This window comes from Streptomyces sp. NPDC057939 (assembly GCF_042887545.1).
Lineage (GTDB): Bacteria > Actinomycetota > Actinomycetes > Streptomycetales > Streptomycetaceae > Streptomyces.
Map to the genome: position 1 here is coordinate 278290 of NZ_JBHVPG010000002.1, position 57671 is coordinate 335960.

General features: G+C 74.6%; 45 protein-coding genes and 1 pseudogene (2 of these 46 only partly in view). 19 read left to right on the forward strand and 27 right to left on the reverse strand.

The window, feature by feature from the left end; translation table 11 throughout:
• The 10 genes from ACFVS6_RS03555 to ACFVS6_RS03600 all read right to left on the reverse strand — a co-directional run.
• Positions 1-286, reverse strand: the 5' end (the start) of a protein-coding gene (locus tag ACFVS6_RS03555) for a hypothetical protein (protein ID WP_389700287.1). 869 nt of this gene lie to the left of the window's left edge; the window shows 286 of its 1155 coding nt (coding positions 1-286); the start codon lies at positions 284-286; the stop codon falls past the left edge of the window.
• Positions 287-750: 464 nt separating this feature from the next.
• Positions 751-1101: a zinc ribbon domain-containing protein YjdM gene (locus ACFVS6_RS03560; protein WP_389700288.1), complete on the reverse strand. Its 351-nt coding sequence runs from the start codon at positions 1099-1101 to the stop codon at positions 751-753.
• A gap of 14 nt (positions 1102-1115) precedes the next feature.
• Complete coding sequence (locus ACFVS6_RS03565) at positions 1116-2921, reverse strand: thiopeptide-type bacteriocin biosynthesis protein (RefSeq protein WP_389700289.1); 1806 nt, start codon at positions 2919-2921, stop codon at positions 1116-1118.
• 63 nt (positions 2922-2984) lie between these two features.
• Entirely contained in the window at positions 2985-4925 is a 1941-nt protein-coding gene (locus ACFVS6_RS03570; RefSeq protein WP_389700290.1) for a TOMM precursor leader peptide-binding protein, read from the reverse strand.
• Positions 4922-6802, reverse strand: a complete 1881-nt coding sequence (locus ACFVS6_RS03575; protein WP_389700291.1) for a hypothetical protein — start codon at positions 6800-6802, stop codon at positions 4922-4924. The genes ACFVS6_RS03570 and ACFVS6_RS03575 overlap by 4 nt, the downstream gene beginning before the upstream one ends.
• Complete coding sequence (locus tag ACFVS6_RS03580; RefSeq protein ID WP_389700292.1) at positions 6799-7947, reverse strand: hypothetical protein; 1149 nt, start codon at positions 7945-7947, stop codon at positions 6799-6801. The genes ACFVS6_RS03575 and ACFVS6_RS03580 overlap by 4 nt, the downstream gene beginning before the upstream one ends.
• Before the next feature lie 29 nt (positions 7948-7976).
• Complete coding sequence (locus ACFVS6_RS03585) at positions 7977-10793, reverse strand: lantibiotic dehydratase (protein WP_389700293.1); 2817 nt, start codon at positions 10791-10793, stop codon at positions 7977-7979.
• A 101-nt stretch (positions 10794-10894) separates the two neighbouring features.
• The gene (locus ACFVS6_RS03590; RefSeq protein ID WP_389700294.1) at positions 10895-11077 is read right to left on the reverse strand and encodes a thiazolylpeptide-type bacteriocin; all 183 of its coding nucleotides are present in this window, start codon (positions 11075-11077) and stop codon (positions 10895-10897) included.
• 60 nt (positions 11078-11137) lie between these two features.
• Positions 11138-11329, reverse strand: coding sequence for a thiazolylpeptide-type bacteriocin (locus tag ACFVS6_RS03595; protein WP_281209832.1), 192 nt, complete (start codon positions 11327-11329; stop codon positions 11138-11140).
• 391 nt (positions 11330-11720) lie between these two features.
• Positions 11721-13904: an MMPL family transporter gene (locus tag ACFVS6_RS03600; RefSeq protein WP_389700295.1), complete on the reverse strand. Its 2184-nt coding sequence runs from the start codon at positions 13902-13904 to the stop codon at positions 11721-11723.
• A 97-nt stretch (positions 13905-14001) separates the two neighbouring features.
• On the opposite strand from ACFVS6_RS03600, the gene ACFVS6_RS03605 reads away from it, so the two are divergent.
• Both ACFVS6_RS03605 and ACFVS6_RS03610 read left to right on the forward strand, forming a co-directional pair.
• On the forward strand, positions 14002-14634 hold the full coding sequence (locus ACFVS6_RS03605; protein ID WP_389700296.1) for a TetR/AcrR family transcriptional regulator: 633 nt from the start codon (positions 14002-14004) through the stop codon (positions 14632-14634).
• The gene (locus ACFVS6_RS03610) at positions 14631-15374 is read left to right on the forward strand and encodes a DUF2993 domain-containing protein (RefSeq protein WP_389700297.1); all 744 of its coding nucleotides are present in this window, start codon (positions 14631-14633) and stop codon (positions 15372-15374) included. The genes ACFVS6_RS03605 and ACFVS6_RS03610 overlap by 4 nt, the downstream gene beginning before the upstream one ends.
• Positions 15375-15403: 29 nt before the next feature.
• On the opposite strand, the gene ACFVS6_RS03615 is transcribed toward ACFVS6_RS03610, so the two are convergent.
• Positions 15404-15718, reverse strand: a complete 315-nt coding sequence (locus tag ACFVS6_RS03615) for an SH3 domain-containing protein (RefSeq protein WP_389700298.1) — start codon at positions 15716-15718, stop codon at positions 15404-15406.
• Between the two features lie 181 nt (positions 15719-15899).
• Between ACFVS6_RS03615 and ACFVS6_RS03620 the strand changes: the two genes are divergently transcribed.
• Positions 15900-17285: a DUF2252 domain-containing protein gene (locus ACFVS6_RS03620; RefSeq protein WP_389700484.1), complete on the forward strand. Its 1386-nt coding sequence runs from the start codon at positions 15900-15902 to the stop codon at positions 17283-17285.
• A 113-nt stretch (positions 17286-17398) separates the two neighbouring features.
• Here the strand turns inward: ACFVS6_RS03620 and ACFVS6_RS03625 are convergent, their stop codons facing one another.
• Positions 17399-21268, reverse strand: coding sequence for a CHAT domain-containing protein (locus tag ACFVS6_RS03625; RefSeq protein WP_389700299.1), 3870 nt, complete (start codon positions 21266-21268; stop codon positions 17399-17401).
• Between the two features lie 229 nt (positions 21269-21497).
• Here ACFVS6_RS03625 and ACFVS6_RS03630 point away from each other — a divergent pair, with 229 nt between their 5' ends.
• From ACFVS6_RS03630 to ACFVS6_RS03645, 4 genes are all read left to right on the forward strand, one after another.
• The gene (locus ACFVS6_RS03630) at positions 21498-22061 is read left to right on the forward strand and encodes a hypothetical protein (protein WP_389700300.1); all 564 of its coding nucleotides are present in this window, start codon (positions 21498-21500) and stop codon (positions 22059-22061) included.
• Between the two features lie 149 nt (positions 22062-22210).
• Positions 22211-22903 carry a hypothetical protein gene (locus tag ACFVS6_RS03635; RefSeq protein ID WP_389700301.1) on the forward strand — a complete coding sequence of 231 codons (693 nt, stop codon included), beginning with the start codon at positions 22211-22213 and terminating at the stop codon, positions 22901-22903.
• Entirely contained in the window at positions 22903-23574 is a 672-nt protein-coding gene (locus tag ACFVS6_RS03640) for an RES family NAD+ phosphorylase (protein WP_389700302.1), read from the forward strand. The genes ACFVS6_RS03635 and ACFVS6_RS03640 overlap by 1 nt, the downstream gene beginning before the upstream one ends.
• 63 nt (positions 23575-23637) lie before the next feature.
• Positions 23638-24750: a hypothetical protein gene (locus ACFVS6_RS03645; RefSeq protein WP_389700303.1), complete on the forward strand. Its 1113-nt coding sequence runs from the start codon at positions 23638-23640 to the stop codon at positions 24748-24750.
• Between the two features lie 200 nt (positions 24751-24950).
• Here the strand turns inward: ACFVS6_RS03645 and ACFVS6_RS03650 are convergent, their stop codons facing one another.
• Positions 24951-25475 (reverse strand): ATP-binding protein, encoded by a 525-nt coding sequence (locus tag ACFVS6_RS03650; RefSeq protein ID WP_389700304.1) that lies wholly within the window; start codon positions 25473-25475, stop codon positions 24951-24953.
• Positions 25476-25717: 242 nt separating this feature from the next.
• Between ACFVS6_RS03650 and ACFVS6_RS03655 the strand changes: the two genes are divergently transcribed.
• Together ACFVS6_RS03655 and ACFVS6_RS03660 are read left to right on the forward strand one after the other, a co-directional pair.
• A complete protein-coding gene (locus ACFVS6_RS03655) occupies positions 25718-26671 on the forward strand; it encodes an alpha/beta hydrolase fold domain-containing protein (RefSeq protein WP_389700305.1) in 954 nt (317 codons plus the stop codon).
• 313 nt (positions 26672-26984) lie between these two features.
• The gene (locus ACFVS6_RS03660) at positions 26985-27731 is read left to right on the forward strand and encodes a phosphatase PAP2 family protein (protein ID WP_389700306.1); all 747 of its coding nucleotides are present in this window, start codon (positions 26985-26987) and stop codon (positions 27729-27731) included.
• A gap of 168 nt (positions 27732-27899) precedes the next feature.
• Here ACFVS6_RS03660 and ACFVS6_RS03665 read toward each other — a convergent pair whose 3' ends face one another.
• Both ACFVS6_RS03665 and ACFVS6_RS03670 read right to left on the reverse strand, forming a co-directional pair.
• Entirely contained in the window at positions 27900-28922 is a 1023-nt protein-coding gene (locus ACFVS6_RS03665) for a LacI family DNA-binding transcriptional regulator (protein ID WP_389700307.1), read from the reverse strand.
• Positions 28923-29303: 381 nt separating this feature from the next.
• On the reverse strand, positions 29304-29936 hold the full coding sequence (locus tag ACFVS6_RS03670; RefSeq protein WP_389700308.1) for a phosphatase PAP2 family protein: 633 nt from the start codon (positions 29934-29936) through the stop codon (positions 29304-29306).
• A 1906-nt stretch (positions 29937-31842) separates the two neighbouring features.
• Between ACFVS6_RS03670 and ACFVS6_RS03675 the strand changes: the two genes are divergently transcribed.
• The 8 genes and pseudogenes from ACFVS6_RS03675 to ACFVS6_RS03710 all read left to right on the forward strand — a co-directional run.
• On the forward strand, positions 31843-33111 hold the full coding sequence (locus tag ACFVS6_RS03675) for an MFS transporter (protein WP_389700309.1): 1269 nt from the start codon (positions 31843-31845) through the stop codon (positions 33109-33111).
• Positions 33112-33267: 156 nt separating this feature from the next.
• Entirely contained in the window at positions 33268-34173 is a 906-nt protein-coding gene (surE, locus tag ACFVS6_RS03680; protein ID WP_389700310.1) for a 5'/3'-nucleotidase SurE, read from the forward strand.
• A gap of 294 nt (positions 34174-34467) precedes the next feature.
• A complete protein-coding gene (locus ACFVS6_RS03685; RefSeq protein ID WP_389700311.1) occupies positions 34468-35664 on the forward strand; it encodes a saccharopine dehydrogenase in 1197 nt (398 codons plus the stop codon).
• Positions 35661-36257 carry a TetR/AcrR family transcriptional regulator gene (locus ACFVS6_RS03690; RefSeq protein ID WP_389700312.1) on the forward strand — a complete coding sequence of 199 codons (597 nt, stop codon included), beginning with the start codon at positions 35661-35663 and terminating at the stop codon, positions 36255-36257. Before ACFVS6_RS03685 ends, ACFVS6_RS03690 begins: the two co-directional genes overlap by 4 nt.
• Positions 36258-36386: 129 nt before the next feature.
• Positions 36387-37526 carry a hypothetical protein gene (locus ACFVS6_RS03695; RefSeq protein WP_389700313.1) on the forward strand — a complete coding sequence of 380 codons (1140 nt, stop codon included), beginning with the start codon at positions 36387-36389 and terminating at the stop codon, positions 37524-37526.
• A gap of 134 nt (positions 37527-37660) precedes the next feature.
• Complete coding sequence (locus ACFVS6_RS03700) at positions 37661-38677, forward strand: hydroxyacid dehydrogenase (RefSeq protein ID WP_389700314.1); 1017 nt, start codon at positions 37661-37663, stop codon at positions 38675-38677.
• A 243-nt stretch (positions 38678-38920) separates the two neighbouring features.
• Positions 38921-39724, forward strand: coding sequence for an extracellular solute-binding protein (locus ACFVS6_RS03705; RefSeq protein ID WP_389700315.1), 804 nt, complete (start codon positions 38921-38923; stop codon positions 39722-39724).
• A gap of 295 nt (positions 39725-40019) precedes the next feature.
• Positions 40020-40118, forward strand: a pseudogene (locus tag ACFVS6_RS03710) (carbohydrate ABC transporter permease); the annotation flags it as partial.
• Positions 40119-40204: 86 nt separating this feature from the next.
• Here ACFVS6_RS03710 and ACFVS6_RS03715 read toward each other — a convergent pair.
• The 12 genes from ACFVS6_RS03715 to ACFVS6_RS03770 form a co-directional block, all read right to left on the reverse strand.
• Complete coding sequence (locus ACFVS6_RS03715) at positions 40205-41242, reverse strand: aldo/keto reductase (protein WP_389700316.1); 1038 nt, start codon at positions 41240-41242, stop codon at positions 40205-40207.
• The gene (locus tag ACFVS6_RS03720) at positions 41239-45138 is read right to left on the reverse strand and encodes an ABC transporter ATP-binding protein (RefSeq protein WP_389700317.1); all 3900 of its coding nucleotides are present in this window, start codon (positions 45136-45138) and stop codon (positions 41239-41241) included. Before ACFVS6_RS03720 ends, ACFVS6_RS03715 begins: the two co-directional genes overlap by 4 nt.
• Entirely contained in the window at positions 45135-46520 is a 1386-nt protein-coding gene (locus ACFVS6_RS03725) for an LLM class flavin-dependent oxidoreductase (protein WP_389700318.1), read from the reverse strand. Before ACFVS6_RS03725 ends, ACFVS6_RS03720 begins: the two co-directional genes overlap by 4 nt.
• Positions 46504-47373, reverse strand: a complete 870-nt coding sequence (locus ACFVS6_RS03730) for an ABC transporter ATP-binding protein (RefSeq protein WP_389700319.1) — start codon at positions 47371-47373, stop codon at positions 46504-46506. The genes ACFVS6_RS03725 and ACFVS6_RS03730 overlap by 17 nt, the downstream gene beginning before the upstream one ends.
• On the reverse strand, positions 47349-48272 hold the full coding sequence (locus ACFVS6_RS03735; protein WP_389700320.1) for an ABC transporter permease: 924 nt from the start codon (positions 48270-48272) through the stop codon (positions 47349-47351). The genes ACFVS6_RS03730 and ACFVS6_RS03735 overlap by 25 nt, the downstream gene beginning before the upstream one ends.
• Positions 48269-49354 carry an ABC transporter substrate-binding protein gene (locus tag ACFVS6_RS03740; protein ID WP_389700321.1) on the reverse strand — a complete coding sequence of 362 codons (1086 nt, stop codon included), beginning with the start codon at positions 49352-49354 and terminating at the stop codon, positions 48269-48271. Before ACFVS6_RS03740 ends, ACFVS6_RS03735 begins: the two co-directional genes overlap by 4 nt.
• Positions 49351-49887 carry a flavin reductase family protein gene (locus ACFVS6_RS03745; protein WP_389700322.1) on the reverse strand — a complete coding sequence of 179 codons (537 nt, stop codon included), beginning with the start codon at positions 49885-49887 and terminating at the stop codon, positions 49351-49353. Before ACFVS6_RS03745 ends, ACFVS6_RS03740 begins: the two co-directional genes overlap by 4 nt.
• Positions 49888-50391: 504 nt before the next feature.
• Entirely contained in the window at positions 50392-51645 is a 1254-nt protein-coding gene (locus ACFVS6_RS03750) for an ROK family protein (RefSeq protein WP_389700323.1), read from the reverse strand.
• A gap of 449 nt (positions 51646-52094) precedes the next feature.
• Positions 52095-52760 carry a hypothetical protein gene (locus ACFVS6_RS03755; RefSeq protein WP_389700324.1) on the reverse strand — a complete coding sequence of 222 codons (666 nt, stop codon included), beginning with the start codon at positions 52758-52760 and terminating at the stop codon, positions 52095-52097.
• 135 nt (positions 52761-52895) lie between these two features.
• Positions 52896-53462 (reverse strand): SMI1/KNR4 family protein, encoded by a 567-nt coding sequence (locus ACFVS6_RS03760; protein WP_389700325.1) that lies wholly within the window; start codon positions 53460-53462, stop codon positions 52896-52898.
• Positions 53463-53499: 37 nt separating this feature from the next.
• A complete protein-coding gene (locus tag ACFVS6_RS03765) occupies positions 53500-54729 on the reverse strand; it encodes an aminoglycoside phosphotransferase family protein (RefSeq protein WP_389700326.1) in 1230 nt (409 codons plus the stop codon).
• 144 nt (positions 54730-54873) lie between these two features.
• Positions 54874-55761, reverse strand: coding sequence for a hypothetical protein (locus ACFVS6_RS03770; RefSeq protein ID WP_389700327.1), 888 nt, complete (start codon positions 55759-55761; stop codon positions 54874-54876).
• 138 nt (positions 55762-55899) lie between these two features.
• Between ACFVS6_RS03770 and ACFVS6_RS03775 the strand changes: the two genes are divergently transcribed.
• Positions 55900-56367, forward strand: coding sequence for a hypothetical protein (locus ACFVS6_RS03775; protein WP_389700328.1), 468 nt, complete (start codon positions 55900-55902; stop codon positions 56365-56367).
• Between the two features lie 192 nt (positions 56368-56559).
• Positions 56560-57671, forward strand: the 5' portion of a protein-coding gene (locus ACFVS6_RS03780) for an NHL repeat-containing protein (RefSeq protein ID WP_389700329.1). 919 nt of this gene lie beyond the right edge of the window; 1112 of the gene's 2031 nt are visible here — the first part of the coding sequence; it begins with the start codon at positions 56560-56562; the stop codon falls past the right edge of the window.

Genomic DNA, 57671 nt, shown 5'->3' on the forward strand with positions numbered 1-57671 from the left:
CGGCGGGCGAGTGGGTCCACAGCCGGGCCGGTCGGCCGGCGGCTGCCCGGTGGACGAGGGCGGCGAGCGGCTCCGGGCCGGGCGAGGCGGCCGTGTCGTCGACCGGGCGCACGTGGCGGGCCAGTACGGCGAGCCGTTCGCGCAGTTCCGTGCCCGGGGGCAGCACCAGGTGGCCGCGGTTGTCGCCGCACAGCACGTGGACCTCGGTGCGTCGGGGGTCGGCGAGGACGGAGAGGAAGTCGAGAACCGCGTCCTCGGCTCTGAGTACGGCCACGATGTCGATCACGGACGGGTCCTCCATCAGAGGTTTCGGCGGCGTGCGGAACGGGCCCGCAGCCTGCCGGAGCGAGTTCTGTTAAGAACCCTAACCATCACGTCACCAGGTGGTCCAGACCAATTTCACGCCGATCGGAGCCCTACCGGCATCCCCTCGACAACGCCTCGGGGCGCGCCGGAACCCCGCTCCGGGGACGCCTCCGCCCCCTCGCTCCCGACGACCCCGCACATCTGCCCCGCAGGGTCGGCTCAGCCGGTACGGGCGTGGGACCACGGGGATTTCCGCCCCTGCGGCATCGACGACGGCGCCCCGCGCGGCACGGGCCCGACCGGATCGCGGGCGCCGGGCGAACGGCGCGGCGACCGCCGGCGACGTGGGCGGGCGAGGCCCCGCGACCCCCTGGCCGAACCGTACGAATTCAGCCAAACCCCGCGCACGGGTCGACGCGGTGACCACGGACGGTCGCGGACGGGTCAGCCCTTGCGGACCACGCCGGACTTCAGCTGCATGGGGCCGAACCCCTCGACCTTGCAATCGATGTCGTGGCCGTCCACACCGTCGACGAGACGGATGTTGCGCACCTTGGTACCGGCCTTGATGCCGGTCGGACTGCCCTTCACCTTGAGCCCCTTGACGACGGTCACCGTGTCGCCGTCCGCGAGGACGTTCCCGACGGAGTCCTTGACCACCCGCTCCGCCGGCTCGTCGCCGACCGCGGCGGGCGACCACTCGTGCGCGCACTCGGGGCACACCAGCAGCGCGCCCAGCTCGTAGGTGTGGGCGCTGGAGCACTCGGGACAGGGGGGCAACGTCTCATCGGTCATCGCGGCAGTCTATTTCAGCCTGCCGTTCCACCCCCGGTGTCGGGCGCCGCGGGTCGGTTCCCCGGGGCCGCGGTGGCCCGCGCGGTGGGTGCCGGCCCGGCCGCCCGGGGCCGCGGCGGGCGGCCGAGCGGCAGGAGGTACTGGAGCGGTTGGGTCAGGTCGTCCAGCCCGAGGAGCTCGTGCGCCAGGTCGTCGTGGAACCCGCCCAGCGTCGTCCCGCCGAGCCCGAGGGCGGAGGCGACGAGGAGGAGGTTCTGCGCCACGTGCCCGGTCTCCAGGAGGGCCAGGCGCAGGGCGCGCAGGCCGTAGCGGCTGCGGAGCAGGCCGAGGTCCGCGTACAGGCCGAGGAACACCGGGGCGTCGTCGATGCCGATCGCCGCCGGGTCCGTCGCGGGCCGGGACAGGTACGTCGACAGCGCCTTGAGCTCCGCGACCTCCGGAGCGGGGCCGACGTACCGCAGCGTCCTGCGTTCCGGTACGCAGTCGTACGTGCCCGGCGCCACCCCGGCCACGTCGAGGACGACCAGCCGTACCCGGGCCGTGTACAGGGCGCCCGCGCTGGGGTGGGGGCGGTGCGTCGCGGTCGGGACGGATCCGTCGGACGGGCGCCGCTCGGAGCTGCCGCCCTCGGCCAGGGAGTGCCACAGCAGCGCGCCGAGGGTGCCGGCGTCGAGCGGCCCCCCGAGGGCTCCGCGGATCGAGGCCCGGGCGGCGAGGGCGTCGCGCAGGGTCGTCGCGGGCAGCGGGTCGGCGGGCAGGGCCGTCTCCGGCCGGCCGGGGAACGCCGGCGCCGGCCGGGTGCCGGCCGCGGGTGACCTCAGCGCCGTGTCCTCGCCCCGGCCGATCTGGAACTTGCTGCGCTCCAGGTACTGCACGTCGGGCGCGGTGTGACCGGCCGGGAAGTAGCCGGCCTCCCCCGGCGCGGAGCCGGCCGTTCCCCACGGATCCAGCAGGGTGCGCGAGGCCAGCCGGCACACGGCCCGCTCCTCGTCGGGGGTCACTCCGAGCCGGTTGAAGAGCATGTGGAGCTGTGAGGCCCAGACCCATCGCGCCGCCTCCTGCGACAGCCCCTCCGAGCCGTCGGCCGGGTCGCCCCCGGCCCTCATCAGGGCGTCGGCCTCCCGCACCCGATCCGTCCACCGGACGAGCCGGGGTTGCGCGGTACCCGCCGAGAGCCGCTCCCGCAGGTCCTCCGCTCGCCGTACCAGTTCCTCGCGCTGCGCCGCGTGGACGGAGTTGACCCGGCTGTGCACGGCCGCGCCCGGCAGCAGCGGCACCTCCTCGACCCAGCGCCACCCCGCGGCGTGCCCGCGGAGCCAGCGGGCGGCGGTGAGGGGGTCCATGCCGAGCCCGTACGCGGTGGCGTGCGCGAGGTCCGCCGCACGGGTCAGCCGGTCCGCGGCGCCGCGCAGTCCCCGCAGCGCGTCCAGGGCGGCGCGTGTCGAGTCGGCGAAGACCTCCTCGGCGACCGGCAGGGCCCGCCGGCCTCCGTAACGGCCGGTCTCCGGCACGTAGGGCACGGTGCGGACCTCCCCGTGGCGGGAGGGCCACGGCCCGGGCACGGACGGCACCTCCTTCGCCGCCAGGGCCAGTTCGTCGGGCAGTCGGTCGAGGGCCGCCGTGTGCGGGCCGCGCACCCGGATCCGTACGTGGGGACCGTCCTCCCCGTACCGGATGAAGAACCACCGGTCGGCGTGCCCGGACTCCACCAGCCCGTCCAGGAGCGGGGCCGCGACCCCGAGGAGGAAGGCGTCGGTCTCCTCGGCACCGCAGTGCAGGAACAGGTGGTGGCTGTGCCAGGTGCCGGTCGTCGTCGTCACGTGGTTCCTCGGGGTGGGCGTGGGCGGGTGGGGGGCGTGGAGCCCGTGGGCGGGTGTCCCGGGTCAGGGGAAGGGGTGCGGGTGGAACGTCAGGTCCTCGTGGCGCAGCGGGCGGGCCGTGCGGCCGAGCCGGTACGGCACCTCCAGCAGCCGGGGCAGGCCCCGGGTGCGGCGGTTGACGTGCCCGAAGGTCATCGGCAGCGATCCGGGGACCACCGTCTTCACGCAGTGCAGGCCGAGGCGTTCACGCGTGCCCGGCTCGCTCTGGTCGACGGTGATGACCTCCAGGCCGGTTCCCGCGAGGCGTTCCACGGTGGCGCCGAGCAGCCGGCCGAGGTCGTGCACCGGTGCGGGCGCGCCGGGCCAGGCCTCCTCGACCGTGAGGGGCGGCGCGTCGGCCGTCAGGAACTCCCAGCGCGGCAGCGCCTCGGGGAGGGTGTTGAGGCCGACGTGGTCGTCCAGCGTCACCACCAGGTCCGGTCGGTCCAGCATCGGTCGCAATCGCCGCGGGTCCCGCGGGCCGCCCTCCTCGGCCGGGCGGTGCACCGACTCCAGGACGTTGGTGACCACTTCGGCCACCGCGGAGCGGATCGCCGCACGGGGGTCGTGGTGGGCTCCCGCCGCGAGGAACATGCGGGGTGCCGCCGGGTGGGTGCCCTCGTAGCGGCAGACGGCGAGGACGGCGGGGATGCCGAAGTCGTTGGTCGCGTCGAGCAGGACGAGCCGGTAGCCGACCCCCGCCGCCCGGTCCGCGAGGAGGGCCGTATCGAGGTCCTCGGCCGGCGCCTCGACGCGGCGCAGCGGCGTCGCCGCGTACCAGGCCATCAGGAACGCGTCCCGTTCGGCGACCTCGAACAGGCCGTAGAGCGCCGCCTCTTCGGGGCTGTTGCCCAGTCCGCAGCCGTTGGAGGACTCGTAGACCACGCGCGGGCGGCCGGGGCCCGGCACGTCCCAGTAGGCCACGTGCTCGGGCACGGCCGTCACCCGCTGCCGGGTGAGGGACCAGCCGTGCACCCAGTCCAGTTCCAGGTCCGGCGCGTACGGGACGGTACGTGCCGCCGGGTGCCCCTGGTGGGCGGGCTCCGGCAGGCCCAACCGCTCCGGATCCACGGCCCGGCCTAGACCCAGTTCGGCGAAGGACGCGCGCAGCACGGTGCGGCGGCCGGTGGGACGCATGCCGGCGTACCGCTCGACGCCCTCGAACAGGGCGATCCGCTCGCTGGTGGCGAAGTCGCCCGCGCGGCCGTATCCGGCGCCGTCGGTGAGCCGACCGTCCGTAACGAACGCGCTGGTCAGGGAGAAGGCCGAGTCCTCCGCCCGGAGCAGTCGGCGGACCGGGCCGAAACGCGTGTCGTGGAGGGCGGCGCGCAACCCGTCCGGGGTGGTGCGGGGGTTGGGGGCGCGCAGGACGTACGGGTCGGGCAGCGGGCGGGGTGCCGAGGGCATCGGTGCGACCCCGGCCGGGGAATCCGCCGGCAGGGGTCGGCACACCTCGCAGCCACCGACCGGACGGACGCGGTGGGTCGACCAGGTTCCGCGTCCCTGGTGCAGCACGTGGACCGCGGCGGTGCGGCCGTCGTCCTGCTCCGCGTCATGCTCCGCGTCGTCGAGGAGGTCCAGCGCCAGGGCGGCCAGGGAGCCGCCGAGCGCGGGTGACGGTACGCCGGCCAGCGCCATGCCGGGGCTGCGCCACGGCACCCGGCCGCCGTCCGTGGCCAACCGCTGGTACTCGGCGCAGCACAGGCAGGCCGCCGCACCCGGTCGGAGCACCGGGCCGATCACGGCCAGCGGCCCGTCCAGCCGTACGGGTACGAGCGCCACCGGGCGCCCGAGCCCGAGCCGAGCGAGCTCCTCGGCCTCACCGAGCGTCCACCCGGTCAGCAGCACCACGGCCGGTCCGAGGGCATGCTCCCGCGCGGCCGCGACGCCGTCGAACAGCGTGACGGGCAGCGGGCCGAGGAGGTCCCGGGCCGGGATGGGCGGGGTGCCGGGCAGGGTGGTCATCGGGGGATCCTCGGGGTGGTCAGGACGGTGAACCCGTGGGCGCGCAGCAGGTCGGCGAGGGCGGGGTTCCGGGCCGGGGCGGCCGGACGCTCGGGGAGGGCCGTTCCCGTCAGCCGGGCCAGCGCCTCCTGGAAGGCGTCCTCGCGGGCGGCCGTCTCCGCGAGCCAGCCTCCGGTCCATCCGGCGTCCTCCCAGTCGGCCGTACGCGCGCCGGACGCGGCCAACGGGGCGACGGCGCCGCCCGACGGGCGGGCCCGTCCGGTGGCCGGCCCGGCGGCGCAGCCGGCCACCGCGGCCAGCGCGGCGTACGCCGCCGCGTCGCCCGGGGTCGCCTCGACGGCGTCCCCGAGCGGGCGCGGCGCTCCGTCGTCGTACCGGTCGGACCCGGCCGTCCGGTGCACGACGGCCCGGTACGCCTCCTCGCCCGGGACGATCCGGCAGACCTCCAGCCGGGCGGGCACGCCGAGGCGGCCGGTCAGGGTCCGCCACCAGTGGCGGACCTGCGGGTGCTCGGACCAGTCGGGCTCCGCCACGGGCTGCTGCCCGTCGCCGCCGGCGAGGCGGCGGGATGCGGCCTCGCGCAGGGCCCGGCCCCGGGCGTGCCCGGGGGTCGCCCCGACGGTGTGCCAGACCTCCGGTGCGGCTTCGCCCAGGCGGTGTTCGGCGGTCCGGCAGAACACTTCGAGGCGGGCCAGGTCCAGTCGGGGCGCTCCCCCGACGATCCGGCCGTCCGGGGGTGGGAGTCCGGGCAGGAGGCAGGCGGCGAGCGGCACGGGGAGTTGTCGCAGCTCCCCCGGCAGGGGTTCGGGCAGCGCCCCGCACCGGCCGTCGGTGAGGACGGCCACTCGGCGCAGCGCCTCGCCCAGGGTGGTGGCGGGGGCGGCGGCGGTGCGGCGGTCGGCGTCGATGCGGTCGGGGCCGAGCCAGGTGCGGTACTCGGCCCTCAGGGGGCGGGAGTCCGCGAGGAGCACGGCGGGCAGGCCGGGCTGGAGCCCGCCGTCGTCGCCCTCGGTCGACGGGTCGGCGAGACCGGCCGCCGCGCTCAGCAGTCGGTGCGCGGCGGCTCCGCCGAGCAGCGGGGCGAGCGCGTCGGACCGCACGGGTGCGGCGCGGCCGAGCCTGGTCGCCAGGGCCGCGGCGTCGGAGCGGGCCTGGGCGGTGCTGCCGGGCGCGGTGACCCAGCCGGTGCCGCCGGAGCACCCGACGGCGAGTGCGCGGTGCGGGCCCCCGCCGAGGATCCGCAACAGGACCCGGCCCTCGGGCAGGTACGGGTCGACGGTGTACGTGACGGGCAGCCCGCCGCGCGTCAGGGCCTCGCCGGCGAACCGGGCGAGCGGCCCCTCGGGGGCTCCGGCGAGGACCTCGGCGCGGGCGGCGGCGAGCGCGGCCGCGGCCCGGTCCGGGTGGTGGGCGCTCGCGCCGAGCCACCGCGCGATCGGGCCGGGGGCGGTGGGGTGGGGGCCGTTCGGCGCGGGTGGCCGGGCGGCGGGTTCCGTCACGAGCATGTCGTGGGCGTCGAGTTGCGCGAGGAGGGTCTCCACGGCGGTGCGCAGGGCCGAGCCGGGTTCCGTCCCGTCGAGGAGGTCCTCGACGCCCCCGTCCGACAGCACGGCCTCCAGCCGGCGCCACAGCCGGGGCAGGGCGGGGCTGCCCTCCAGGGTGAGGTTGCCGCGGCGGCCCCGCAGGTGCAGACCGTCGCGCAGCGGGGTCACGGCGACCCCGGGCCGCAACCTCCGTACGGGTCGGCCGGGGAGGGACCGTACGGGAGCGACCGGCGCGGGGGCCGGCGGACCGGGAACGGCCGCGCCGGGCGGGGTGGCGGGCGCGGCGGCGCCCGGCGTCGGCGCGATCGGCGCGGGTCGGGTTCGGGGGCTCATCCGCGACGCTCCGTCGCGGCGGCGGCAGCGGCGAGTTCGGTGCGCCAGTCGCAACCGGTCAGCGCGGGCACCGCGCGCACGACCAGGTGGGCCGCCAAGTACCGCTCCACCGGGCGGACGTCGCAGATGGCGAGGAGCCGGTACAGGGCGTTGGTGCACGCCCGGTACACCAGGTAGTCGGGGCGGCTCCACATCTTCCCGTCGGGGTCGGACCGGGCGAGCAGTTGGTGGAACTCGCTGTAGCGGGTGCGGGTTTCGTGGTTCCAGCGCCGGGCCGCCGCCGCGTCGCCGGTGGCGGCGGCGCGGGCCCGGTACTCCTGCGGGACTCCGTGGAGGTCGGCGCCGTCGTCGTACCGGCCGCGGGTGATCCGCCAGGCGTCCCGCGCGTACAGCGTCCAGGACCGTTCCCAGCCCTGGGCGTCGCCGTCGGCGATCCGTCCGACGAGTGCGGTGACGGCTCCGCCCGCGCGGTCCCAGTGGCCGTCGAAGCGTTCCCGCAGGCGGCCGTCCGGGTCCTCGTGGAGGAGGTGGTCCTCCAGGTGGGAGACGTACGACCAGTGGCCGCCGGCCAGTCCCCCGGGGTGGGCGCGGGCGTGTGCGGCGAGCGCGGTCACCGCGAGCCGCAGCCGGGCGCCCGCGGTGTCGCCCAGCTCCCCCAGGTATCCGGCGCCCGCCTCCAGCGCGCCGAGGCCGGTCCGCAGCAGGTCGTCGCGCAGCACGGCACCGTCCTCGCCGAGGAGGGCGCGCACGGAGGTACGGTCGGCGGGCTCGGTGCGGACGGTGTTGTCCGGGGCGATGGGTCCGTAGGGCGGGGCGACGAGTTCGGCGCGGCCCGCCTCGGCGGCCAGCTCCAGGAGCCGGGCCTCGGTGAGGTCGCCCCGCGAGGGGTTCGCCGCCATCCAGGCGCGGATCCGGGCGGCCGCGGACTCGGCGACGGCCGCGACCTGTTCGGGCGGCCCTTGGAGGCGCAGGCGCAGGTGGGGGCCGTGCAGCCAGTGCCGTTCGACGTGTGCGGCCAGTCCCAGGGCCGTCGCGGACCGGGCGGACGGCAGGAGCGCCTCGCGCAGCAGCGGCGCCTTGACGGGGTGGTGGTAGGAGGCGACCACGTCGCGGACGCCTGTGGTGCGGGGGCGTGCTGCTCGCACGGTGCCCTCCTGCGTGGTCGGTGGGTGGGTCATCGCGGCCGCCCGGGCCGGTTGACCTCCAGGACGAGTTCGGTCGCACGCGTCGGGGCGTCCAGCCCACCGGGGGCGGGCAGTGCCTCTTCGAGGACCGCGCCGCCGTCGTGGCGGGCCAGCCATTTGGCCAGGCAGCGCAGGTGCAGGGCGTTCCCGAGATCCACGAACTGCGGTTTGGGGCGGCTCAGTCGGCTCAGGAAGTCCTCGGCCCCGCGCCCGGTGGGTGTGGTGCCGGCCGGGTGCAGGAAGAGCTGTTCGGGCAGGTCGAGCAGGGCGCGCCAGCGGGCGGCCACCTCGGCCGGGTGGGGGGCGGCGGCCAGTTCCGCGCGCAGGGCCCGCACCGAGTCGGGGGGCAGGACCCAGCGGGCCCGTCGGAGCACGACCTGCCGGTGGCGCAGCCGGGGGCTGCGGGTCACCGTGCCGCCGGGGGCGGGGAACGGCGTGCGGGGGATGAGGGGCCTGAAGTCGACGGTTCCGTGGGGGTGGTCGCTCAGGTGGGCGCCGAGGCGGTGCGGCAGGAGGACGGGGGCGAGGAAGCCGGCGTAGAGGACGTCGAGGAGTTCGCCGGTGTTCCGCAGTCGGAAGCGCACCTGGTCGGTGGTCCGGTCGTGGACGAGTTCCAGGTCGGATTCGGTGAGGGAGGCGGTGCGGCGGTCGGTGCCGATCTCGTCGGGGACCAGCAGGGGGTGGAGGTTGGCGTTGAACCCGCCCACGGGGCGGATATGCGCGGCCCTGGCGCCGGGGTCCAGGCCGTGGCCGATCTGCCGGGACACGGCGGCGCGCGCGGCGGGGTCCAGGGCGTCCAGGAAGCGGCTGCTGAAGCGGCCCCAGCCGCCGTAGACGTGGTTGACGCAGAGCAGGCCGTGGTGCGGGTCGCGTTGGAGGAAGTACGCATAGCTCAGCGGTCGTTCGCGTGTCCAGTCGGGCAGGTGCGCGCCGAGGGTCGCGAGGAGGTCCGGGGGCAGGACCAGTTCGTGGGCTCCGGCGGGTGCGGCGACCGCGGCCTGCCGGACGGCGTCGATGACGACGGAGCGCAGGGCCAGGAGTGCGGTCGCCCCGGTGGGCAGCGGGGTTCCGTCCCGCGGGTCGAGCACGGGGAGCCGTGCGGCGGTGTCCCAGGCCTCGGTGACCTCGGCGCCGAACTCCCACGGGTGGGGGCAGGTGCCGCCGGGCCCGTAGCGGGCGACGAAGCGGTCCCGGACGACGCGGCGGACGAGGTGGCCGAGGTCGAACAGTTCGGCCAGCGCGGTGACCTCTGCGAGTGCCTCGTGGTCGGGGGCGTCGAGGAACCCGTCGAGGGCGAGGGCTTCCGGGGCGACGACGTCCTCGGTGAGGACGGTGAGCGGGGCGGAGACGGGCGGGACGGGTCGCCCCGCGTCGGTCAGTTCGTCCCGCCAGCGCCGGGACAGGTCGGCGAGCAGAGCGGGGCGGTCGGTGGCGGGGGTCCCGGCGAACGAGGCGGTCAGACGGCCCAGTTCGTCGAGTCGGTCCGCGCGCGCCGCGTCCTCGGCGTGGTCCGCGCCGAACGTGCGCAGCCAGGCGGCGAGGCGCCCCAGCGGGTCGTCGTCCTGCGGCGGGACCGGGTCGGCGGGCACCAGCAGGCCGGCCTCGACGAGGCGGTCGAGGTATCCGACGGCCGCCTCGGCCCCGTTCTCCTTGCCGATGGCTTTGCCGGGCGTGGTCAGACAGGCGGCCAGCATGCCGGTGAGGTCGTCCAGGGGCACGGGTTCCTCCGCCCGGCCCGTGAGCAGGCGCAGCGGGCCGCCGTGGGTGAGCTCCGCCTCGTCCTCGCCGGCCACCAGGTAGCGTCCGCCGGCGAAGGCGGTCCGGTCACGGGAGTACGCGGCCCGTCCGCCGGTGATCCGCGCCGTGCTGGTGATGCGGTGGGGCAGTGCCGTGCGGCGGTGGGGGGCGTCGAGGAGGGCGACGGTGAGGGCGGACGTCAGGGTCCGGTTGACCTTCACCACGGAGCGCAGGGGTCCCCGGAACAGGGTCGCGGCGCCCCAGGAGGGGACGGCGGGGCCCGCGGGTTCCCCGGTGAGGGGCGCCCAGCCGACGGCGGTGAACCAGGACAGCGGGCTGGTCTTGGTGCTGGCCCGCAGGGCGTAGCGCAGCACGGCGGGTTCCTCCTTGCGCGCCCGGCGGTCGGTCGCGCCGGTGGCTGCGCGTTCCGCGGCGCGGAGCAGGTCGGCGCTGGTGGAGGCGACGGCCTTGGCGAGGGCCGGTTCGCGGCAGAGGGCGGCGAGTTGGGCGCGTTCGGCGGCCAGGGCCCGCTCGGTGGCGTCGTCGAGGCGGGTGAGGAGGTGGGCGCGGCGCGTGCGCAGGGCGGTCCAGGCGGCGAGCGCGGGCACCCGGTCGGGCAGGTCGCCGAGGCGTTCCAGCAGGGCGGGTCGGGGTTCGCGCCCGTTGTGCAGGGCGCGTCGCAGGGGCAGGACGACGTCGCGGTGGAAGTCCTCGGGGTGGTCGCCGCGGCTGTCGTGCAGGGCGTCGCAGAGCGGCCCGACGAGGTGCAGCGACTCGGCGTCGACGCGGTGGAGGTCCGCGGCGAGCGCACGGTACTCGGCGGCTGCGGGCGACTGGGCCGGATGCGCGAGGACGGTGGCCCGGACCAGCGCGTACGGCGCGGACCGGACCGGCCGACCGGCGCCGGCGTGCGGCGACCGAGGCAGACCCGTGGCGGTCGCGGTGGGCCGGTGCTGCGGCGGACCGGTGGCGGCGCCCGCGTGCGGCGACTGCGGCGGACCCGTCGCGGCGCCGGTGTCCTGGGGCTGCGGCAGACGCGTCGCGGCGCGGGTGTGCTGTGACTGCGGCATGCCGCTCCCCGTCTCGTGTGTGTGGTGGCGCGGGCCTCCCGCCGCACGCGGGGTGCGGCGGAAGGCGTCCGGCATGCCTGTGGTCGGTGGTCGGTGGTGGGTCAGCCCACGGGGACTTCGCCGGCGTCCGGGTGGGCGCAGGAGGAGGAGCCCTGGCAGGAACACGAGCCCCAGGAGGCTCCGCCTTCGGGGAGGGCGGCCGTGTCGCGCATGGACGTCACGGTGAGTTCGCCGAGGTCGAGGTCCTCGATCTCGAATTCGGGCGCGGGCCGGGCTTCGGACATGGATGTCTCCTTCGCTGAACGGTCGGTGGGGGTGGTGCGGGGTGTGGTGACGGGCAGTGGTCAGCCCGTGGACACACCGGTCTCCAGCTGCGGGTCGACGCAGCTGGACGAGGCCACGCAGGAGCAGGCGCCCCCGGCCGCGGCGCCCTCGGGCAGTGCGCCCTTGTCGCGCATGGACGTCACGACGAGGTCGCTGAGGTCGAGGTCGAGTTCCTGGAGGTCGAGATCGATGGTGCTCGCGAAATCGGGCACAGATGTCTCCCAGAAGTGGAGGCGATAGCCGAATGTGCACGGAACAGAACGCCGCACTCCGCGGCTCGGGTCGTCCGATATTCGGAGAGCGCTGTTCCAAAAAAGTATGGCAAGGCCGATCGAGCTGCTGCAAGCAATTCCGGAATGCATCGGACGTCCCGAATGGGCACGTCCGAATTGCGCTTTCGGCGGCTGGAACGCATTGGTCCACCGACGAGAACCGGCCTCTTCCGTGCAAGGCCCAGAATCGCCCCGACCGCTATAAGGACTCTGGAAAGTCCGTCGAAGTGGCGTCGACCGGACGCGGGCCGGCCCGGGGTGGAATTCGCGGTGAATTCCACCCCGGGCCGGGGCGGTAATCGAGGGTCCGGCCTTTCGTCCGGCCGGGCGCTCAGGCCCTGATGTGCGGCAGGATCCGGTCCAGGCCGCGCGGCAGCCACCAATTGGCGCGCCCCGTGAGGAACATGACCGACGGCACCATGACGAGCCGGACGACGGTCGCGTCGATGATCACGCTGACGGCCAGCCCCAGCGCGAGCATCTTGATGACGACGGTGGGCGAGGCGGCGAACGACAGGAACACCACCGTCATGATCAGTGCGGCGCTGGAGATGACCCGCCCGGTCACGGCCAGCCCGGTGCCCACGGCGTGCTGGTTGTCCTTCCGGGCGCGCCAGTCCTCGGCGATGCGCGACAGCAGGAAGATCTCGTAGTCCATGGACAGCCCGAAGGTGATGGTGAACATCATCATCGGCACGTACGACTCGATCGGCACCGGCCCCGTCAGGCCCAACAGGCCGGCTCCCCAGCCCCATTGGAAGACGGCGACGAGCACTCCGTACGAGGCGGCGGTGGTGGCGAGGTTGAGGAGGACGGCCTTGAGCGGGATGACCAGGCTCCGGAAGACGGTCATCAGCAGCAGGAACGAGGCGATGAGGACGAGGCCGATGATGAGCGGCAGGCGCTCGGTGACGGTGTCGCGGAAGTCGAGCTGACCGGCGGTGGTGCCGGTGAGGTGGGCGGTGGCTCCTGTGTCCGCCAGGGCCTGCGGGAGCGTGCGGTCGGTGAGCCGGTCGAAGAGGGCGCCGGTGGCGGCCTCCTGGGGACCGGTGGCGGGCGTGACCGTCGAGGTCAGGATCCTGCCGTCGGCGCTCGCCCGCGGCGGCGTCGCGCGCGCGACCCCGGGGGTCGCCCGGAGGGCGTCCTCCAGTTCCCGCCCGATGTCGACGGCGGCGCGCGACGCGTCGCCCAGGTCCACCACGACGAGGAGGGGACCGTTGGCGCCCGGCCCGAACCCGGGGCCCTCGGCGTCGGAGATCCAGGTGTAGGCGTCGCGCGTGCTGCTGCCGACCGGGTCCGAGCCGCTGTCGACGTGGCCGAGCCGCATGGAGAACATCGGTACGGCGCAGAGCGCGAGGAGCGCCGTACCGGCCAGGAGGAACGTCCAGGGACGGCGTGCCACGCGGGCGGCGTAGCGGTGCCAGCCGTCCCGGTCCCCGGACGTCTCGGCGACGGGACGGCGTACGTGGACGCGGTCGATGCGCCGGCCGACCAGTCCGAGCGCGGCGGGCACGAGGGTGACGGCGGCCGCGGCGGTCATCACCACGGCGATGGTCGCGGCGAGTCCGAGCTTGCCGATGAAGCCGATCCCGCAGGCGTAGAGCCCGAGGAGGGCGACGCCGACGGTCAGGGCGGCGACGAGGACGGCGTGGCCGCTGGTGGCGGCGGTCCGGCCGGCGGCCTCGACGGGATCGCGCCCCTCCATGAGGTCCTGGCGGTAGCGGGTGGTGAGGAAGAGGGCGTAGTCGATGCCGACGCCGAGGCCGAGCATGGCCGCGAGGGTGGGCGCCGCGGTGGCGAAGGCGACGGTGCCCGCGACGATGCCGACCACGCCCATGCCGACGCCGACCCCGACCAGCGCGGTCGCGATGGGCAGGAGCGCGGCGGCGACGCTGCCGAAGGCCAGGAGCAGGATGACGAGCGCCGCGGCGAGTCCGGTGAGTTCGGCGGCGACGTCGTCGGCGGGCGGCCGGACGATCTGGTCGAGGTCGCCCCCGTAGCCGACGCCGACGCCGGCCGCGCGGGCCGGTTCGGTGGCTTCGTCCAGTTCGTCGGTGTAGGCGTGACCGAGGGACTTCAGCGGCGCGTCGAAGGACACGACGCTGTAGGCGGTGCGGCCGTCCTCGCTGGTCACCGGGGCCGACGCGGCGGTGACGTGGGGCAGGGCGGCGAGGCGGGCGATCGTGTCGGAGACCGCGGCGCCGTGGTCGGCGACCGTGCCGGAGTCCACGTGGAGGACGACCTTGCCGTTCGGCGCCTCGGCGGCCGGCTCGGAGGCCTTGAGCAGGCCGGCCCCGGTGTGGGTGGCGGTGCCGGGCAGGCTCACCTGGTCGCTGTAGCCGGCGTCGACCAGGTGTCGTCCGGCGAGCGCGGCGCACATGACGAGCAGCCAGGCCGCTATCACCCACAGTGGGTGGCGGGCGCAGAACGCCCCGGTACGGGCGAGCCGGGAGGGCGGCGCCCCGTCCGGGACGGATGGTGCGGCGGGGGGTACCTCGGGCAGTACGGAAGACACGGCGACTCCAAAAAGTGGCAGTACTGCCAAGAGACACTAGGTCACAGATGACAGGACTGACAATTGACATGTCTGTCGCGATGGGTAGGGTGACTCCATGGCATCCGAGACCACCCCGCCCGGCCTGCGCGAACGCAAGAAGGAGCAGACCCGTCGCACCTTGCGTGCGTGCGCGGCCCAACTCTTCGCCGAGCGGGGGTACGCCGCGACGACGGTCACCGACATCGCGGCGGCCGCGAACGTGTCGGAGCGCACGTTCTTCCGGTACTTCGAGAACAAGGAGTCCCTGCTGCTGCCGGACAGCGCCGAGTTGTTCGCCTTCATCGAGGCCGCCCTGGCCGCGCGTCCCCGCGACGAGGACCCCCTCGACGCGGTGTGCCGCGCCTTGATGGAGGCCGCGGTGCCGTTCGCGCGGAGCACCCTGGCCGGTCTGACGCACTCGCTGGCGGGCACCGAGGGGCAGGCGCTGATCCGGTCCCGTCTGATGCAGGCCTTCATCGAGTTCGAGGACCGGCTGGCGCTCCTCGTACTGGAGCGCCTGCCGGCCGACCTGCCCGACGCCGACCTCCACGCGAACGTGATCGCCTGCTCGGCCCTCTCGGCGGCCCGTGCCGTGCTGCGCACCCAACGGGCCCGCCGCGAGGCCGGTACCGCCGGGGACGCCGCGCCGCTCCTGCCCAAGGCCTTCGACCTGCTCGCCCTCGCCCGGAACGGAACACCCGCACCGTGAAAAGCCCCCGCCGCAAGACCCTGCTCGTCACCGCCGCCGCCTGCCTGGTGGCGACCGCCGCGACCGGGACCGTGAACCTCGTGGCCCTGCAACGGGCCGAGGGGGAGGTCGTCGACGCGGCGACCTGCCGACTCGGTGCGGCCGGATCGGTCAGCGCCGACCTCGACGGCCCCCTCGCCGGACTGCGCGCCCTCACCGGCGACGTCGGGACCGTCCGTGTCCGCGCGGAGGGGGTGCGGCGGGAGGGCACCGACATGGACGTCGAAGCGGTCCTCAAGGACGTTTCGCGCGACGGCGTGGGCGGGGGGACCGCGACGGCCACCGTCCCCTACGCATCCCTGAACCGGCGTGCCGAGCGGGAGGCCGGCGACGCCGCCTCCGGCCTGGTCCTCGGCACGGACGGCAAGGACCTCACGCTCACGGGCGACGCCGGCGGCACGGGGCTGCCCGTGACGGTCCGGACGACGCTGTCCACGACCGCCGACAGCGTGACCGTCACCCCGGCCGCCGTCCGGCTGTTCGGCCGTGACATACCGGTGGACCGGCTGGCGTCCCTCCCCTTCGGATCCGGCATCGCCGACAAGCTGAAGCCCCGCACGATCGGTCTGGGGGACCTCCCGGACGGGGTCGGGCTCACCGGGGCGCGAGCCACCGGTGCCGGACTCGTCCTCTCCTTCGCCCTGACCGGCGGGGACCTGGGGACGTCGGGCACCGGCGACTGCGTCGCCCGGGAGGCCTGAGCGGGGTCAGCGTCGGGTCGTCCCCGGATTCAGCACCAGGGCACGTTGGTGTAGTTGTGCACGTAGCGGGCCGACACCCAGCCGTCGCCGTGCAACCGGTACCAGGTGTCGTTGCCCTCCACCCATTTGGCCTCGGTCCGGCAGGACAGTTTCACCTTCTGCCACGGGGCCAGGGTGCCGACGACCCGGGCCGTGGTGGTCGGGGCCGAGCGGACCTTCACCCCTGCCGAGCTGACGACCAGCCCCTCCGCGTAGGACCCCGACGCCAGGGCGGTCCCGGCGAGGAGAACGGCCGAGACGGCGGCCACCGGCGCCGCCGCGGCGATCTTCCTGAACATGCGCATCCGCGCTTCCCCATCTCCACTGCCGGCAATGCCGGACGTTCCTCGATACCGCTGGACGGCCGTGCGGAACACGGCACCGCAATGGACCTTGCGCCGCCACCGGCCGCCGGACGGTCCGGCACACCGTGCGTTCCCCCGGACGGCGCACGCCCGGAGCCGGTGATATGACTGGGGGATGGCAATGGCCCCGCCCTCGTCCCCCGACGAACGGGTCCGGTACGGCCGGGCGCGGCGCAAGCGGCTGCCCCGGTCGGAGCACGCGGCGACGCCCTCGCAGGAGAGCCGTCCGGACCCGGTGGCCGTGCTGGCGGCGCAGGGCGCGGACCGGCTGCCGGAACTGCTGCCGCTGCGGTACTCCCGGATGGCGGCCGGCTCGTTCCCCTTCCTGCGCGGCGCGGTGGCCGTGATGAGCGCCGACCTCGCGGCGGCTCCGCACACCGGGTTGGCGGTGCAGTTGTGCGGGGACGCGCACCTGCTGAACTTCGGGCTGTACGCCTCTCCCGAGCGGGCCCTGCTGTTCGACCTGAACGACTTCGACGAAACGCTGCCGGGTCCCTTCGAATGGGACGTGAAACGACTGGCGGCGAGCGTGGCCGTGGCGGCCCGGGACAACGGCCACGGCGACAAGGCCGCCCGGCGCGCGGCCGGGGCGGCCGCGGCGGCGTACCGGCGGAACATGCGCCGGCTGGCGGGGTTGGGCGAACTCGCCGTCTGGTACGAGCGGGTGGACAGCGCCGAGGTGCTGCCCCTGGTGCGTCGTCGGCACCGCGAACGGGTCGCGTCCGGACTGGAGCGGGCCCGGCGGCGGACCAGTCTCCAGGCGCTGGACAAGCTGGCGGAGGTGGTGGACGGCAGACTGCGGATCCGGTTCGAACCGCCGCTGCTGGAGCCGGTGGGCCCCCTCGACGAGGCCATGGTGGAGCAGGTGTTCCGGGAGTACCGGGCGTCGCTGCCGGAGGAGCGGCGGTTGTTGCTGGACCGCTTCCACGTGGTGGACGTGGCCCGGAAGGTGGTGGGCGTCGGCAGTGTCGGCACCCGCTGTTTCGTGGTGCTCCTGACGGGCCGCGACGACGCGGACCCGCTGTTCCTCCAGATCAAGGAGGCCGTGCCGTCGGTGCTGGAGGCCCACCTCGGGCGGTCGGCGCACCGCCACTCCGGACACCGGGTGGTGGCCGGGCAGCGGCTCCTGCAGGCGGCCGGCGACATCTTCCTCGGCTGGGCCACCGGCCCCGAGGGCCGGCACTTCTACTGGCGGCAGTTGCGGGACATGAAGGGCTCGGCCGACGTCGCCGGCATGGACCCGCTGCTGCTGGAGGGCTACGCCCGACTGTGCGGCCGCACGCTGGCCCGTGCGCACGCGCGCACCGGCGACCGGTTCGCGATCGCCGGGTACCTGGGCGCCGGTGATTCCTTCGACGAGGCGGTCACCCGCTTCGCCCTGGACTACGCGGACCTGACGGTCGCCGACCACGCCGCGCTCACCGCGGCCCTGACCGACACCGACAACCCCTCGCACACCGCGCACCCGTCGGGACACGGCCGCACCGGGACCCCGGAAACGCCCTGACCCCTCCCCCTCCCGGGGCGGGGTCAGGCGTCCGGAACGCCGTCGTCATCGCGCGTGCGTGTCCTGACGGTCGTACGGCCCGGCCCGCTGCGAAGCGCGCCCCCGGGGCGGGTTCACCGCGGCCGCCGCGCCTCCATCAGGGCCAGCACCTCGCGGGCGCCGGCGACCACTGCGGGCCCGGCGGGCGGGCCGGTGCGGCGGGTCAGGTCCAGGGCGAGCCGGACGGGGTGGTCGAGCGGCAGCGGCAACAGCGCGAGCCTGATCCCGAGCAGGGCCTTGCGGCGGCCGCGCGGGTCGCCCGGATCGCCCGCGAGGTCCCGCATGCGGGACCGCAGCAGTTCGTACTGGTCCTCGTCGAGCGCGGCGCGGATGCCGTCGAGGTGCGAGGCGACCAGGCGCAGCAGTTCCCGTTCGGGCTGCGTCGGTTCGGGCGTCGGGCGGGGCACGGTGGCGGACGTGGCCCCGCGGGTGGACGCGGCGGGTCCGGGGTTCCCCTGGTGGGTGAAGGCGGCCCACAGCGGGAGCCGGTCCAGGTCCGGCCGGTCCATTTCGCGCAGCAGTTCCTCGCCGAGGGTGCCGGGGTCGCGGCGGTCGGGGTCCAGCATCCACATCTGCGCCGCGCGCAGGGCGTCCACGGGGCTGCGGCCCTCGACGACCACGTGGTGGTGGAAGACGGCCATCATCAGGGCCGAGGCGCCGTCCTGGGTGGTCCAGCGGGAGCCGACCACGTCCCGGGCGCCGCCCGCGACGAAGGCCGTCGCCAGGGTCAGGGCCTCGTCGTGGTCCCGGTTGCTGAGGTCCGTCTCGCAGGCGCTGAGCACGACGAGCGGTCCGCTCCGCGGCTCGTCCCGCGGCTGCCGGGCGGTGCCGGCGCGTTCCAACAGCCGGGCGACCGTCAGCATGCCCCGGTCCGGTGAGGCCCCGTACCCGCCCTGTTCGGGGGGCAGTTCCTCCGTGCCGGCGGGGAAGGCGAGGTGGAGCGCGGAGACGGTGGGGCTGGTTCCGGCGGAGCCGTGGCAGGCCAGGTGGAGGACGGACAGCGGCTCGTCGAGGAAGTCCATCAGCTCGTCGGGCGTGCCCTCCGCCACGGGTAGCAGGGAGGGGTCGTAGTACTCGCCGAGCAACCGGGCGTCGGGGTAGAAGGCCGCGTTCAGGGCGGCCGCCTCCTGCTCGGCCAGGGTCAGGTCGATCCGCGGGTCGGCCAGGAGGACGGCCGCAGCGGCCGGGGGCCGCCGGTCGCGGGCGGCGGCGCGCAGGAAGTGGGATCCGGAGGCCGCGTAGCTGATCGCCATGAACTGGCAGGCGTAGTCGGCGGGCGCCGCGTCGGGCAGCCGGGCCGCGTGCCAGGGGACCACCCCCAGGTTGCCGCAGGGGACGAGGACGATGCGGGGGGTGCGGGAGTGGGGGCGCCGGTCGGCGTTCGCGGCGATCCGCTCGGTCATCCCGGCGAGCACGGGCCCCAGCGCCGCCGGGTACGACCAGTCGGACAGCACCGACAGGGCCGTCTCCCAGGCCTGTTCGGCCTCGGGGTCGCCGGGGCGGGCGGCCCGTTCGGCGGCGGCGTCCATGTAGCCGCGCAGCGGTCCGCTGCGCTCCTCCGTCAGCAGCGGAAGTCCGATGACGCAGGTTCCGCAGTCCGGGCCGACCAGCAGGGCCAGGCCGGGCGAGAGTCCGGAGCCGGACATGAGGTAGACGAGCGCGTCGGCGTCGCTCGCGATGACCCCGCTCGTCAGCTCGCTCACGGTGGGGGTCGGGATCAGCTCCTTCTCCCGGTAGCCGAGCACCTCCAGGGCCTGGCGGCGCAGGCTGCTCGGGAGCGCGCCCGGCAGTTCGTCCGGGGTGAGCGATCCCAGGGGCTCCCGCCAGGCGGCGGCGAGATCGGCCCGGCCGCGGGCCTCCAGCAGTTCCGGTACTCCCGCGGAGGTGGAGGCCGCGTGCAGCACCGTCGCCCGACCGAGTTCCAGTGCCGTGACGGCCTGTGCCAACTGGCCGTGGGAGGCCGCCCACATGGCCGCCCGCACGCCGCGCCGGGCCCCGGACCGGGCTGTGAGCAGGCCGTGTTCGGGGCCGAGTTGGAGCACCACGTCCGCGGCGAGCGCCCGGAGCGCCTCGATGGCGATCTCGGTGGCCGCGGTCGCGTCCTCGCGACGTCGGGTGCCGCGCCAGCGCTTCTGGTGGAGCCCGCTCAACTCCCACAGGGACTGCGCCGCGAGGGGGGCGCCGCGTCCCTCCTTCAGGGCGGTGCGGACCCGGGTGTGGGCGTCGACGGCACGGTCGAGGTCAGCGGGTTCGCCGCTGAGTTCGTGCCGCAGGGCCAGGTTCGACGCGTACGTCGACCATTCGGCGGGCGGCGCGTCCGGCCCGGGTTCGGACAGCACCCGGATCGGCTCGGGGTTCCCGGTCACCTTGGCCCGGACGGCCTGCTCGGCCTCGGCCATCTGTCCGGCGAGGTGCCGCAGCGGGGCGGGGAGCGACTCGGGGTGCGCGGCCAGTTCACCGAAGCCGTCGAGGGCCTCCAGTGCCTGCGGGATGTCGTCCGTCAGGAGCCCCCGCAGCAGGCGGGCGTGTCCGAGGACGACCAGGGCCGCCGGCCGGTTCGTGTCGCCCGGTGCGAGGCCCGTCTCGATCGTGGTCAGGTCCTCGATGGCCGCGTCGAGCAGCGGCACGTCCTCCCGCGCCTTGGCCGCGAGGACCACGGCGGCGTGCTGGGCGATCCGCAACGAGACGAGGCCGGGCGCCGCCCAGGCGGGGAGGTCCGGCCCGAACCGTTCCACGACGTCCGGGATGAGTGCGCGGCCGCGTTCGCCGTCCTGCTCGTTCCCGCCGATCACCGGGCCCAACTGGAGCAGTCCGCCCATGGCTCCGGCGAGCATCTGCGTCAGCGGGTCGCCGGGCGGCATCCGGTCGTACGTGGCGCGCAGGAGCCGCACCGCGTCGTCCACCTCCTGCGGGTCGCGGCTGCGCACGCCCGCCATGATGGCCATCAGCGAGGGCAGGAGGGCTTGCAGCGCCACCTCCGAGACGTCCGGGTCCAGGCCTTCCCGCCGGGTGACGGGCACGTCCGAAGAGAGGATCGGGGGGCCGGGGTCCTTCGGGCCTTCCGGGGCTCCGGGGTCCTCGGGTCGGTCCGGGGTGGCGGCGGCCTGGGGCCGGACGGGGATGGTGGTGGCCTCGGGCCGGACGGGGGTGGCGGCGGCGTCGGGCCGTACGGGGGTGGCGGCGGCCTCGGGCCGGACCGGGGTGGCTGGCTGGGGTCGGTCCGGGACGGCCTTGGCCTCGGGGCGGTCCGGGGTGCGTCCTTGCGGCGGCTCGCCCTTCAGGCCCAGCAGGTCGTACACGGCGCGGATCCGGTCGGCCATCGGGTTGCCCTCGGGCAGCAGCTTGACCACCTCCTCCACGTCGTCCGGATAGCCCTCCCGCTCCATGCGGGCCAACCTTTCGAAGGCATGCCGCATTTCGGGGTCCAGCGTCACCAGGGCCTCCGGCGAGTCCATCAGCTCCTGGAACGCCTTCAGCATGGCGTCCTTGCCGTCGGGGTTCTCCAGCGTCCACCGGCTGACCTCCGCCACGCTGGGCAGCCTGCCGTCGAACAGCGGGCCGAGGTCGAAGACCGGCAGGGCGAGCATGGCCAGCATGGCCGCGGACACCTGTTGCTCCTCTGGGGCCAACGCCACCTCGGAGCCGGGTTCGCGGACCGCCCTCAGCAACCGCTCCGCCCGTTCCTTGTCCGCCGCCCGACCGCCGGCCGAGTAGCGCCAGCCGAGGAGGCATCCGAGCAGGACGGTGAGCCTGACCCGCAGCGCCGGTTCGTGGTCCAGGAGCGGGAGGACCTGGTCCAGCTCCTCGATCGAAGGGTCGTAGTCGGTCGCCGCCGGGCGGGCGGCGCCCTCCGTGGGCAGCCGCCCCGCCGCCCTCCGTGCGGCGTCCTCGGCCCATGCCCGCAAGCCCTGGAATCCGCCGCTGTCGCCGTCGCTGTCGTCCACGCGTCCCCCTCTGCCGTGTTCCCACGCCGGCGTTCATGATGAACCGCGCCCCGGCGCCGTGTCCCCCCGTTCCCGCCGGACGACCGGCCCGCACCCCGTACACGACCGGATCCGGCCGCGCTCGCGGTCGCCGACGGGTCGCGCTCCGGGCGTTCCCCGGTCGGGGACTTCCGGCGCGGTGGGCGCCGGTGCTTCGCTGACCGGGTGACGGTACGGGGACGGAGGCCGGGTGGACGCCGGGAGCACGACCGCGTTCGCGGTCGCGGTGGTGGGGGTCGTCGGGACGCTGCTGTCGGCGCTGCTGACCCAGCGGGCGGCGGAACGGGGCCGGGAGCGGCAACAGGAACACGCCGAGGAGTCCCGGGAGCGGCGGGCGGAGGCCGTGGAGCGCCGCGCGTGCTACGTGGCGCTCAACACGGCCTCCCGGCAGTACCTGGCGGCGTTGACCGACATGTTGCACGCACTGGGCAGGGAGGACGAGCTCCAGGCGGTCCGCCGCCGGCTGACGGAGGCCCGGGACCTGCACCGGGAGGTGTACGCGGAGGCACAGATGCGACTGCCGGACCGGATGCTCGGCATCGCGGGCGGGGTCGCGCACGCGCTCGGCACCGTGTACGGCTCCCTGCGGCGGCTGGACGACGGTGTCCCGCGGCCGGGTGACGCCGCCGCGCAGGGCGACATCGACGCCTTGTGGGACCTGCTGCGGGAGATGCGGCACCGGATGCGGACCGATCTGGGCGTTTCCCGGTCGGCTGCCGGGCGTTCGTACGGCGGATCCGGCGCCGGGGGCTGACACGGGATCCGACGGTTCGTCATGATGACTGCGACAAACGGGGGTTGACGAGGGGGCGTGCGCATGAGCGGTGGTGCGCGGTGTTCGCTGCCGCGGGCCGGGCCGCCCTTCGTCCATCGGGGCCGTCGCGGCCCGGGAGAGAGGACCGCATGAGCGCGAACGGACCGGGGAAGCAACTGCTCGACCTCCTCGGCGAGCACTGGGAGAGCGTCGACGCCGCCCTGACCGAGGAGCAACGCAGGACGCTCCGCACCCGGCTGGGGGACCTCGGCGCCGCGGCCGGGACCGACGGCAGGGCGGTCCGCAGGGCCCTCCAGGGGGTGCGGCTCGCGCTGCGGCCCCTGCCGTTCGACCATCCGGTGCGGACGGCACTGGATTCGGTGCGCCTGACGGCCTCGGTGGCGGCCCCGGCGGACAGCGTGGTGGGCGCGCGGGCGCTGTTGGCGCGGCTCGCGGTGCCACAGCCCTCCCCCGTTCCCCCGCCGGACACCGCGGCGATCGTCGGCGCCGTTCACCGCAGGTTGCTGGCGGCCCCGTCGCTGGCGACCGAGGAGGTACGGGCCCGGTGCGGTGGCGCGCCGCCTCCCGAGGTGATCCGGCTGCCCGACCCCGTGCGCGGGGACCGGTACCCGGAGTTCCAGTTCGCCGGTGGGGAGGGGGGCGCGTACGGGGTGGTCCTGGAGGTGAACCGGCTGTTGCTGGCCGACGTCGATCCGTGGGGGGCCGCCGACTGGTGGCTCAGCGGCAACGTCCAACTCGGAGGCGCTCCGGCCTCGTTGCTCGGGGAACTGCCGGGCGAGCGGCTCGTCCTGGCCGCGGCGGCGCTGGTGGAGGGGTACTGATGACACGCGTCCTGCCTCCCTCCGCGTACGAGCTGCGGCCCCGGTACCACGTCCTCCCGATGGGCACCCTGCTGTGGCGGGTGCACACGGCCGTCCGTCCGGCCGAGGAGTTCAATCCCCGGCCCGCGGACCTCCACTTCGGCGGCAGCCGCTTCGACAGCACGGTCCTCGACCCCTACCCGTTCCTGTACGCGGGGGACTCCGCGACCACGGCGCTCGCCGAGACCCTCCTGCGGTCGATGCCCTTCGATCCGGAACGGGGCCTGCGGCTCGTGCCGTACGCCGCGGTCCACGGCCGGGCGCTCAGCGTGATGCGGACCCGGTGCGAGGTGAGCCTGGTCTCCCTGATCGACGAGCACGACCTGGCGGCCGTGTGCCAGGACTCCGGCCTGCTGGAGGACGAACAGGACTATCCGAAGGCCAGGCGCTGGGCCGGCGAGATCCGGGTCCAGGCCCCCGCCTCCATGGGCCTGATCTGGCAGTCCCGGCGCAACCGGCCGCGGCACGCGCTGGTGCTGTTCGGCGACCGCTTCGCCGGCTGCGACGGGAAGCCGCTCGAAACGCTGCCGGACGAAGGGATCGGGGACATGGGCTCGCGGGCCGGCGTCGAGCGGGTCAACGCCCTGCTGGAGCCGCTGCGTTCGGCGATCTCGTTCGGGGGGCGCGACTGAGATCGGCGCCACGATCGTTGCGATCCTTGTCGTCGCGTGACGCGTGGTGTCATGGTGGGTCCCATGACCCCGTTACACGTGGAACACGCTGATGTCCTCGGTGAGTTGAAAGAGGTCCGACGGGCCGGTCTCGTCCGCCTGCGCGGGCACGCGCTGCCCGCGTTGGAAGCCGCGGCGGCCTCGGTCGCCGCCCGGACGCCGGAGGGGGCCGTCGAGGCGCTGCTGCGCCGCGCCGTGGCACGGCTGGACGCGGGCACCCTGCGCACGGCCGCCGAGTACACCCTGGGCCTGGCCCAGGGCACCCGGGACTGGCCCGCGTCCTCGCGCCGCGCCCGGGCCTGTGCGGTGTACGGGGTCAGCGTCGAGCGCTTCCGCAAGGACCACGAGGTGATGGTGCTCGGCCAGATCGCCGACCGCATCGTCCAGTTGGCGGCGGAGGGAGCCGCGGGCGAGGCACCGCAGGACGCCTCGCGGGAATGGGGGGAGGGGACCCACCGGACGGTGGAGGTGCGGGCGGGCGCGGGCAGCGCCCGACTCACCGTGCACGCACACCCCATCGACCTGCTGCGCGACGTGGACGTGGTGGTCTCCCCCACGAACACCTACCTCGCGCTGCCGGAACCGTACAAGTCGTCGGTGTCGGCCTCGCTGCGTCGGGCGGCAGCCGTGCGCGGCGTCACCGGGGACGTGATGGCCGACCCCGTGCAGGAAGAGCTGCGCACCTGGGCGGCGCGCTACGGCACCGCCGGCCGGCCGGTGCTGCCCGGTACGGTGGCCCCGACCGGGGCGGGCGCGTTGGCCGACCAGGGCATCCGGCGGATCTACCACGCGGCGCTCGCCGTGCCCCGCGCCGGCACCAACGACTACGACGTGCTGCCCGCCGACGTCACCCGCGCCTCGGCCCGGGCGCTGGCGCTGCTCGCCGAGGAACACGACCGTTTCGTACCGCCGTTGCGCTCGGTGTGTTTCCCGCTGCTCGGTTCGGGACGGGGCGGGCTGCCGCCCGAGGTGAGTCTGGCCGCCGTGTGGGCCTCGGTGGAGGCGGAGCTGGCGCGCGGCGCCCGGTGGGACGTCCACTTCGTGGTGCGCGACGCCGCGGCCGCGGCGCTCGTGGAACGGATCCCGGCCGGCGCCCGCCCCGGCCGCGACCGGCCGCCGACCGGACGGTCCGGCTGACTCGGGTCACGGGTCGCCCGGACGGGACCGCGGGACGCCCCTCCCGATGGCCCGTGCGCCCCTCCCCCACGGCTGCGCCGCCCGGGTCCGGATCCGACGGGGGGGGGGAGCCGCGTCGAAGATCGAAGTTGAGTCGATGCCGCTGGGGACCGGTGGCAGCCGATCACGGCAGAAGGAACATCCGGACGCCTCCGCCCGACTCACACCAGCGGGATCCGCACCCGAACGGCCTTGTCCGGCTCCCCCGCCACCAGGGAGAGTCGACCGCCGAACTCGGCCGCCAGCAGTTGCACCATCAGCAGCCCGCGGCCGCCTTCCGAGTCGGGGTCCACCTCGGCGCGCGGAGAGGGAAGCCGCGGCAGCCCGGCCCCCTGGTCGGCGACCTCCAGGCGGAGCCACCCCCCACTCCGGGACACACCCACCCTCATGCGGCCGGTGGCCACGTGCTGCACGACGTTGCCGACGAGTTCACTGACGGCGAGCAACAGCACCTCGGCCGCCTCCCGCGACACCCGCCACTCGGCGAGGGCGGCCCGCACCCGGGCCCTGACCTGCGGGACGGTCGCCGCGACGGGGTCGGTGACCCAGTGGACGAAACCGCCGGCCGCAGCCGGGAGCAGGGGCGACCCGGAGGGTTCGCACGGCCCGCACGCGGAGGCGGGAACGGGCGGTGCGCAGCGCGCGGGCGGCGCGAGGTCCGCGGGTCTGCCGACTGGGGTGAGCATGGCGTGCTCCCGGAGGGGGAAGGCGGCGCGCCCACTGGAGCGGCTCGTGCAACCGGCCGGGAAGTCATCCGACCCATGGGCTTGTGGTCAGCGGAAACGCGTCGCTACTGTTCTGATTACACGTGTAACACGTTATGCCTCCCCCGGCGATCCGCGCAAGCATTTCGGACAAACGTCACGAAGCCTGCGCCCGTGCCGGGACCTGCCGGCCACCAAGGCCGCGCCGAATCGGAAGGGCCGCAATGACGCAATCCCCCACGGCCGGGTTCGACCTCGCCGACATGACCTGGCCGCCCCCGCCCTACCAGCCCCCCGTACGGCCCCGGGTCGGAGCCGACGGCGTACGGCTCTTCGACGGGGTCACGTACGCGACCACGCCGGGGTTCCGTCCCCGACTGCTCGACGTGCGGACACCGGCGGGCGAGGGCCCCTTCCCCGCGGTCGTCTGGATCCACGGCGGCGGCTGGCTGGACGGCGACCGCCGCTACCCGCCGCCGACCGTTCCCGCCGACCTCCTGCACGGGGCGGTCCTCGGCGCCGGCCTGGCCCTGGTGTCCATCGACTACCGGCACAGCCTCGAAGCACCGTTCCCAGCCCAACTGCACGACGTGAAGGCCGCGATCCGCTACGTCCGTGCCTTCGCGGAGGTCCTGGGGATCGATCCGGACCGGATCGGCGTCTGGGGCGAGTCCGCGGGCGGCCACCTGGCGGCCCTCGCCGGGCTCGTCGGCCCCGACAGCCCGAACGGCGCAGCACTGGAGGGCGCGCACGGCGTCGGCTCCGGGGACACCGGGGTACTGGCCGTCGTCGACTGGTACGGGGTCTCCGACCTGCCCGCCCTGGCCGACCACCCGATGCCGCCGATGCCCGGCGGGGTCGAGTTCCCCGACCCGTACGAGGCCCTGCTGGGCGGCACCGACGCCGAACGTCCGGCGCTGGCCCGCGCCGCGAGCCCGGTCACGTACGCCGACGGCGCGAACCCGCCGCCGTTCCTCCTGGTCCACGGCACGCGGGACGGGCTGGTCCCGTACAGCCAGAGCGAGGCCCTCGCGCGGGCGCTGACGGGCGTCGGGGGCGAGGTCACACTGCGGCCCGTGGACGGCGCCGACCACATCTTCCTCGGCTCGCCCGACATCGAGGGGATCGTCGCGGAGAGCGTCGCCTTCCTCGCCGGCCACCTGGGCGCCGGGGCCTGACTCCGGGGCCTCGTCCATGGCCTCGTCCATGGGACTGATCCCGGGGTCTCATCCGGGGCCCGATCCCGGGGCCTGACTCCGGGGCTCATCCCTGGGCCTCATCCCGGCCCCTTCCGCTCGCGGGCCGGCCGGAGGTGTCCTCGCTCACCGCACCCGAGGACACCTCCGGCCGGTCCCGCTCACCCCCGCACACCTCGGTACCGCCCACCCGCCAACCCCGAACACCTCGGTACCGCCGACCCCGCACATCTCGGTCCTGCCCACCCCGCACACCCCAACGGCCGCGGCCGCACCGCGGTCCGGAAAGGCAGCCATGTCCACCTCCCCCGCACCCACCGCCACGACCGCTCCCACCGGCAGACCCGGCGCCTCCGGGACGAACCGCGGCCGCGGCGCGCTCGCGTCGGGTCTGCTGTTCCTCGGAGGCGCCGCCCTCCTGGCCCTCGTCGTCCGCCCGGACGTCGCGAACCCGCCCTTCCAAGGCCTGGACGAGCGCTGGCTGCGCTGGATGGGCGGCCCCCACGAGGGGCTGTACGCCGCCGTCGCGGCCGCGCTCAACTGGTTCGGCGGCCCGCCCGGGATCGTCGTCCCGCTCGCCCTGCTCGTCCTGCTGCTGGTCCGGCGGCGTTGGGTCTCCGCCGGCTTCTTCCTCGTCACCTACCTCGGCGCCAACATGCTCGTCATCCAGGGACTCAAGCACCTGGTGGACCGGCCCCGCCCGGCGAACCCCCTGGTCCGCGTCGACCACGGCTCGTTCCCGTCCGGCCATGCCGCCTCGGCGGCGCTGCTCGTGGTGCTCGTCGGCGTGCTGCTGGTGCCGGCCGCCCGGCGGCGGGCGTGGTGGGTCGCCGGCGCGGTCTTCGCCCTGGCCATGATGTGGAGCCGCACCTGGCTGCACGCCCACTGGCTCAGCGACACCGTGGCCGGAGCGGCGGCCGGAGCGGGCGTCGGCCTGCTGGCCTGGTGGCTCTGCGAGCCCTCGCTCCGCCGGGAGCGCGTACGCGTCCACGACCGCCGGGGGGCGGCCGTGAACACGGCGGATCCCGTTCCGCAGGGCTGAGGCGACGGGCGGGATCGGAAGGGGTCCCGCCCGTCCTCCGGTGGTTCCGGGGAGCGGAGGGGCCCCTTCGTCGTTCGGGTCGTTCGGGTCGATCGGGTCGATCGGGTCGATCGGGTCGGTCGGCTCGATCGGGTCGTCCGGCGGTGGTCCGGGGAACCCGACCTCCCGTCAGGAGGTCTCGCGGGGGACGAGGACCGCTTCGACGGGCGGCAGCTCCCGCGCCGTACCGGCGGAGATGAGCTCGTGCAGGGAGTCCGCGATCAGCGCGGGTGACGGCAGTTCCAGGCGGACCGAGGTGAGCGCGGGCTGCTGGAACGCGGAGAGCACCAGGTCGTCGGAGCCGACGACCGCGACCTCGTCCGGTACGACGATGCCCTCGGCGCGGAAGGCGTGCAGCAACAGGGTGGCGTACTCGTCGTTGTAGGCGAACACGGCGTCGAGCCCGAGGTCCCGCCACCGCCGGGCCAGGGCGGTCGCGGATTCACGGGTGTAGGCCAGCTCCAGGGGGGTGACGGTGGCCATGTGCCGGGCCGCGACGGATTCCGCGCCCGCCAGCCGCGGCAGGGCGAGCGTGCCGAGCCCGCGCTCCTGCGGTACGACCACGCCGATCCGGGCACGGCCGCGGGCGATGAGGTGCTCGGCGGCGGTGGCGCCGATGTCGGCGTGGTCGAAGCCGACGGTGTGCACGCCCTCGACGGGACGCGCGGCGAAGGCCAGCAACCCGCGCACGCCCGCCCGGCGCAGCAGCTCGGCGGCCTGGGGCGGGAACCGGTCGCCGTCCAGGGCGACGACACCGGCCGGGCGCAGCTCCGCCCAGGCCCGGGCCGCGTCGACGGGGTCGGCGAAGCGTCCCGCGTGGAGGACGGCCGTGTAACCGTGCCGGTCGAGCTCGCCGTGCAGGTCGTCGACCCAGTCGCTGACGAGGCGGCCTATCGCGGAGACCGACGAGGGCATGAGCACGAGGTTGCTGCGGCCGGCCCGCAGGGACCGGGCAGCGGCGTGCGGTACGTATCCGAGTCGACGGGCCGCGTCGAGCACGCGGGCCCTGGTGGCATCGCTGACGCGGTGGCCCTGGGTGTCGTTGAGGACGAAGGAGACCGTGGCGCGCGAGACCCCGGCCAAGCGGGCCACGTCCGCGCTCGTGGTCGTGGGGGGCGGGGTGGTCGGGGGGACCCGGATTTCGTCGGCCATGGTGTCCCTTGACGTTCCTCTGCTCGGTGCGCGATTCCTCCATCCGAGGTTACACGAGTCAGATCATGACCTCGGAGGGTTCGCCGATCGCTCGGGAGGGATCGTCCGTGCGTCGTTTGCGAGCTAGGCGAGGTCGGCGAAGGCCGTCACGATCGAGTCGAAGCGCATCGTGACGAGTCAAGGCGGTCCAGGCCCGGCGCATGCTGTCCGCGAGTCCGTCGCGGACGGCGGGAACCTGCCCGCCCACGAAGGGAGCGTGCGCCCACTGGTCGAAGTCGTCCAACACGAAGGGGAGTTCCAGGCAGCGACTCCAGCCCGGGGTGTGGGACATCAGCCGGTCCTCCCTGCCCGGCGCGCCCGATGCAGCTTGGAATCGTCCCGTCATAGCCAGAGGCTGTCCGACGCCATGCGCTCCGCCTCCGTCTCCAGCATCGGCGCGAAGAGGCGCCACAGCACCAGACACGTACCGGCGCCGAGGAGCGCGCCCGCGATCGTGTCGCTGAGCCACTGCGCGTGGAGCCAGGTGCGGCTGCCCATCATGGAGAGCACGTAGGCCCCGGCGACCGGCCACCACCACCGTCTCGCACGGTCGGGAAACGCGACCACGGCGAGGACGAACACCAAGGTCACGGCCGTGAACACCTGGCCGGAGGGGTACGAGCCGTCGTTGACCAGGACCCACGGGTGCGCCGGGCGCGGCCGGTCTGCCAGCTGCTTGAGGGGCAGCACGACGAGCACGTTGGAGACGACGCAAACGCTCCCGACGAACAGACCCGACCGCCAGCGCCCGTACACGCAGAGGCAGCCGGCAAGGGCCAGCGGCAGGACCAACCCGAGGGGCCCGCCGAGCCGATCGAGGAGCAGGACGAACCCGCCGGCGGATCCTCCGCCCGCCCCTCCCCCGGCCGGGACGTTGAAGGAGCCCTCCCAGCGGTCGTCGATCCCCTGGAAGAAGGGTCGGGCGTCGACGCGCAGCCACAGGGCGGTCGCCAGGGAAACGAGCAGGAGGGACACACCCCAGGCGAGTGCACCGCGAGGAGGGGGTGCGGGCAATTGGTGCCGGGGTGGCCGCACGGGACCGGGCGGGGGCACGGCGGAGTACTGGTGCTGCACAGCGGGCCTTTCACGTCTACTGCCGGCACGACGGGGCGCGGGCAATCGGGGAGCGGTGAGGCGGGGCACGGTCGGGTGGGGAGCGGTTGGGTGCGGAGCGGTTGGGTGCGGAGCGGTTGGGTGCGGAGCGGTCGGGTGCGGAGCGCGGCTGGGTGCGGAGGTCGGGTACGGAGCGGCTGGTCGGGGGCAGCAGGGCGCGGCCGGTCGGGGCGCCCGGGCGGGATGAAGCGGGCACGGGAGGCCGGCGGAGCGGTCGACCCGGGAACCGTTGGTCGGGCCGGTTGGTCCGGGAGCAGTTGGTCAGGGCCGGTGGATCCGGGTGCAGTTGGTCAGGGCCGGTTGGTCGGGGAGCAGTTGGTCGGGGCTGGTTGGTCCGCGAGCAGGCCGTAGATGTTGGTCGGGGCTGGTTGGGCGTTCGGGCCGACGTCGACTGCTTGGCAAGCCGTCGGACGGATCCCAACGATGCGGAGTTGTCGATGCGGTTGTTGTCGAAGCGGCGAGTCGCCGATCGGCGGGTTGTCGTGCGGCGGACGACCGAAGCAGCGGGTCGTCGATGCGGTGGTTGTCGAAGCGGCGGGTCGTCGTCGCGGCGGGCAATCGAAGCAGCGGATCATCGTCGCGGCGGGTTGTCGACAGGGCGGTTGGAGGTGACGTAAGGGCGATGGGAAGCGGCGACAGGGCCGGCAGCCCACCGCCAACGGGAGGCGGACGCACGGCCCCGACGCGGCACAAGCGCGCGAAGGGTGGAGGTCGACGGGACACGGCATGCCAACGCGTGCCCGGCGCGAGTTCACGCGCCGGTAAGGGCGAGCGTCTCCCCGGGCCCGCGCCCGGGCCCGAAGGCAGGCCCCGACTCGGGCACGAGCCGGCCCGGGGACGGGCACAAGCTCCGACCCCGGACACCAGCACAGGCTCGCACTGGCTCGGACACAAACCCCGACCCGGGCACGCGCACAGGCCCCGCCCCGACCCAGGCTCGGGCCCGGGTACAGGCACGGGCACGGGCCGGCTCGGGCCGGCTCGGGCCCAGGCTCGGGCCCGAGTACAGGCTCGGGCTCGAACACGGACACGGGCACGGGCTCGGACACGGGCACGGGCCCCGACCCGGACAAGGGCGCAGCCACCGCCCCGACCCAGGCACGGGGATAGGCCGGGCATAGACACAGGCCCCGCCCCGACCCAGGCCCATGCCCATGCCCGCGCTCGGCCACGGACACAGGCCCCAACTCGGGGACGGGCACAGGCAAAGGAACGGGCACAGGCCCGGACCCAAAGCCCGGCCCCTGCCCAGAGCCCGGCCCGGGCCCGGAACAGGCCCGGACCCAAAGCCCGGAACAGGCCCGGACCTCGGCTCGAGCCCGGATCGGCACCGCCTGCCGCCGGCGGTTCGTCGCGTTGCGGCACGGAGTATGGCCGATGCGTGAGCGTCGCCACAAGGGCAAGGGGATTTTCGGCCCGATCGGGCACCGGGGCGGCCCGGTTCCGATGGTTACACGTCATGGCACGCCCAAGCACCCCCGAGGCGAACGGGACCGCACGACACGACCTCCGCCCGGTCACGATCTGCACAACGTCCGACCGCAGGGCCTGGCGGAGCCTCCGAATGGGTGCTACACAGTCTCCAGCGCCGTTGGTGACACGTGTAACAACATCACGTTAACGGGCTCGTCGGCCCGTGGCTCCGGCAACACCCCTGCCCCGCCGCCCGCCGCACCGATACCCGTTGCCCCTGCCGCCCGCGCGGCGCCCCTCCCCCACGCTCGACCGCTGCTCGCCACCTCCCCGCACCGTCCCCCGAGGAGTCGTCATGGCCACGAACGAAGTCGCCGGCCCGCCCACCCCCGCAGTCGCCGAACCACCCCGCCAACGTGGGCTGCTGCCACTTCTGTTGGTCGCCAACTCCGCGATGATGGCGGTCTACATGGGAGTCGGTTCCGTACTCCTGCCGACCCAGATCGCGGCGATCGCCCCCGACGACAAGGTCGCCGTCCTGGGCCTGATCGGCGGAGTCAGCGCCATCTTCGCGACCGCCTTCAATCCGATCGCCGGAGCGCTCTCCGATCGCAGCGGCCGGCGCGGGCCGTGGGTCCTGGGCGGCGCGCTCGCCTCGCTCGCGGGGCTCGCCTTCCTCGGGAGCGTGAGCACCGCCCTGCTCGTGGGCATCGGTTGGTGCCTGGTGCAGGCGACCATGAACGTCTACCAGGCCGCCGTCACCGCCATCGTGCCCGACCGGGTTCCCGCGGTCCGCCGCGGTACCGCGTCCGCGCTGGTGGGTCTGGGGCTGCCGATCGGCGGCACCGTCGGGGTCCTCGTGGCCTCCCGGACCGCCGACCACCTGCGCGTGGGGTACCTCGTCTTCGGTGCGATCGTCGCCGTGGCCGCCCTGCTGCTCACCACGTTCTGCCGGGACCTCCCCCGCACCGGGGCGGCGGACGGCACCGGCGCGCAGGATCCGGCTCCCGCACCGAAGGGGGCGCAGTGGGCCGCCTTCCTCTCCGCGCTGGCCAACCACGACTTCCGGTGGGCCTTCATCGGCCGGGCCCTGATGGTCCTCGGGTACTTCTCCGTGGTCGGATACCAGCTCTACATCCTCGGCGACCACATCGCGCTGCCCGCCGGGCTGACCCCGCCGGCGGCCATGGCCGTCCTGACCCCGGTGTCGATGGTCGCGATGGCCGTCTCCACGGTGGTCGGCGGGCTGCTGTCCGACCGGTGGAACCGCCGCAAGGTGTTCGTCGGGGTGTCCGCGGCGCTGGCCGGCCTCGTCATGGTGGTCCCGGTCATCAGCCCGACCTGGACGGGCATGCTCGTCTTCAGCGCGCTCAACGGGCTCGCGTTCGGCTGCTTCATGGCCGTCGACACCGCCCTCGTCACCCTGGTCCTGCCGCGCGCCGAGGACGCCGCCCGCGACATGGGCGTCCTCAACGTCGCGAACGCGGGGCCGCAGATCATCGCCCCCTTCGTCGCCTCCGCCGTGGTGACCGGCCTGGGCGGGTACACCCCGCTGTTCCTCGTCGGCGGGGCCCTCTCACTGGTGGGCGCCCTCGCGATCCTCCCGATCCGCAGCGTGCGCTGACCGCCCCGGGCCCGTCCGCGCGACCGGCCCGGCCCGCACTCCGGCGGGCGGGTGCCGAGGGTCACCCGCCCGCCGGTCACCACCCGTCAGACCCGCCCTCGGAGTTCCCGCACCTTGCACCTCCTCCCCGCACCTCCCTCCCCGAAGGAGCACTCCGTGAGACGCAAGCGAGTTCTGCCCCTGGCCGCCCTGGTGCTGTGCGCGCCCGCGCTGGCCGGTACGGCGCCCGCCACCGCTTCGCCGCAGGGCCCGCCCCCGCGCCCGCTGCGGATCCTGCTCACGAACGACGACGGCTACAGCGCGCCGGGCATCCGCAAGGCGTACGAGCGACTGACCGCGGCCGGGCACGACGTCACCATCGTCGCCCCGCTCACGAACCAGAGCGGCACCGGCACGAAGATGATGAACGCCCCGTCCGTCACCGTGAAGCACCCCGAGCCGAAGGTGTGGGCCGTGGACGGCACGCCCGGCGACTCGGTCGCCTTCGGCCTGGCGGAGGTCTTCGCGGGCCGTGCTCCGGACCTGGTCGTCTCCGGTACGAACTTCGGCCCGAACGTGGCCGGGCTCGCCACCCACTCCGGCACCGTCGGCGGCGCCGTGACCGCCCTGGAGTCGGGAGTCCCCGCCATCGCGCTGAGCACCGGCGGCCTGACCGTGCCCGACCCCGTGACGACCGTCAACGCGATGGTTCCCACGATGGACTTCGCCGTGAAGCTGATCGACCGGCTGCGCGCCCGCGCGCGGTCCGGCCCGCTGCTGCCCGAGGGAGTGGGCCTGAACGTCAACCACCCCGTCGTCGGTGCGGACGGCAAGGGCACCTCAGCCGGGGTCGCCACCACCTTCCAGGATCCGCAGACCGTTCTGGAACCCGACTTCACCGACGCCGGCGACGGCACCTGGAAGGTGACGGTCAAGGTGGCCCTGCGGCCCGCCGCCAAGGGCGGTGACCTGGAGGCCCTGGCCGCCGGCCGGATCGCCGTCAGCCCCATGAACGCCGACTGGAACACCGGCCCGGCCGACCGGGCGGTGGCCTCCGTCCTGCTCGCCGGGCTCCGCCCCTAGGGGGTGTTCCAGAAGTGGCGCCGGGCGCCCGGAGGGCGTGGCCCGCGGCGTCCGGTGCCGTGCCTCGCAAGGCGGAGGGTCGCCCGCGTACTGGACGTACTCGGGCGATCCCGACAACGCTGCGAGGTGCGGTGCCAGACGCCGCGGGCCAGGCGGGACTTCTGAAACACGCCCTGGTCCACCCGTCGGCCGGGGCGGGGCGGGGGCTCCGACCCGGCCGGCCGGCCGCCGGTCTCACGGCTGCGGATGGCCGGTCGGTCGCATTTTTAGGTCGATTGACCTAAAGTGGCATCCATGATCACCGAATCGATCGACGAGCTGCGTCACGACCCGTCCGGCCCCGTGCTCATCACCGGCGGGTACGGCACCGTGGGCGCCGAGATCGCACGCATCCTGGCCCCGGACACCCCGACCCTGCTCACCGGCCGCAGCCCCGCCCGGGGCCGGGCGTTGGCCGCCGAAACCGGGAGCGAGGTGCGCGCCTGGGACCTGGCGGACCCGACTCCGTTCCGGGCGGCCGTCAGGGCCGTCATCAGCTCGGTCAACGACCCCGAGGACCGGGTGCTGCACGCCGCCGTGACCGCGGGCGTCCCCTACGTCGACATCACCCGGTGGACGGGCCGGTTGCAGCGGGCCGTCACCGTGTCCGCGCTGCTCCGGCCGACCGCGCCGGTGCTGCTGTCCTCCGCCTGGATGGGCGGCGTCAGCAGCCTGGTGACGGCCGTCCTGGCCGAGGAACTGGGCGGCGCGGAGCAGGTCGACATCGCCGTCCGCTGGGACATGGCCGACCGGGCGGGCGCGGACTCCGTGGAGTTCATGGACCGGCTGGGCGTGGCGTTCGAGGTGGTCGACGGCGGTCGGCGCCGGCTCGCCTCCCCGATGACGGAGTCCCGTACGGTGCGCATCGGCGACACCCCCGTACGCGTCGCCCGCATCGACACCCCGGAGCAGTTCACCCTGCCCCTGACGCTCGGCACCGCCACCGCGGCGACCCGCATCGGGTTCAGCTCCCCGGCCGCGACCCGGGCGCTCCTCGCGCTGCGGGGCACGGGCTTCTTCCGCTGGGCCTCCGGGGAACGTTGGGCGCCGGCCCGCCGGGCGCTGCTGCACTCGCCGGGCGAGGGCGGCACGGCCCGGCTGCGCATCGACGTCGGCCACAACGGGCGCTCGCGCGGCGCGACCGTCACCGACCCGCGCGGCCAGCACCACCTGACGGCGGTGGGTGCCGTCCTGGGGCTGCGCCGCGTCCTCGGCACGGACGGCTCCCCCGCTCCGCGGGGACTGGTCTTCCCGGAGCAGCATCCGGCTCCGGCCGACTCGCTCGGCCCGCTCGCGGCACACGGCGTCGAGGTCACCGTCGACGGGCACCGCGGCGCGTACGGAAGGGACGAGCCGGACGTGCGCGGCGGGGGCGACGCGCCGGACGACGTACCCGCGGCCGACGCCCGCCGCGTCGGGAACGGCCGGGCCGGAACGCGGGCCGCCGCGTGAGCGCCGCGCCGACGCCCAAGGGGCAGCAGCGCCGCGCGGCCCTGCTCGACGCCGCCGAGCGCGTCCTCACGTCATCCGGCGGTTCCGAACTCACCCTGCGGGCGGTCGCCGAGGAGGCGGGTGTCAGGCTCGGGCACCTCCAGTACTACTTCCCGGCGCGCGCCGCCCTCCTGTCGGCGCTCCTCGACCGGGTCCTCACCGCGTCCTTGGAACGCGTCACCGGCCTCACCGACGCCCTCACGGACGAAGCCGGACTCGATGCCCTCCTCGACGGCGTCCTCTCCGACCACGACGACCCGCGTCTGGTCCGGCTGTTCACCGAGGTCTGGGCGCTGGCCGCGCACGACGAGGAGGCCGCCGCCGCGGTCCGGGCGTTCTACGACGGGTACGTCGCCCACGTGGCCTCGTTCGTCCGCGACCGCACACCCGGGGTGTCGGCGGACGACGCGCGGCACCGGGCCGAGGTCTTCGTCATGCTCATGGAAGGGTCCGCCCTCTTCCGGTCCGGCATCACCGGCCGCCGCAGCCCCGGCACCGACGCCCGCCTGCGCGGGGCCGCACGCGACCTGCTCGCGGGCGGGACCCACGACTGAGCACCACCCCGTTCCCGCCCCGGCTCCCACCCCCGACCACCGCCGACCCACGCGGATGCGCTCCGATCGGGGCGCGGCCTAGGGTGGTGGTAGGGGGGCGAGGGCACCGGCCTCCGGAGGTGTGTGGTGGTGCGCAGCGGTTCCGGGGTCATGGGCGGCGGCTACGGCCGGCATTCGGCGGCGCAGCACGTGGGCATCGGGACGGCGCTGGGCATGCTCGACCGGGCGGTGGCGGCGCTCCCCCTGCCGGAGGGCGGGCGGGCCCTGCGGGTGGCCGACCTCGGGTGCGCGTCGGGGGGCAACGCGTTGGAGCCGATGGCCCGCGTCGTGGCGGCCGCCCGCGACCGTGCGCCGGGAACCGCGGTGGCGGTCACGCACACCGACATCCCGGGGAACGATTTCAACGCGCTCGTGGAGACCCTCTCCTCGCCGGGCGCCTACCCGGCCGGACCCGGCGTGTTCGCGTACGCCGAGGCGCGTTCGTTCTTCTCGCCCCTGTTCCCTCCGGGGGAACTGCACCTGGCGTGGAGTTCGATCGCCGTGCACTGGCTGTCGCGCGTCCCCCTGCCGATCCCGGACCACGTCTACTGTTCCGGGGCGACGGGCTCCGCACGGGAGGCGTTGCGCGAGCGGTCGGCGGCGGACTGGCGGGCGTTCCTGCACCACCGGGCCGTGGAACTCGTCCCGGGCGGACGGCTGGTGGTGGTCGGTGGAGCCGCCACGGACGACGGGGCGAGCGGCGCGGAGGGGCTCTTCGGCATGGTCGTCGAGGAGTTGCGGGCACGGATCGACGACGGGCAGCTGAGCGACGGGCGGTTCGCGGCCATGACGGTGCCGACGTGGAACCGGACTTCCGCCGAGTTCCTGGACCCGCTGCGCCGGGGCCCCGCGAGTGACTGGTTCGACCTGGAGGAGAAGGCCTTCGCCGTGCTGCCGGACCCCGTGCACGACCGGTACGCGCGCGACGGCGACCTCGACGCGTACGCGCGGGAGGTCACGGACTCCTTCCTGGCCGCCTTCGGACCGTCCCTGTTCACCGGACCCGGGGCGGATGGTGGGACGGGCGGCGTGGCGGGCGGCAGGGCGGACGGCGAAGCGGGGCACGGCGCGGGTGGCGGAGCGGGGGACGCAACCGCCGGCCGGGCGCTGGTGCGGAGCTTCCGGTCCGGCCTCGCGGCGCGGATCCGGGCCCGCCCGGAGGACGCCGTCACGAACTGGCGGGTCCAGTTGCTGCGGGCGGCCCGCACGGACGCGCCGGCACCCTCCTAGGGACTGCCGACGATCACGGCCACCACCGTACGATCGTTTTGAGCGAATGGAGCTTTTCGATTGATAGATCTTGACGACGGGTACCCGGCTCCATAGAGTCGGCGCGGCCCCGCCCCGCCGCAAGGAGCACCCAGATGCCCGGTCGCCGTCCGCGGACCCTGCTCGCGATGGATCCCGAACTCCTTCCCCGCCTGCTCGACGAGACCGGCTCCCGGCGGCTGCTCCAGGTCGCCGACTCGGATCTCGACGTCGTCGCCGCCGACTTCACCGGACCCGGGATCGCCGGGGCCCTCGCCGAGGCGGAGGTGCTGCTCACCTTCTGGGGGGCTCCACCGATCGACGCCCGGGCGCTCGCCTCGGCCCCGCGGCTGCGGGCCGTCGTGCACGCGGCGGGATCCGTCAAACACTTCGTCACCGAGGCCTGTTGGGATCGCGGCATCGCCGTCTCCTCCGCCGCCCACGCCAACTCCCTGCCGGTGGCCGAGTACACCGTCGCCATGGTCCTGCTCTCCAACAAACGGGTGTTCCAGCTCCGCGAGGAGTACCGCGGCGCCCGCGGCCGGCAGCACGACTGGCACCAGCGGTACGGGCACGCGGGCAACTACCGCAGGACCGTCGGCATCGTGGGGGCCTCGCGGATCGGCCGCCGCGTGATCGAGCTGCTGCGCCCGTACGACCTCGAACTCGTGCTGTACGACCCGTACGTGGGCGAGCGCGCGGCCGGGCTCCTCGGGGCACGCCGGGTGACGCTGGAGGAACTCTGCCGCGTCTCCGACGTCGTCAGCCTGCACGCGCCGGCGCTGCCCGAGACACGTTCGATGATCGACCGCGGGCGACTGGCGCTGATGCGCGACGGCGCCACCCTGATCAACACGGCGCGCGGCTCGCTGGTCGACGGCCCGGCGCTCACCGACGAGTTGATCCGCGGGCGACTCCACGCGGTCATCGACGTCACCGAGCCCGAGGTCCTGCCGGCCGGTTCCCCGTTGTACGACCTGCCCAACGTCGTGCTCACGCCGCACGTCGCGGGATCGATGGGCAACGAGCTGCACCGGATGGCGGATTCCGCGATCGGGGAGATCGCCCGCTACGCCGAGGGCCTGCCCTTCGCGCACCCGGTGCGCCGTGAGGACCTGACCCGTACCGCCTGATCGACGCCCATCCGCACACCCGAGGGCTCTTCCACGCACCCTGAACTGATCGTATTGATCAGTTGGTCATATGCTCTTGATGTTTATCATGCGGGGGTCCTCCGGCGAGCTGGTGCGCGAGAGCTTCCCCGCGGGCGTGCAGAACCTGGTGACCCTCGGCGGCAGGACCTGGTCGGTCCCCTTCGACGCCACCCCGCAGATGTACTTCCACCGCAAGGACCTCTTCGAGAAGTACGGCGTGACGTGCCGACGACGTGGGACGAGTACCGGGTGGCCGCCGAGCGGATCAAGGCCGCCGACCCCGCCGCGCGCATCGGGTCCTTCCCGACCGACGCCCCGCTCAAGGCGACCCTCTCCTGGCAGGCCGGCGCCAAGTGGTTCCGGGTCGAGGGCGACGCCTGGAAGCCGCGCATCGACGACGCCCCCTCGCAGAAGGTCGCCGCGTTCTGGCAGGGGATGCTCGACGACGACCTCGTGTTCCGCCACGGCGCCGGCACGCCGGAGGAGAGCAAGTCCAGGGCCGACGGAACGAGCGTCGGCGTCATCGGCGCCTCCTGGAGCGCCGGCGGGATGATCGCGGCCATGCCCGACCTCAAGGGCAAGTGGGGCGTCGCCCCGATCCCCCACTGGGGCACCCCGGCCAGCGGCATGTACGGCGGCACCAGCTTCGCGGTGACGAAGGGCAGCGAACACACCACCGCCGCGGCCGAGTTCGTCAAGTGGATGACCACCGATCCGGCTTCGATGCGGGCCCGCGTCGGCGCGCTGAAGAGCCCGAGCAGCGCCCTGCCCGCGAACCCCGCGATGGCCGTGGTGGCGGCGCGGGCCTTCGACACCTCCTACTTCGCCGGCCAGGACCTGTACGCGCTGACCGGGGCACAGGTCGCCACGATCGTCCCCGGCTGGACCTGGGGCCCCGTCTGGGGGAAGGTCGGCGCCGACTTCAAGGACGAGGCCGCGCGCAGCGGTCTGCCCGGCGGTCTGGTGAAGGCGCAGGAATCGGCGGCGGCGGCGATCAGGAGCCGCGGTCTCAAGCTCGCCGGGTGACCTCCCGGGGGCGGCGTCACCGGCACGACCCGGTGCCCCGCTGACGCCGCCCCCGGGACCACTCCCCGCCCGATCCCGACGCACGGCCAAGGAGCGTTCCCGTGGCACCCACCTCCCCCGGCCCGGCCCCGGCCGGGAATCCGCTGCGCCGCCGACAACACGGCGCCGCGGTCCTGTTCCTCGCCCCGTTCTTCGTCCTGTTCGGCGTCGTCACGATCGCACCGGTGGCGTACGCGGGCTGGACGAGCCTGTTCAGGGAGCGGTCCTCGGGACTCGGGCTCGGCGGCGTCGAGCGATCACCGGGTCGCTCGTCGCGGTGGTACCGCTGGTCGCCGCGTTCCTCCTGCTCCAACGCTTCTGGCGCTCGGGCCTCACCGCGGGTGCGGTCAAGTAGCGGCCCTCCCGGCCGTGACCGCGCGGGAGCCCGGAGGGGCACGGCGCCGGCCGGCCACCGGGGGCGCCGGCGGCCGGCCGGTTCGGTCAGCCGCGCGGGCGGCGGCGGAGCTCCGGTCCGGAGAGCGACGGAGGGACGTAGCCGGAGTCCCGGGCGGACAGGTTGGTGCCCGGGGGCACGATCTTGTCGATGCGGTCGAGGACGTCCGTGCTCAGTCTCACCCGGTCGGCGCCCAGCTGGCTCTCCAGTTGCTCGAAGGTGCGCGGGCCGATGATGGCGGAGGTGACGGCGGGGTGCTCCAGCACGAAGGCCAGGGCCAGCTGCACCAGTGTCAGTCCCGCCTCCTCGGCGAGCTGGGCCAGTGCCTCGGCGGCGTCCAGCTTGGCCGCGTTCTCGGGATCCGCGATGTCGAAGCGGGCCGCCTGCCGGTCGATCCGGCTGGACGTGGGCTGCTCTGCGCCCTTGCGGTAGCGGCCGGAGAGCCAGCCCCCGGCGAGGGGGCTCCAGCTGAGGACGCCCAGCCCGTACCGCTGGGCGACGGGCAGGACCTCGCGTTCGATGCCGCGTGCGAGCAACGAGTACGGGGGCTGTTCGGTCACCACGCGTTCGCGGCCGCGGCGTTCGGCGATCCACTGGCCCTCGACGATCGCGGACGCCTCGAAGGTGGAGGTGCCGATGTAGCGGATCTTGCCCTGGTGGACGAGGTCGCTGAGGGCGCCCAGCGTCTCGTCGAAGTCGGTCTCCGGCTCGGGGCGGTGCACCTGGTAGAGGTCGATCCAGTCCGTGCCAAGCCGGCGCAGGCTGTTCTCCACCTCGCGGATGATCCAGCGTCGGCTGTTGCCCTGTTCGTTGGGGTCGGCGCCGAGGCTGCCGTGGAACTTGGTGGCCAACACCACCCGGTCCCGGCGGCCGCCGGCGAGGGCCTTGCCGACGATGGTCTCGGACTCCCCCGCCGAGTACACGTCGGCCGTGTCGACGAAGTTGATGCCGGAATCCAGGGCCCGGTGGATGATGCGGACGCTGTCGGCGTGGTCGGTGTTGCCGCGGCTCCCGAACATCATGGTGCCCAGGCAGAGCGGGCTCACCTTGACGCCGGTGCGTCCGAGCAGGCGGTGGTCGGTCATCGTGCGCTCCCGTTGACGAGTTGATCGGTGAGGGTGTCGGCCGTGGTCGGTGGGGTGGCGGCGCCGCCCGACCGGTAGGCGTCCCACAGGCGCCGGTACGGCCCCTGTGCTGCGAGCAGTTGGTGGTGGGTGCCCACCTCGACGACGGTGCCCGCGTCGAGGACCACCACCCGGTCGGCGCGGGCGGCGGTGGTGAGGCGGTGGGCGACGACGATGGTGGTGCGCCGCCGGGTCAGGGCCTCCACGGCGGCGGTGACCCGCCGTTCGGTGGCGAGGTCGAGCGAGGCGGTCGCCTCGTCGAGCAGCAGGACGTCGGGGTCGACCAGCTCGGCCCTGGCCAGGGCCAACAGCTGGCGCTGACCCGCGGAGAGTCCCCGGCCGCGTTCCCCGATCCGGGTGAGGTAGCCGTGGGCGAGCGTCGCCACCATCTCGTGGGCGCCGACGGCCCGGGCGGCGGCCTCGACCTGGGCGTCGGTGGCGTCCGGCCGGCCGTAGGCGATGGCGTCACGGACGCTCCCGCCGAACAGGTGCGGCTCCTGGGGGACGATGCCCAGGCGGCGCCGGTAGCCGGTCAGGTCGAGGTCGCGCAGGTCGTGGCCGTCGACCCGGACGGTCCCGGAGGTCGGGTCGTAGAACCGGGCGAGGAGTTTGACGACGGTGGACTTGCCCGCGCCGGTGGTACCGACGAGGGCGACGGTCTCGCCGGGGGCGACGTGCAGCCGGATGCCGCGCAGCACCTCCCGGCCGGGGCCGTCCCCGTAGCGGAACGACACGTCGTCGAACTCGATCTGCCCGCGCAGGGCCCCCACGGGCCGCGGCTCGGGAGCCGCCGGGGTGCCGGTTGGGGTGCGCATCAGGGTGCGCAGGCGGTCCATGCCGACGACCGCCTGCTGGTACCCGTCGAAGACCGGTGACAGCTGCTGGATCGGCGCGAAGAACAGCTCGACGCAGATCAGGAAGGCGATCAGGGTGCCCGCCGTCAGTCCTCCGGAGGCCACCCGGCCCGCTCCGACGGCGAGGACGGCGGCGGTGGACAGGGTGCCGAGGAACTCGACGAACGGGAAGAAGGTGCCCATGTACCGCTGGGCCCGCAGGCGGGACGCGGCGAAGGCGCGGGCGAGGGCGGCGAAGTCCTCGGCGTTGCGCTCCTCGCGGCGGAACGCCTGGGTGACCCGCAGGGCTCCGACGTTCTCCTGGAGGCAGGCGTTGACCGCGCTGATCAGCTCGCGGGCCTCCAGGTAGGCGGGCACCGAGCAGTGCCGGAACACGGCGGTCGCCACGATCAGCGGCGGCAGCGCGGCCAGCAGGACGAGCGCGAGCTGAGCGTCGATGAACAGCAGGGACACCAGGACGCCGAGGACCGTGAGCAGGCTGACGACGGCGGTGATGAGGCCGGTCTGGAGGAAGTTCGACACGGCGTCGACGTCGGTGGTCATCCGCGTCATGATCCGGCCGGCGAGTTCCCGTTCGTAGTAGTCGAGGCCGAGTCGTTGCAGCTGGGCGTACGTCTTGACCCGCAGGGTGTACAGGAGGCGTTCGCCGGTGCGGCCGGTGGTGCGGACCTGCGCGACCCCGAGGAGCCAGTTCAGGGCGACGACCGCCGCCGCCGCGGCGGCGGCGCCGAGCAGGACGCCCTTCGCCTGGCCCGTGACCCCGCTGTCGACGCCGTGCCGGACGAGCACGGGTACGGCGATCTGCGCGAGCGCGTCGGCGGCCACCAGCAGCAGTCCGCCGAGCAGCGGGATCCGGAAGGGTCGCAGCAGGGAGCCGAGGCGGAAGGCGGGGTCGCCCTCCACGGCTCGGGCGAGCGGCACGTCGGGGTCGGCGGCGGGCAGCGGGATGCGGGCGAGGGCCGCCAGCAGCTCGGGGGCGGGCGGGGCGGAGCCGAGGACGCCGCTGCCGGGCCCGCCCCGGCCGGGGCCGGACGCTGCGGCCGCGGCGAGGGCGTTCGCGGCGCGGACCGCGGTGCCTTCGTGGTGTGCGGGGCACGCGCCGTAGGGGCGTCGCCACAGCTCCTCGGTGACCGCGCCGGACGGGGCGGCCCGAGGGGGCTTCGGTTCGGTGGTGGTGTCCCGGGCGCCGTCGGGGTCGCCGGGGGCGGCCAGTAGCGACCGGAAGAGGGCGGAGCGGGCGCGCAGTTCGTCGGGGGTGCCGATGTCGACGATCCGGCCGGCGTCCATCAGTGCGACGCGGTCCGCGAGTTCCAGGGTCGAGCCGCGGTGGGCGACGACGAGCGTGGTGCGACGGTGCGCGGACTCCCCCAGTGCGGCGTGGATCTCCGCCTCGACACGGGCGTCGAGGGCGGAGGTGGCGTCGTCCAGGACGAGCACGGTGGGATCGATCAGGAGGGCGCGGGCGAGCGCCACCCGTTGGCGCTGGCCGCCGGAGAGGGTCAGGCCCTGTTCGCCGACGACCGTGTCGTAGCCGTCGGGGAGCCTGTCGATGAACTCGTCGGCCCGGGCGAGCCGGGCCGCCTCGCGGACCCGGGTGTCGGTCGCGTCGGGGATCCCGTAGGCGATGTTGGCGCGGATGGTGTCCGCCAGGAGGAGGCTCTCCTCGAAGACGAAACCGATCCGGGACCGCAAGGAGTCCAGGGCGAGGCCGCGGACGTCGTGGCCGTCGACGGTCACCGTGCCGGACCCGGGGTCGTAGAACCGAGGCAGGAGTGCGGCGACGGTCGACTTGCCGCAGCCGGCGGGGCCGACGAGGGCGAGCGTCTCGCCCGCGCGGACGTCCAGGGTGAAGCCCGCGAGGAGCGGGGCGGACCCGTCGTGGCCGAAGGTGACGTCCTGCCAGGCCAGGGCGGGGGCGGCGGTGCCGAGGCGGTGCGCCCCGGGCACGTCGGTGATCAGGGGTGCCTCGTCGATGACCTCCAGGACGCGTTCGGCACCCGCCCGGGCCTGCTGCCAGACGGTGAGGAGGGTGGCGACCTGGCGTACCGGGGTGACGAGGGCGCCGAGGTAGGCGGTGAAGGCGAGGAACGTGCCCAGTGAGAGCCTGCCGTCCATCGCGAGCCAACCGCCGAAGGCCAGTACGGCCACCTGCCCGAGCGCGGGGACGGCTTGCAGCGCGGGGTTGTAGCGGCTGGTGAAGGCGACGACGCGCAGCCGGGAGGCGAACAGCGCCCGGACGCGTTCGTCGAGGCCGCGCAGTTCGCGGCGTTCCTGGCCGAAGCCCTTCACCACGCGGACCCCGGTGACGGTCGCCTCGACGGCGGACGCCACTTCGGCCGCCTCCTGCTGGGCGTGCCAGTTCGCGGGGAACAGGGTGCGGCGGCTGTGCAGGGCGATCATCCACAGGGCGGGCCCGACGATCAGGGCGATGACCGTGAGGAGCGGGGAGAGCCAGGCCATGAGGACCAGGGACACGCAGAACATCAGCGCGTTGCCGGTCAGGTTGGGAAGGAACTGGAGCAGGGTCTGGATGAGGGTGATGTCGGATATGGAACGGCTCACGACCTCGCCCGTGCGCAGGCTGTCCTGCTGTGGTCCGCCGAACCGCAGGAGCGAGGCGAAGGCGTCGTTGCGCAGGTCGTACTGGACGCCGAGGGAGAGCCGCCCCGAGCGGTGGCGGCGGACGAAGGACGCCCCGAAGCGGATCGCCCCGACGCAGGCCAGGAGCCCGATCCACGGTCCGAGGACCGTGCCGTCCGCGCCCGCCGCGCCGTCCGCGAAGCTCACGTCGTCGACGACGTGACGCAGTACGAGGGGCAGTACCGCGGTGGCGACGGCCGCCACCGCGGCGGCCCCGAAGGCCAGTACCAGGTCGGTGCGGTGGCGCAGGGCGTAGCCGACGAGCCGCCGCGCCCAGCCCGCGGTGGGTGGGCGGGCGGCGGGGCCGGCCGCCGCGTCGTGCGCCGCGGCCGGCCCCGTCGTGGTGGGGGGACAGCCCGTCACCGGGCCTCCACCAGGCCGGTGCCGGGGTGGGCGGCGTGCGGGGCGGGACCGTCGAAGAGACGGTTGGCGGGGCGCGGGAGGCCGTAGTGCTCCCGGAGGGTCGTGCCGGTGTACTCGGTGCGGAACAGGCCGCGTTCCTGGAGGATCGGGACGACGCGGTCCACGAAGCGCTCCAGCCCCGACGGGAGGACGGCGGGCATGATGTTGAAGCCGTCGGCGGCTCCGCTGTCGTACCAGTGCTCGATGGTGTCGGCGACCTGCTCGGCGGTGCCCGCGAAGGTGCGGTGCCCGCGGCCTCCGCCGAGGCGGCCGATGAGCTGCCGTACGGTGAGCCGCTCGCGGCGGGCCAGCTCGACCACCAGGGTGTAGCGGCTCTTCGCGCCTTCGATCTCGTCCTCGGTGGGGATGTCGTCGGGGAGTTCGGAGTCGAGGTCGAGGGCGTCCGGGGCGATCCCGAGGCGCAGGGCGAGCTGTCGCTTGGCGTACTCGGGGACGATCAGCCGGTCCAGTTCGGCGTCGAGTTCGCGGGCCTCGGCCTCCGTGTCGCCGATGACGGGGACGATGCCGGGGAGGATCTTGATGCCGTCGGGGTCGCGGCCGAGGGCGAGGGCCCGGCGCTTGACGTCCTTGTAGAAGGCGATGCCGTCGTCGAGGGTCTGCTGCGCGGTGAACACGGCCTCCGCGTGGCGGGCGGCGAACTCCTTGCCGTCCTCGCTGGAGCCCGCCTGCACGAGCAGCGGGTGGCCCTGGGGAGAGCGTTCCACGTTGAGCGGGCCGTCGACGCGGAAGAACTCGCCGTGGTGGTCCACCGGGCGGACCCGGTCGGCCCGGGTGTGGACGCCCGTCTCCTTGTCTCCGAGGACGGCGTCGTCGGCCCAGCTGTCCCAGAGTTTCGTCGCGACCTCGACGAATTCGGCGGCGCGCCGGTAGCGGTCGCGGTGCAGCGGGGTGTCGTCGAGGCCGAAGTTGCGGGCGGCCTCGGCGCCGGCCGTGGTGACGATGTTCCATCCGGCGCGGCCGTTGGAGACGTGGTCGAGGGACGCGAACCGGCGGGCCAGGTTGAAGGGCTCGTTGTAACTCGTGGAGGCGGTGGCGATGAGTCCGATCCGGGTCGTGACCGCGGCCAGGGCGGTCAGCAGGACGGTCGGCTCCAGTTTGCTGGAGGGGCGCCGCCCGGGGTCGCCCTGGAGGACGGGGCTGTCGGCGAGGAACACCGAGTCGAACCGGCCGCGTTCGGCGATCCGGGCGAGGTTCTGGTAGTGCGCGATACCGGTGCCGCCGTCGGCGGGGCTCTCGGGGAGCCGCCAGGACGCCTCGTGGTGGCCGACCGACATCAGGAAGGCGTTGAGGTGGAGGGGCTTGCGCTCAGGCGTGTCCGGCATCGGGGGCGTCCTTCTGGTGGTGGTCGACGGGGGCGGGCGGGGCCGTGCGTCCGGTCGGGGCGGTCGGATCGGGTTGGTCGGGTCGTTCGGATCGTTCGGGTTGCTCGGACACGCCGAGCGCGGCGAGCAGGGTGTCGCGGTACTCCTGGAAGCGGGGGTGGCGCCGGCTCCTCGGGGTGGGCAGCTCGACGGCGAGGTCGACCGAGATGCGGCCGTGGTCGAGGACGAGCACGCGGTCGGCCAGCTCGACCGCCTCGTCGACGTCGTGGGTGACGAGGAGGACCGCCGGGCGGTGGCGTTCGTAGAGTTCGCGCAGCAGTCCGTGCATCCGGATGCGGGTCAGGGCGTCCAGGGCGCCGAACGGCTCGTCCGCCAGCAACAGTTCGGGGTCGCTCACCAGCGCGCGGGCCAGGGCGGCCCGCTGTTGCTCGCCGCCGGACAGCTCGTGGGACCAGGCGCGTTCGCGGCCTTCGAGGCCGACCTCGGCGAGGGCGCGGACACCGCGTTCGCGGACGTCGGGTCCGCGCAGTCCGAGGGTGACGTTGTCGAGGACCCGCAGCCAGGGCAGCAACCTGGAGTCCTGGAAGGAGAGGGACACCCGCTCGGGAACGGTGAGCTCGCCGGATCCGGCGACGTCGTGGTCGAGGCCGGCGACGGCCCTCAGGAGGGTCGACTTGCCGGAGCCGCTGCGGCCCAGGAGTGCGGTGAACTCGCCCGCGCCGAGGGTGAGGTCGAGTTCCTGGAGGATGGTCCGCTCGCCGAAGCGGCGCACGAGCCGGCTGGTGCGCACCGCGGCCGGGGCGAGGGCCCGTGCGGCCGGTCCTTCGTTCAGCCGGCCAGCGTGCGTCGCCATGACAGGGCCCTCCGTTCGATCGCGCGGACCAGTGCGTCGGAGGAGAAGCCGAAGATTCCGTAGGCCACCAGGCCGACGATGATCACGTCGGACTGGGCGTACTGCTGGGCCTGGAACATCATGTAGCCGATGCCGCTGGTGGCGTTGATCTGTTCGACGACGATCAGGCCCAGCCAGGCCGAGGTCACGCCGAGCCGCAGCCCGACGAAGAAGCCGGGCAGCGAGCCGGGCAGGACGACCTTGCGCAGGAACCGCCGGCGGCTCAGCCCGAGCACCTCGGCGAGTTCGACGTGGCGGTTGTCGATGCTGGTGAGCGAGGCGTACGTGTTGATGTACATGTTCACCGCGACGCCGAGGGCGATGACGGTGACCTTCATCTGTTCGCCGATGCCCAGCCAGAGGATGAGCAGGGGCAGCATGGCAAGCGACGGGATCGCCCGCTTGATCTGGAACGGTCCGTCGACGAGGTACTCACCGGTGCGGCTCAGCCCGGCGAGGACGGCGGCCGCCACGCCCACGATGACTCCGAACAGCAGCCCGAGGCCCGCCCGTTGGAGGGAGACGAGGACGTTGCCCTGGAGCCGGCCGTCCTCCACCAGTTCGGCGGCGGTCGCGATCACGGCGTCGGGGCCGGAGAGGATGCGCGGGTCGAGGAATCCCCCGGCGGACGCCGCCCACCAGACGGCGATGAGCAGCGCGGGTCCCAGGAGGCGGCCGAACGGGACCCCGCGGCCGGGTCCCAACCTCCGGGTCCGACGGTTCACCGGGCGTCGTCCGGGGGGTGGGGGGCCGGGTGGCTCCGCGGGAGCGCCGGGCGGCGCTACGGGCGTGCCGGTGGGTTGCTCGGCGGCTTCGGTTTCCGGTGCCCGCACGCGCGGGCCCGTCAGGGCCCCGCTCATGCCCCTCCCTCCCGGTATCCGGCGGGTACGGCGGCGGCCGCGAGGCCTTCGAAGCGCCGGTCGAACAGCGTCTTGACGTCGATCTTCGGTACGAAGCCGCCCTCGGCCATCAGGTCCGCCGTCTCCTGCTCCCACGCGATGGCCTTGTCCCAGCTCGTCGGGAAGACGGGCTTGGCGAGGGAGTCGACGATGCGTCGGCCGTCGACCGCGCTGACGCCCTGGTCCTTGACGTAGTAGGCGTCGATCCACTGGTCGGCGTGCTCCGCCGCCCACACGACGCCGCGCGCCCAGAGGCCCACGTAGCCGCGCACGGCAGCCGCCTTGGCCGGATCGTTCAGGACCTCCAGGGGCGCCCACAGGACGGTGAGGAGGTCCACGACGTCCGTCCGTACGCCGCGGGCGCCGTCCTTGCCGTACTGGGTCAGGTACTTGGTGAGGGTGGGCTCGCCGAGGGGTGCGACGTCGACCTGCTTCGACTGGAGCGCGGTGAGGAACTGCGTGCTGGGCAGCGCGACGAGTTGCACGTCGGAGTTGGTGAGTCCGGCCTTCTTCAGGGCCCGTAGGACGACCACGCCCTGGGCCTGGCCCTGGGAGAAGGCGATCCGCTTGCCCTTGAAGTCGGCGGCGCTCCCGATGTCGGATCCGGGCGCCGTGGCGAACACGTAGGTGGGGTTGGGTCGTTCCTGCACCGCGACGATCCGGGCCTTCACCCCGATGGCTTCGGCCTGGATCGGCGGAATTCCCGCATTGCTCGCGATGTCGATGGAACGGGCCCGGAAACCCTGGATGATGTCGGGGCCCGCGTTGAGATTGATCCAGGAGGAGACCTCGAAGGCGAGTTCCTTGTCGAGCCCGGAGGTGGCCAGTTGGATCTGCGAGGTCCGCACGGCCACGGCGAGTTTCGTTCCGGCGGGCGGCGGTCCGGTGGGGAGTTCACCCACGGGGCCGGAATGGGCGGCGTTGGTGGTCCCGGGGGCGCATCCGGCGGCGGCCAGGAAGGCACCGCCGGCGAGGGTGAGGAATCCCCTGCGGCCCAATCGGGGAGGGGTGGGGCGGGAGGTCATCGACTTTCCTGTTCTCATGACGGGGATCCACCGGTCGCCGCGGTGCCCAGGGTGGCGTAGGCGCCGTCGTGGAAGAGCAGGGGGCGGCCGTCCTCCCGCTGCCAGGCTTCGACGGCGCGGCCCACGACGATGTGCGCGTCACCCGCGGGCACCAACTGCTCGACGGCGAGCCGCAACCATCCGGTGACCCCGTCGAGGACCGGCTCGCCCTGCGGCAGCCGGTGCCAGCGGGTCGGCGCGGCGAACCGGTCGATGCCGCTGGTGGCGAACCGTCCGGCGAGGTCGCTCTGTGCGGAGCCGAGGAAGTTGACGACCACCGTCGCGGAGCGTTCCAGGTGCGGCCACGAGGAGGAGCCCTTGGCGATGCCGAAGGAGACCAGGGGCGGCGTGAGGGAGACCGAGGTCAAAGAGGTGGCGGTGAAGCCGACCGGACCGGCGCCCGAGTCGGCCGTGACGACCACGACGCCGCCCGGGTGGGCGCGGAAGATCCGCTTGAACCGGTCCGGCTCGACCAGGTCCGCCGTCGGATGCGAGGACAAGGAAATGGTCAACGTTCCCCCAGATTCATGGATGCCGTGGGCCGCCGCGACAATGCGCCCACCTGGCCGCGGGCAGCCGAAATCGACGCCGCGGAAAAGGTCGTGCGCAAAGGGGCGGTACGGAAAAGGACGGTGTGGAAAAAGGTGGTACGGAAAGGACGGATCACGCCCCGACGGACCGCGGAAAACCAAAAGAGGCGGGGGGCCACGAAAGGCCGCAGCGGGACGTACGGTGCCACAAGGGGTCGGTGCTCTTCAGGGCCGCCCCAAAAGGGCCCACGGCCCGCTCGTCAACAACAACAGGAGCGGGCGACACCGGAGCCGGCCGGCCGGACCGAGCGGCAGTGTCGCGCGATCCGGTGCGCGTACCGTCGGTTCCTCTGCGGGCTGCTCATGGATCCATCCTCGCTTTGCGGATCCGGCCCGGTCAACAATGCAACTTTCTGAATTAAGTCGATTTCCCGGGCCGCCGGGAACTTCCCCGGGCGGCCCGGGCGACGGCCCGCGGGGCCCGGGTCAGGACACCGCGGGCAGCGCGGGCCACGGGCCCAACGGGTCGTCGTACAGGGCGCCCAGCGCGACGGCGGCGCCCGCGGTGGCGAGCACGGATCCGGTGAAACTGCTCGGTACGACGGACCGGCCTGCGTCGTCGCACACCAGGGACCTCGCGCGCACCTCCGCCCGCAACTCGTCCATGCAGGCGGGCAGTCGGCCCGTGCCCGGTTCGACGACCACCAGCACTTCCGGGTCGAACATGTCCAGCAGGACGGCCGCCGCCCGGCCCGTGAGTCGGGCGCGCTCCCGGAACAGCTCCACCGCCGAGGGGTCGCCACCGACGGCCAGTTCCAGCAGGGCGGCGAACGTCGGTGCGGTCAGGCCCCGTTCGCGGGCACGGCGGACCATCGCCGGTTCCGACACCCCGGACTGGAGGCAGCCGGCCGTACCGCAGGTGCAGGGGGCCCCGGCGGACGGGGCGCCCACCGGGAGGTGCGCCACGTTGCCCGCGCCGAAGCGCGGCCCCTGGTGCACGGCGCCCGCGGTGACGAACGCCGCGTCGACGACGTTGCCGACGAACAGGACGACGGCGCTGGCGCGGGTGGCGGCCTCCCCGAAGAGCTGCTCGGCCCGGGCGAGGGCCCGCGCGTGGCTGTCGAGATGGACGGGAACACCGGTCGCGCGGGCCAGTTCGTCACGTACCGGCACGCCCCGCCAACCCAATTGCGGGTGGTGCACCACGGCCCCGGCCTCGGGATCTACCCAGTGTCCGGTGGCCACGCCCAACGCGAGGGCGGTGCGGCCCGCCCCGTGCGCGGCCAGCAGCCGCGGCAATCCGGCGGCCACCCGGGCGAGGACCCGGCCCGGTTCGGTGCCCTCGTGCGGGCGGCGTTCCTCCGCGACGATCCGTCCGGTCAGGTCCATCAGCGACAGGGTCGTGTGGGGGACGGCGATGTGGGCCCCGGCGACGAGGAAGCGACCGGTGTCGATCTCCAACGGGATGTACGGGCGGCCCAGACCTCGGGGGCCCGCCGTCTCCGGGCCCTCCCTGAGCAGTCCCCGGTCCAGCAGTGCCGCGCAGTGTCCGCTGACCGCCGCGGGGGAAAGGCCCGTGAGCCGCGCGACGGTGCTGCGGGCGACGGGGCCGTGGTCGAGGACGGCGCCCAGCACGGCGCCGGTGCCGGACGCCCTGCGCAGTGGGTTCGCGGCGGCCGGCGGGATGTCGGACCGGCGCAGGGGGGTGCGGCGGGTGGTGGGGGTCTGCTGTCTGTCCACGGGGGCCTTCCAGGTCCTGTGCGGTGGCGCGCCGCCGGCCCGCGGATCGGCGCGCGCGGGGGCGGCCGGTCCTCGGACGGGGTGTGCGCGGGAAGCTCCGGAGGGAGCGCTGTTCACCGGAACACGGGGAAGCGGCACGGAGTTCGGGCCTCGGGCCCGCCACCGGGCGGGACCGGGCCGCGAGTTGCGCGCGGTCGCCGTGCGGTCAGGACCACGGACACGCCGCCGAGCAGACACGCTTCAGGTCGACGTGACCTCGTGTCGTCAGCAGCGCGGATCGGTACATGGCGCGCAACATAACCGGGGTGGCGCAAGCCGGTCAAACGTCCGCCCGCACCGTGGACGGCGCCGCGCCGCGCGCGAGGGGGGCGCCCCGGATGCGCACGACGCGGCCCGGCGGGTGCGCGTCGGTGCCCGCCGGTGTACCGGCCGGTGGATCGCGGCCGCGGTCAGCCCTGCCGGGGGGCGTCGGGCGCCGTGACGGTCGCGACGTGCTGGAGATAGCGGGAGGCGGCCTTGTCCTCGGCCTCCGTCAGTACGATCCGCCCGGTGCCACCGGCCGTGTGCAGGGCTCGGAGCAGGAGCCGCGTGTCTGCCGTGTCGGTGTCGAGCACGGCGACGGTGCGGGCGATCCGGCACACGACCTCGGCGGGGGTCTCGGGCCGGGTGCCGTACTCGCATCCGTACCAGTCGCCCGCCTCTTCGAGGACGGAGCGCAGCGCCGCGTAGCCGTCCTCCTCGTCGAGGGCCCTGCGGAGGTGACCGAGGAGCCCGGACAGGACGTCGATGTCGGCCCGGTCGAGGCCGACGGCGTAGAGCGGGGTGTGCTCGTGCCCGTCGCGTCCGACGATCCGGTTGGCCCCTTCGACGTCGCGCGCGTCGGTCAGGGCGTACATCTGCTGGCGCAGGGGCTTGGGCAGGGCCCGTTGCACGTTGATGAGGGCGGTCCGCGGCGCCTCGCCGTCGAGACCCGGGGGCAGGCCCCACACGTCGTCGTGTCCGAACCGGGTCTGGAAGGCCATGTCGTCGAGCCAGATCAGCAGGGGCTCCTCCAACTGGTGGAGGTCCGCGAGGAAGGCGGGGTGGGCGGGGAGCAGCCGCAGGGCATGGGGCATCGCTGGGTTTCTCCAGGCAAGGCGGCGGTCCTCCGCGAAGTCGGCATCCGGGCAGGCAGAGAGTGTGCCAGAGAACGGCCCGGCCCATTCCGCCGGGATGGCGCGAATACCGGTCCCCGTCCACGCCCGTGGACGTCACTCGTCCTCGAACCAGGTCCTGCCCGCCGCCCAGTGCCCGACCCAGCCGGCGAAGCCCGGTGCGGTGGTGGTGGACCCGAACCCGAAGCCCTCGCCGAGCGGGGCGGCGCCGACGTCGGTGATCAGCCAGACGTGCCCCCGCTGCGGTCCGGTGACGACCAGGTGCCAGTTCATCGCGCACCCGTCGGTGCCGAGCACGATCGACCCGTGCCGGTGGACCCGTTCCAGGGTCTCCTCCATGTCCTCGGCCGGATCCGTTTCCTCCTCCCACATCCATGCCTGCGTCAACGGGAACGGCCGGCCCGGATCGCGCTTCAGCGGGTCGTCGCCCCAGTCGACGGGCAGTTCCGCCAACGGCAGCAGTCCGTACTCGGGCGGCCCCGCGTGCGAACCGTCCGTGACCTCCGCGACGAAGGTCCGGTACGGCTCGGGCAGCACGATCCCGTGCTGCGCCTCGAAGGCGCGGACGCCCTCCCACCCCAGGGCCGACGCGCAGTCGTCGTCGATTTCGAACGCCGCGCGGAGCTCGGCGAGCTCGGCCGGGGCCACCTGTTCCGTGTTCATGCCGCATGGATACCACCCCGGCCGCGGCAGGTCGTCGTCAGGCGGCGAAGTGCGGGTTCGCGGTGGCCGCGCTGCGCAGTGCGTGCCGGATGACGGCGGCGGGGTCGCCGAGGTGGTAGATCCGTTCGGACGCCTCGATGCCGTCCAGGAACTCCTGGTAGCGCAGGGCGTACGCGAGATGGGCAAGCGGCTCCGCGAGCGCGAGCGCCCGTAGGGGCCGGCAGCCCGGCAGGTGCCGTTGCCAGGCCTCGGCCCACGCCCGGACGGCGACGGGCCGGACGGACGCGGGCAGGTAGTCGTAGGCCCGTAGGCCGTCCAGGACCGGGTTGCCCCAGTGCGCGTCGGCGAAGTCGACGACGACCGGCGGGCCGCCGTCGCTGCGCCAGTTCCCGGGGTGGAAGTCGCCGTGCACGACGGTGTCCGGAAGTCCGCACTCGGCCAGCAGGGGCCAGCGGGCGACGAGCTCCCTCGTCGACGCCCGTTCGCCGCGGGACAGCTCCCGGCCGGCTTCGCCGTCGAGGAGTTCACCGATCCGCGCCGCGAGGAGGCTGCCGCGGCGGTCCCGCAACCAGAGGGGCCTGTCCGGGGTGCGGCGGGCCCACGCGGCCTGGGCGGCGACGAGACGGCTCACGGCGCCGGTGACGGTTTCCGGACCGGGCTCGTGGCAGTCCGCTCCGGGCAGGTGCTCCAGCAGGATCCGCCGTTCCGCGGCGGCCACGACCCGGGGCACCAACCCGGCGTCGTACCGGGCGAAGGCGGCGATGACCGCGGCCTCGTCGGCGGCGAACGCGGGGGTGGCCTTCAGCCAGACCGGGCCCCGGGCCGTGGGGAAGCGGAACAGCCCGGCCAGGTTCCACGTCCGCCGCTGCTCGGCGGGCCCGGTCGGTGCCCGGCCGGCGTCGGTGAGCTCCCCGGTCGCCCAGCCCAGCAGGTCCCGCAGCCCCTCCGGGGTGGCCCAGGGCGCCCTGAGTTCGTCGGCGCCCGTCAGCGCCGACGGCGCGGAGCCGTCCGGCGGGCGCCGCTCAAGCCGGCCCGGCTGCGGCCGGCGCAGGGCTTCGACGTGGTACGCCACGTGCCCGTCGCGGGCGCCGTCCCCACCGGTCACGTCCAGCAGCCTCAGCACGAACACCGGTACGCCGAGCGCCTCGTGGAGGTGCGCGACGACCGGCTCCACCTCCGACCACCACGGGACGTCCACCGCGAACGGCCGCGTGACCCCGAGGAACTCCCCGCGCCAGGTGACCCACGCCTCGACCGTACGGCTCATCGTCCGATTCTGGCCCGGCGGCAACACCCGCGGAAGGGCGCGGGAACCGCCTTCGGGCGGCGCGCCGAGGAGGGATCTCCGCTGCGGTGCCGGTGGGTCGGGTCGGGCAGGATCCGGGACGGGAAGGATCCGGGACGGGAAGGCCTACGGCCCTCGCGGGCCGGTGCGCTCGGGCGGGAGGGTCCGGCGGACGAACCGGATGAGGAACGACCGCGGTGGCAGCCAGACGTACCGGTCCGCGTACGGCCACGCGTAGATCAGCGCTCCGTCGCGCACGCAGTCGAGCAGACCGGGCTGAGCGAGTTCGCGAGCCGACCACTCGTACAGCTGCTGCAATCGTGGAGCGATCACCCCGAAGTCGAGGAGGCGCCCGAATCCGATCTCCCTGTCGAGGTGGGAGCGGACGCTGTCGCGGAGCGGATACTCGTCGGGCAGCACCCGGGACAGTTGCAGGAAGATCCCGGTCATCCCCAGCCTCGGATCGCCGAGCAGCGCGGCGAGCGGACGCAGCCGGCCGAGGGAGATCCGGGGTGCCGCGACGAGGGCGTGGGCGTAGAGCACCCGGCACAGCACGACGTTCATGAAGAACCGCTCGGTCTCGTTCTCCGCCTCCGCCAGGTCCCGGTTCTCCAGGTAGGCGGCCACGACGCTCCCGTTGTGCGCCCGGTACCAGGCGCGGGCGGTGGGGTGCTCGGCGAAGGAGAGCCACTGCTCGACCGTGGGTGACGAGGCGGGCCCGCGCAGCCCGCCGCTGAGTCCCACCGCCTCGCAGCCGTCGCGCAGGATGCGTTCGTTCACGGCGCGCCACCACGGGCTGCCGGGCCGCTCGGCGAACGCGGGCCGCAGCACGCCCCGCCGCAGTTGCCAGCCCATGAACGACATCGCGGCCCGACGGAACGGCAGGTGGCGCGGGGCCTTGCCGAAGGGGCCGTGGTAGCAGCGCTCCATCAACGCCAACCGTCCGGCGGGGTCGTCGCGCACCGAAGCGACCTGGTGCCCGGCCCAGCCCGCGGCGGTGACTTCGGACGTCATCCGCACACCCTGGCAGACAGCTGTCGAAAACGCCCGGACCCTGCCCCGCTCCGAGCCGGCGCCCACCGGGGCGGGCGGCACTTCCGGCAGGGCATCGACGAGTTGGAGGTCGGCGGACCGGCCCGGCAGGATGCCCCTGTGATCGTGTTCGACTGCGCCGTGTGCGGCCACCGGCTGTCCGCCCCGGTCCGCGAGGTGCCGCCGCCGGCCGACGGCGAGGTGTGGACGCCGCTCGACTCCCCCGTGGACCCGTGCCCGCCCAGGATGGCGCCGGGCACCTTCGCCCGCGACCCCGATCCGGGCCGGACCGCGTGGGGCCCACCGCCCAAGTCCTTCGGCAGGTCGCGCGCGGGGCACGAGCCGGGGGTGGACCTGCTGTTGAGCCCGGGCGACCTCGTGGGGACCACGAGGATCCTCGGCCGCTGGTCCGGCTGCTGCGGGCCGGCCGGGACCGACGGGCCGAACCTCGCCTGCGCGGGGTGCCGGGCGGAGGTCGGTCTGTGGACCGGCGACTGCTACACCTGGCTGGACGTCGTGCTCGACGGACGCCTGACCCGCCCCGTCCCGCACCCTCGTCCGCCCCGCCGGCCCGCGCCACCTGGATGAGCGACGCCGACGGCCGGTCCGCACTGCCGGTGGCTCGACGGGACCGTGAACCCCGCCCGGTCCGCCCGCCGGCGGCGGTTGGTCCGTACGGGCGGATCAGGTGCCCGCGGCGGGGCGGGACCGGACGGGGGCGCGGCCGGTGCTGTGAGGCTGGCGCGGACCCTGCCCCAGCCCGAAGGAAGGACCATGCGGATGCGCGTGCGCCGTGGACATCACCGGGCGGCCCTCCTGGCCGCCCTGCTCTCGATCACCGTGGCGACCGGCCCCGCGCCCGCGTCGGGCGACCCCGGACCGGGGAAGCGGGAGGTCGCCCGGGACGGAGTGGTGCGCGGCGGCAGCGGTCCGGTCCCGGGGGCCGCGGTCACGGTGTACGAGGCGGGCACCCGCTTCGGTGACCGGCCGCGCCGCTTGGGCGGTGCCCGTACGGACGACCGGGGCCGGTTCCGGGTGACGTACGCCCCGCCCCGCGACCCGGGGGCCGTGGTGTACCTGACGGCCGACGCGCGACCCGCGGACGGCGGGGCGGACGACCGGACGCGCACGACGCCCCCCGTACGGTTCGCGGCCGTGCTGACCGGGGCCCCCGGCGGGCCGGAGCGTCGACTGGGCGTCACCGAGCGGACCACCGTCGCGGCCGGGTTCGCGCTGGCCCAGTTCACGCGGGACGGGGGCTTCGCGGGGCCCTGGCCGGGGCCGCGCAACGCCGCGTCGGTGGCGCACAACCTGGCGGACGTGACCACCGGCGGGGTCTCCCCCTTCCTGGCGGCGCCGCCGAACGGCGGGCAGACCTCCACGCTGCGCGCCTTCAACTCCCTGGCCGACGCGCTCGCCGCGTGCACGGCGCGGGCCCGGGGGTGCGCGGAACTGTTCGAAGCGGCGCGGGTGCCCGGTGGCGAGCGCCCCAGGGACACCCTGCAGGCGGTGGCGGACATCGCCCGCGCGCCGGGTACCCGGCCGGACGCGGTGTTCGCGCTGGCGCGGCGCCACCCGGTGTACGCGCCGGCGCTCGACGCGGCGCCGACGGCGTGGACCCTGGCCCTGCGCTACGAGGGCAACGGGCGGGAGTTCGACGGTCCGGGGAACATCGCCTTCGACCGGGCGGGGGACGCCTGGGTGGTGAACAACTACGTCTACGGGGAGGACCCCCGGGACCCGGCGTGCGGGGGCAGGCAGCTGCTCCGGATCCGACCGGACGGCCGGGACGCCCCGGGGGCGCCCTATGCGGGCGGGGGCCTGTACGGGGCCGGGTACGGGGTGGCGGTCGACCGGTCCGGGGACGTGTGGGCGGCGAACTTCGGTTTCCA

Bases quoted from the DNA above. Each gene is read 5' to 3' on its own strand.
- ACFVS6_RS03620 (WP_389700484.1), top strand. From the start codon at position 15,900: ATGGCCCCGCCCTCGTCCCCCGACGAACGGGTCCGGTACGGCCGGGCG.
- ACFVS6_RS03730 (WP_389700319.1), bottom strand. From the start codon at position 47,373: ATGGCGACGCACGCTGGCCGGCTGAACGAAGGACCGGCCGCACGGGCC.
- ACFVS6_RS03660 (WP_389700306.1), top strand. From the start codon at position 26,985: ATGTCCACCTCCCCCGCACCCACCGCCACGACCGCTCCCACCGGCAGA.
- ACFVS6_RS03770 (WP_389700327.1), bottom strand. From the start codon at position 55,761: ATGACGTCCGAAGTCACCGCCGCGGGCTGGGCCGGGCACCAGGTCGCT.
- ACFVS6_RS03700 (WP_389700314.1), top strand. From the start codon at position 37,661: ATGCCCGGTCGCCGTCCGCGGACCCTGCTCGCGATGGATCCCGAACTC.
- ACFVS6_RS03575 (WP_389700291.1), bottom strand. From the start codon at position 6,802: ATGAGCCCCCGAACCCGACCCGCGCCGATCGCGCCGACGCCGGGCGCC.
- ACFVS6_RS03655 (WP_389700305.1), top strand. From the start codon at position 25,718: ATGACGCAATCCCCCACGGCCGGGTTCGACCTCGCCGACATGACCTGG.
- ACFVS6_RS03735 (WP_389700320.1), bottom strand. From the start codon at position 48,272: ATGAGCGGGGCCCTGACGGGCCCGCGCGTGCGGGCACCGGAAACCGAA.
- ACFVS6_RS03665 (WP_389700307.1), bottom strand. From the start codon at position 28,922: ATGGCCGACGAAATCCGGGTCCCCCCGACCACCCCGCCCCCCACGACC.
- ACFVS6_RS03685 (WP_389700311.1), top strand. From the start codon at position 34,468: ATGATCACCGAATCGATCGACGAGCTGCGTCACGACCCGTCCGGCCCC.
- ACFVS6_RS03650 (WP_389700304.1), bottom strand. From the start codon at position 25,475: ATGCTCACCCCAGTCGGCAGACCCGCGGACCTCGCGCCGCCCGCGCGC.
- ACFVS6_RS03640 (WP_389700302.1), top strand. From the start codon at position 22,903: ATGACACGCGTCCTGCCTCCCTCCGCGTACGAGCTGCGGCCCCGGTAC.
- ACFVS6_RS03740 (WP_389700321.1), bottom strand. From the start codon at position 49,354: ATGAGAACAGGAAAGTCGATGACCTCCCGCCCCACCCCTCCCCGATTG.
- ACFVS6_RS03725 (WP_389700318.1), bottom strand. From the start codon at position 46,520: ATGCCGGACACGCCTGAGCGCAAGCCCCTCCACCTCAACGCCTTCCTG.
- ACFVS6_RS03615 (WP_389700298.1), bottom strand. From the start codon at position 15,718: ATGCGCATGTTCAGGAAGATCGCCGCGGCGGCGCCGGTGGCCGCCGTC.
- ACFVS6_RS03590 (WP_389700294.1), bottom strand. From the start codon at position 11,077: ATGTCCGAAGCCCGGCCCGCGCCCGAATTCGAGATCGAGGACCTCGAC.
- ACFVS6_RS03560 (WP_389700288.1), bottom strand. From the start codon at position 1,101: ATGACCGATGAGACGTTGCCCCCCTGTCCCGAGTGCTCCAGCGCCCAC.
- ACFVS6_RS03675 (WP_389700309.1), top strand. From the start codon at position 31,843: ATGGCCACGAACGAAGTCGCCGGCCCGCCCACCCCCGCAGTCGCCGAA.
- ACFVS6_RS03765 (WP_389700326.1), bottom strand. From the start codon at position 54,729: ATGAGCCGTACGGTCGAGGCGTGGGTCACCTGGCGCGGGGAGTTCCTC.
- ACFVS6_RS03715 (WP_389700316.1), bottom strand. From the start codon at position 41,242: ATGACCGACCACCGCCTGCTCGGACGCACCGGCGTCAAGGTGAGCCCG.
- ACFVS6_RS03635 (WP_389700301.1), top strand. From the start codon at position 22,211: ATGAGCGCGAACGGACCGGGGAAGCAACTGCTCGACCTCCTCGGCGAG.
- ACFVS6_RS03585 (WP_389700293.1), bottom strand. From the start codon at position 10,793: ATGCCGCAGTCACAGCACACCCGCGCCGCGACGCGTCTGCCGCAGCCC.
- ACFVS6_RS03645 (WP_389700303.1), top strand. From the start codon at position 23,638: ATGACCCCGTTACACGTGGAACACGCTGATGTCCTCGGTGAGTTGAAA.
- ACFVS6_RS03760 (WP_389700325.1), bottom strand. From the start codon at position 53,462: ATGAACACGGAACAGGTGGCCCCGGCCGAGCTCGCCGAGCTCCGCGCG.
- ACFVS6_RS03755 (WP_389700324.1), bottom strand. From the start codon at position 52,760: ATGCCCCATGCCCTGCGGCTGCTCCCCGCCCACCCCGCCTTCCTCGCG.
- ACFVS6_RS03605 (WP_389700296.1), top strand. From the start codon at position 14,002: ATGGCATCCGAGACCACCCCGCCCGGCCTGCGCGAACGCAAGAAGGAG.
- ACFVS6_RS03570 (WP_389700290.1), bottom strand. From the start codon at position 4,925: ATGACCACCCTGCCCGGCACCCCGCCCATCCCGGCCCGGGACCTCCTC.